General features: G+C 68.7%; 49 protein-coding genes and 1 pseudogene (1 of these 50 running past the window's edge). 20 read left to right on the top strand and 30 right to left on the bottom strand.

All coding sequences use genetic code 11. The features are described from left to right. Positions 1-574 carry the beginning of an aminopeptidase N gene (gene pepN, locus D8M39_RS07615; RefSeq protein WP_126874757.1) on the bottom strand. Its footprint begins 2066 nt before the window's first position, so only the first 574 of its 2640 coding nucleotides appear in the window; its start codon is at positions 572-574; its stop codon lies beyond the left edge, outside the window. Between the two features lie 257 nt (positions 575-831). Further along, positions 832-2076: a glucose-1-phosphate adenylyltransferase gene (glgC, locus tag D8M39_RS07610; RefSeq protein WP_126874756.1), complete on the bottom strand. Its 1245-nt coding sequence runs from the start codon at positions 2074-2076 to the stop codon at positions 832-834. 197 nt (positions 2077-2273) lie between these two features. Here glgC and glgA point away from each other — a divergent pair, with 197 nt between their 5' ends. Beyond that, the gene (glgA, locus tag D8M39_RS07605) at positions 2274-3467 is read left to right on the top strand and encodes a glycogen synthase (RefSeq protein ID WP_094394766.1); all 1194 of its coding nucleotides are present in this window, start codon (positions 2274-2276) and stop codon (positions 3465-3467) included. Here glgA and D8M39_RS07600 read toward each other — a convergent pair. Then, positions 3449-4111 (bottom strand): TetR/AcrR family transcriptional regulator, encoded by a 663-nt coding sequence (locus tag D8M39_RS07600; protein ID WP_238694007.1) that lies wholly within the window; start codon positions 4109-4111, stop codon positions 3449-3451. The genes glgA and D8M39_RS07600 overlap by 19 nt on opposite strands. Positions 4112-4205: 94 nt before the next feature. Here D8M39_RS07600 and D8M39_RS07595 point away from each other — a divergent pair, with 94 nt between their 5' ends. The 4 genes from D8M39_RS07595 (at position 4206) to D8M39_RS07580 (ending at position 7507) form a co-directional block, all read left to right on the top strand. Further along, positions 4206-5468, top strand: coding sequence for an ABC transporter permease (locus D8M39_RS07595; protein ID WP_238694006.1), 1263 nt, complete (start codon positions 4206-4208; stop codon positions 5466-5468). 712 nt (positions 5469-6180) lie between these two features. Then, the gene (locus tag D8M39_RS07590; RefSeq protein ID WP_055086014.1) at positions 6181-6549 is read left to right on the top strand and encodes a YciI family protein; all 369 of its coding nucleotides are present in this window, start codon (positions 6181-6183) and stop codon (positions 6547-6549) included. A 119-nt stretch (positions 6550-6668) separates the two neighbouring features. Next, the gene (locus D8M39_RS07585) at positions 6669-7148 is read left to right on the top strand and encodes a DUF3054 domain-containing protein (RefSeq protein ID WP_309598340.1); all 480 of its coding nucleotides are present in this window, start codon (positions 6669-6671) and stop codon (positions 7146-7148) included. A gap of 77 nt (positions 7149-7225) precedes the next feature. Then, complete coding sequence (locus tag D8M39_RS07580) at positions 7226-7507, top strand: Lrp/AsnC family transcriptional regulator (RefSeq protein WP_055086018.1); 282 nt, start codon at positions 7226-7228, stop codon at positions 7505-7507. Between the two features lie 139 nt (positions 7508-7646). On the opposite strand, the gene trpD is transcribed toward D8M39_RS07580, so the two are convergent. After that, positions 7647-8702, bottom strand: coding sequence for an anthranilate phosphoribosyltransferase (gene trpD / locus D8M39_RS07575; protein ID WP_055085841.1), 1056 nt, complete (start codon positions 8700-8702; stop codon positions 7647-7649). A gap of 196 nt (positions 8703-8898) precedes the next feature. On the opposite strand from trpD, the gene D8M39_RS07570 reads away from it, so the two are divergent. From D8M39_RS07570 to D8M39_RS07545, 5 genes are all read left to right on the top strand, one after another. Next, positions 8899-9537, top strand: coding sequence for a heme-copper oxidase subunit III (locus D8M39_RS07570; RefSeq protein WP_126874754.1), 639 nt, complete (start codon positions 8899-8901; stop codon positions 9535-9537). Positions 9538-9594: 57 nt separating this feature from the next. Then, the gene (locus tag D8M39_RS07565; RefSeq protein ID WP_055085845.1) at positions 9595-10386 is read left to right on the top strand and encodes a c-type cytochrome; all 792 of its coding nucleotides are present in this window, start codon (positions 9595-9597) and stop codon (positions 10384-10386) included. Between the two features lie 73 nt (positions 10387-10459). Continuing rightward, positions 10460-11554, top strand: coding sequence for a ubiquinol-cytochrome c reductase iron-sulfur subunit (locus D8M39_RS07560; protein ID WP_055085847.1), 1095 nt, complete (start codon positions 10460-10462; stop codon positions 11552-11554). Further along, on the top strand, positions 11554-13224 hold the full coding sequence (locus tag D8M39_RS07555) for a ubiquinol-cytochrome c reductase cytochrome b subunit (RefSeq protein WP_055085849.1): 1671 nt from the start codon (positions 11554-11556) through the stop codon (positions 13222-13224). Before D8M39_RS07560 ends, D8M39_RS07555 begins: the two co-directional genes overlap by 1 nt. 1191 nt (positions 13225-14415) lie before the next feature. Continuing rightward, positions 14416-15618: an IS110 family transposase gene (locus D8M39_RS07545; RefSeq protein WP_126874763.1), complete on the top strand. Its 1203-nt coding sequence runs from the start codon at positions 14416-14418 to the stop codon at positions 15616-15618. 412 nt (positions 15619-16030) lie between these two features. On the opposite strand, the gene D8M39_RS07540 is transcribed toward D8M39_RS07545, so the two are convergent. The 5 genes from D8M39_RS07540 to D8M39_RS07520 all read right to left on the bottom strand — a co-directional run bounded on the left by D8M39_RS07540 (position 16031) and on the right by D8M39_RS07520 (position 21216). Next, the gene (locus D8M39_RS07540; protein ID WP_055085851.1) at positions 16031-16435 is read right to left on the bottom strand and encodes a cytochrome c oxidase subunit 4; all 405 of its coding nucleotides are present in this window, start codon (positions 16433-16435) and stop codon (positions 16031-16033) included. Then, complete coding sequence (gene ctaD, locus D8M39_RS07535; RefSeq protein WP_055085853.1) at positions 16432-18153, bottom strand: cytochrome c oxidase subunit I; 1722 nt, start codon at positions 18151-18153, stop codon at positions 16432-16434. Before ctaD ends, D8M39_RS07540 begins: the two co-directional genes overlap by 4 nt. Positions 18154-18163: 10 nt before the next feature. Further along, positions 18164-19027: a cytochrome c oxidase subunit II gene (gene coxB / locus D8M39_RS07530; protein WP_238694005.1), complete on the bottom strand. Its 864-nt coding sequence runs from the start codon at positions 19025-19027 to the stop codon at positions 18164-18166. 316 nt (positions 19028-19343) lie between these two features. Continuing rightward, positions 19344-19712, bottom strand: a complete 369-nt coding sequence (locus tag D8M39_RS07525) for an iron-sulfur cluster assembly accessory protein (protein WP_055085857.1) — start codon at positions 19710-19712, stop codon at positions 19344-19346. Positions 19713-19797: 85 nt separating this feature from the next. Continuing rightward, on the bottom strand, positions 19798-21216 hold the full coding sequence (locus D8M39_RS07520) for a dipeptidase (RefSeq protein ID WP_126874753.1): 1419 nt from the start codon (positions 21214-21216) through the stop codon (positions 19798-19800). A gap of 80 nt (positions 21217-21296) precedes the next feature. On the opposite strand from D8M39_RS07520, the gene D8M39_RS07515 reads away from it, so the two are divergent. Beyond that, positions 21297-21920, top strand: coding sequence for a DUF3043 domain-containing protein (locus D8M39_RS07515; protein ID WP_055085861.1), 624 nt, complete (start codon positions 21297-21299; stop codon positions 21918-21920). A 95-nt stretch (positions 21921-22015) separates the two neighbouring features. Here the strand turns inward: D8M39_RS07515 and D8M39_RS07510 are convergent, their stop codons facing one another. From D8M39_RS07510 to D8M39_RS07475, 8 genes are all read right to left on the bottom strand, one after another. Further along, on the bottom strand, positions 22016-23107 hold the full coding sequence (locus D8M39_RS07510) for a quinone-dependent dihydroorotate dehydrogenase (RefSeq protein ID WP_055085863.1): 1092 nt from the start codon (positions 23105-23107) through the stop codon (positions 22016-22018). Between the two features lie 161 nt (positions 23108-23268). Further along, complete coding sequence (locus D8M39_RS07505) at positions 23269-24063, bottom strand: isoprenyl transferase (protein WP_094393942.1); 795 nt, start codon at positions 24061-24063, stop codon at positions 23269-23271. 181 nt (positions 24064-24244) lie between these two features. Further along, on the bottom strand, positions 24245-25003 hold the full coding sequence (gene recO / locus D8M39_RS07500) for a DNA repair protein RecO (RefSeq protein ID WP_055086290.1): 759 nt from the start codon (positions 25001-25003) through the stop codon (positions 24245-24247). Positions 25004-25113: 110 nt separating this feature from the next. Continuing rightward, positions 25114-26868 carry a 2-isopropylmalate synthase gene (leuA, locus tag D8M39_RS07495; protein WP_094393940.1) on the bottom strand — a complete coding sequence of 585 codons (1755 nt, stop codon included), beginning with the start codon at positions 26866-26868 and terminating at the stop codon, positions 25114-25116. Positions 26869-27039: 171 nt separating this feature from the next. Then, on the bottom strand, positions 27040-28692 hold the full coding sequence (locus D8M39_RS07490; RefSeq protein WP_126874752.1) for an LCP family protein: 1653 nt from the start codon (positions 28690-28692) through the stop codon (positions 27040-27042). 108 nt (positions 28693-28800) lie between these two features. Then, entirely contained in the window at positions 28801-29856 is a 1056-nt protein-coding gene (locus tag D8M39_RS07485; protein WP_055086294.1) for a GTPase Era, read from the bottom strand. A gap of 85 nt (positions 29857-29941) precedes the next feature. Then, positions 29942-30448 carry an rRNA maturation RNase YbeY gene (gene ybeY / locus D8M39_RS07480; protein ID WP_055086296.1) on the bottom strand — a complete coding sequence of 169 codons (507 nt, stop codon included), beginning with the start codon at positions 30446-30448 and terminating at the stop codon, positions 29942-29944. Continuing rightward, on the bottom strand, positions 30445-31623 hold the full coding sequence (locus D8M39_RS07475) for a PhoH family protein (RefSeq protein WP_055086299.1): 1179 nt from the start codon (positions 31621-31623) through the stop codon (positions 30445-30447). The genes ybeY and D8M39_RS07475 overlap by 4 nt, the downstream gene beginning before the upstream one ends. 269 nt (positions 31624-31892) lie before the next feature. Between D8M39_RS07475 and D8M39_RS07470 the strand changes: the two genes are divergently transcribed. Next, on the top strand, positions 31893-32822 hold the full coding sequence (locus D8M39_RS07470) for a GerMN domain-containing protein (RefSeq protein ID WP_238694004.1): 930 nt from the start codon (positions 31893-31895) through the stop codon (positions 32820-32822). Between the two features lie 134 nt (positions 32823-32956). Here D8M39_RS07470 and D8M39_RS07465 read toward each other — a convergent pair whose 3' ends face one another. The 3 genes from D8M39_RS07465 to hrcA all read right to left on the bottom strand — a co-directional run bounded on the left by D8M39_RS07465 (position 32957) and on the right by hrcA (position 35931). Further along, the gene (locus tag D8M39_RS07465; RefSeq protein ID WP_126874750.1) at positions 32957-33712 is read right to left on the bottom strand and encodes a 16S rRNA (uracil(1498)-N(3))-methyltransferase; all 756 of its coding nucleotides are present in this window, start codon (positions 33710-33712) and stop codon (positions 32957-32959) included. Further along, a complete protein-coding gene (gene dnaJ / locus D8M39_RS07460) occupies positions 33709-34851 on the bottom strand; it encodes a molecular chaperone DnaJ (RefSeq protein WP_055086304.1) in 1143 nt (380 codons plus the stop codon). Before dnaJ ends, D8M39_RS07465 begins: the two co-directional genes overlap by 4 nt. 66 nt (positions 34852-34917) lie before the next feature. Further along, positions 34918-35931 (bottom strand): heat-inducible transcriptional repressor HrcA, encoded by a 1014-nt coding sequence (gene hrcA, locus D8M39_RS07455; RefSeq protein WP_126874749.1) that lies wholly within the window; start codon positions 35929-35931, stop codon positions 34918-34920. A 184-nt stretch (positions 35932-36115) separates the two neighbouring features. Between hrcA and D8M39_RS07450 the strand changes: the two genes are divergently transcribed. Both D8M39_RS07450 and D8M39_RS07445 read left to right on the top strand, forming a co-directional pair. Continuing rightward, a complete protein-coding gene (locus D8M39_RS07450) occupies positions 36116-36988 on the top strand; it encodes a DUF3097 family protein (RefSeq protein WP_055086309.1) in 873 nt (290 codons plus the stop codon). Between the two features lie 237 nt (positions 36989-37225). Continuing rightward, entirely contained in the window at positions 37226-37669 is a 444-nt protein-coding gene (locus D8M39_RS07445; RefSeq protein ID WP_238694003.1) for a DUF4870 domain-containing protein, read from the top strand. Between the two features lie 30 nt (positions 37670-37699). On the opposite strand, the gene hemW is transcribed toward D8M39_RS07445, so the two are convergent. Beyond that, positions 37700-38944, bottom strand: coding sequence for a radical SAM family heme chaperone HemW (gene hemW, locus D8M39_RS07440; protein WP_055084709.1), 1245 nt, complete (start codon positions 38942-38944; stop codon positions 37700-37702). Then, complete coding sequence (lepA, locus tag D8M39_RS07435) at positions 38944-40800, bottom strand: translation elongation factor 4 (protein ID WP_055084708.1); 1857 nt, start codon at positions 40798-40800, stop codon at positions 38944-38946. Before lepA ends, hemW begins: the two co-directional genes overlap by 1 nt. Positions 40801-40884: 84 nt before the next feature. Between lepA and D8M39_RS07430 the strand changes: the two genes are divergently transcribed. Next, positions 40885-41478 (top strand): type II toxin-antitoxin system PemK/MazF family toxin, encoded by a 594-nt coding sequence (locus D8M39_RS07430; RefSeq protein WP_055084706.1) that lies wholly within the window; start codon positions 40885-40887, stop codon positions 41476-41478. Between the two features lie 250 nt (positions 41479-41728). Further along, the gene (gene rpsT / locus D8M39_RS07425; protein ID WP_055084704.1) at positions 41729-41989 is read left to right on the top strand and encodes a 30S ribosomal protein S20; all 261 of its coding nucleotides are present in this window, start codon (positions 41729-41731) and stop codon (positions 41987-41989) included. A gap of 101 nt (positions 41990-42090) precedes the next feature. On the opposite strand, the gene holA is transcribed toward rpsT, so the two are convergent. Then, positions 42091-43104 carry a DNA polymerase III subunit delta gene (gene holA, locus D8M39_RS07420; protein WP_094393924.1) on the bottom strand — a complete coding sequence of 338 codons (1014 nt, stop codon included), beginning with the start codon at positions 43102-43104 and terminating at the stop codon, positions 42091-42093. A 236-nt stretch (positions 43105-43340) separates the two neighbouring features. Next, complete coding sequence (locus D8M39_RS07415; RefSeq protein ID WP_126874748.1) at positions 43341-44438, bottom strand: NADH:flavin oxidoreductase/NADH oxidase; 1098 nt, start codon at positions 44436-44438, stop codon at positions 43341-43343. A 125-nt stretch (positions 44439-44563) separates the two neighbouring features. On the opposite strand from D8M39_RS07415, the gene D8M39_RS07410 reads away from it, so the two are divergent. Together D8M39_RS07410 and D8M39_RS07405 are read left to right on the top strand one after the other, a co-directional pair. Continuing rightward, positions 44564-44926, top strand: a complete 363-nt coding sequence (locus tag D8M39_RS07410; protein ID WP_126874747.1) for a TetR/AcrR family transcriptional regulator — start codon at positions 44564-44566, stop codon at positions 44924-44926. A gap of 8 nt (positions 44927-44934) precedes the next feature. Then, positions 44935-45291, top strand: a complete 357-nt coding sequence (locus tag D8M39_RS07405; protein ID WP_055084696.1) for a hypothetical protein — start codon at positions 44935-44937, stop codon at positions 45289-45291. Positions 45292-45347: 56 nt separating this feature from the next. Here D8M39_RS07405 and D8M39_RS07400 read toward each other — a convergent pair whose 3' ends face one another. From D8M39_RS07400 to leuS, 4 genes are all read right to left on the bottom strand, one after another. Continuing rightward, the gene (locus D8M39_RS07400) at positions 45348-47720 is read right to left on the bottom strand and encodes a ComEC/Rec2 family competence protein (protein WP_161971384.1); all 2373 of its coding nucleotides are present in this window, start codon (positions 47718-47720) and stop codon (positions 45348-45350) included. Positions 47721-48082: 362 nt separating this feature from the next. After that, positions 48083-49147, bottom strand: a complete 1065-nt coding sequence (locus D8M39_RS12770) for a ComEA family DNA-binding protein (protein WP_094393914.1) — start codon at positions 49145-49147, stop codon at positions 48083-48085. A gap of 78 nt (positions 49148-49225) precedes the next feature. Beyond that, complete coding sequence (locus tag D8M39_RS07390; RefSeq protein ID WP_094393912.1) at positions 49226-50227, bottom strand: DegV family protein; 1002 nt, start codon at positions 50225-50227, stop codon at positions 49226-49228. Continuing rightward, positions 50227-52737, bottom strand: a complete 2511-nt coding sequence (gene leuS, locus D8M39_RS07385; protein ID WP_094393909.1) for a leucine--tRNA ligase — start codon at positions 52735-52737, stop codon at positions 50227-50229. Before leuS ends, D8M39_RS07390 begins: the two co-directional genes overlap by 1 nt. Before the next feature lie 182 nt (positions 52738-52919). Between leuS and D8M39_RS07380 the strand changes: the two genes are divergently transcribed. Next, positions 52920-54041 (top strand): alpha/beta fold hydrolase, encoded by a 1122-nt coding sequence (locus D8M39_RS07380; protein ID WP_094394762.1) that lies wholly within the window; start codon positions 52920-52922, stop codon positions 54039-54041. Further along, positions 54038-55138: a glycosyltransferase family 1 protein gene (locus tag D8M39_RS07375; protein ID WP_126874745.1), complete on the top strand. Its 1101-nt coding sequence runs from the start codon at positions 54038-54040 to the stop codon at positions 55136-55138. The genes D8M39_RS07380 and D8M39_RS07375 overlap by 4 nt, the downstream gene beginning before the upstream one ends. Before the next feature lie 557 nt (positions 55139-55695). On the opposite strand, the gene D8M39_RS07370 is transcribed toward D8M39_RS07375, so the two are convergent. Further along, complete coding sequence (locus tag D8M39_RS07370; RefSeq protein ID WP_126874744.1) at positions 55696-57063, bottom strand: ATP-binding protein; 1368 nt, start codon at positions 57061-57063, stop codon at positions 55696-55698. Positions 57064-57344: 281 nt separating this feature from the next. Next, positions 57345-57671, bottom strand: a pseudogene (locus tag D8M39_RS12625) (primosomal protein N'); the annotation flags it as partial.

The raw sequence follows: 57671 nt of genomic DNA, 5'->3' as shown, positions 1-57671 counted from the left end.
TCCGCTGGGTGGGCGCGAACTCGTGGCTCAGCGCACCGGGGACGTCCCCGTCGTCACTGGGCTGGGCACCCAGGTGCTCGCCGTTGGACGCCGCCAGCCAGCCCTGGGGCGTGAGCACCGTGAAGTGGAACTCGGCCTTGAGGTCCGGCTGCTCGAAGACCGCGAAGACGCGGCGGCAGTCGGCCGGCTCGTACTGCGTGTAGATGTAGACACTGCCGTCCTGCGGGTCCACGTAGCGGTGCAGGCCCTCGCCGGAGCGGGAGTACAGGGCGCGCCCCACCACGCGCAGCTCGTTCGCCTCGCCCAGCCCGGGCAGGCGGATCCGCGAGCCCTCCACGACGTCGTCCACGTCCAGCAGCTCGCCGTTGAGCTCCACGCTGCTCACCGACTCGTGCACGAAGTCGATGAAGGACTCCGCACCCTCGTCCGCGGTGAAGCGCACCGTGACCTCCGAGCCGAAAGTGGCGCACTGCGGGTCCTCCGCCCCGGACAGGTCCACCGTGACCCGGTAGTCCACCACCCTGATTTGCTCGGCTCTGGTCGTCGCTTCGTCTCTGGTCAGGCTGGATACCATGGCCCCAGTGTAGGCACCACCACACACGCGTGACCCGCATCCCACGACGCCGCCGCGCGCCCCGCGTCGGCGCCGCCCCCCTCCCGGCCCCCCAGCTGGGTGCTGCCGCCGGGTGCCGCCCGTTCCGGGCTCCGTGGGGGAGACCGGCTCGGGGCCATCGGTGAGCCGGGCGGGCGCACCGGCACCGCCGGCGCACGCGAACGCCCCGCCACGGACGCGAATCCGTGACGGGGCGCGGGCGACTCGGGAGCGGGCGCTCAGCTCTCGAAGCGGTAGTTCTTCGGAGCGATCGTCAGACCCGAGTCCGTGACCGTGAGGCCGCGCGCGAGGTCATGCTCGCGGTCCAGGCCCACCGTGGTCCCCGGAGGAACCACCACGTTCTTGTCCAGGATGCAGCGGTGCACCGTGGCGCCGGCACCGACCTGCACGTTCTGCATCAGCACCGACTCCGTGACCCGGGCGTCGTGCCCCACCTTCACCTTGGGGGACAGCACCGAGGAGCCCACGTGGCCGCCAGTGATCAGCACACCGGGGGAGACGATGGAATCGAACGCCACACCCGCCTGGCCATTGGGCCCGCGCACCGTCCTGGCCGGCGGGGCCATGATCTGGTGCGTGTAGATGGGCCAGTCGTAGTTGTACAGGTTGAACACCGGCAGCGGCCGGATCAGGTCCATGTGCGAGTCGTAGTACGAGTCCAATGTGCCCACGTCCCGCCAGTACTGGCGGTCGCGCTCCGTGGAGCCCGGGACGTCGTTGTGCGTGAAGTCGTAGACCCGCGCCTCACCGCGCTCAGAGAAGTACGGCATGATGTCCCCGCCCATGTCGTGGTGGGTGTCCGCCTTGCGGTTGTCGGTGCGCAGCGCCTCCACGAGGGCATCCCGGTCGAAGACGTAGTTGCCCATGGACGCGAGGAACGAGTTCGGATCGTCCGCAAGCGGCGTCGTCGTGTCCGGCTTCTCCACGAACCGCGCGATCCGCGTGGGATCCTGCTCGTCCGTCTCAATCACACCGAAGGACTTCACCATCTCCATGGGCTGACGCACCGCGGCCACCGTGGCCTTCGCCCCGGACTCCACGTGCTTGCGCACCATGTCCGAGAAGTCCATCCGGTACACGTGGTCCGCACCCACCACCACCACGATGTCCGGATCCGCATCGTCGATCAGGTTCATGGACTGGTAGATCGCGTTCGCCGAACCCAGGAACCAATCCTTGCCGCGGCGCTGCTGCGCCGGCACGGACGTCACGTAGTTGCCCAGCTGCGTGGAAAGCCGCCACGTCTCGGACAGGTGACGGTCCAGCGAATGCGACTTGTACTGCGTCAGCACCACGATCTGCAGGTACCCGGAGTTCACCAGGTTGGACAGAGCGAAATCGATCAGACGGTAGCCACCCGCAAACGGCACCGCGGGCTTCGCCCGGTCCTCGGTCAGCGGCATCAGACGCTTGCCCTCACCGCCCGCCAAGACGATGGCAAGGACCTTCTTGTGTCGTGACATTAGTACCTCTCACTTCCCGAGCGGGTCAGGGCCCCAAGGACCACGACGCGGCGTCGACATTGACTGGTCGTTCCCGCCATTGTCTCCCACCCGGAGCACCGCGCCACCACGCCGACCCAAGTGTTGCCGACGTGTTGCGCTCGCCGCGCGGCTCCCGTCGCCCGTGGAGCCCGTGTGATGTGCAGTACGCTCACACTGTGCGAGTAGACATCCTGAGCAAAGAATTTCCGCCGGCCATCTACGGGGGAGCGGGGGTGCACGTGGCCGAGCTCTCCCGCGTGCTCGCACCGCTCGTGGACCTCAACGTCCGCTGCTTCGGCGAGCCCCGCGAACCCGACTTCCACGGCGCCCACGTCACGGCCTACCCCGTTCCCACCGAACTGGTCGCCGCCAACGCCGCCGTCCAGACCCTCGGCGTGGACCTCACCATGATCCAGGACGTCGAGGGCGCGGACCTCGTCCACTCCCACACCTGGTACGCCAACATGGGCGGACACCTCTCCTCCCTCATGTACGACATCCCCCACGTGCTCTCCGCCCACTCCCTGGAGCCCCTTCGCCCCTGGAAGGCCGAGCAGCTCGGCGGCGGGTACCGGATCTCCTCCTTCGCGGAGAAGACCTCCTACGAGGCCGCCGCCGCGATCATCGCCGTGTCCGAGGGAATGCGCCAGGACATCCTGCGCTCCTACCCCAACGTGGACCCTGAGCGCGTGCGCACCGTCCACAACGGCATCGACGTCTCCCAGTGGCACCAGGACCAGGACACGGACGTCCTCGAGGAGTACGGGATCGACCCCGCCCGTCCCTCGGTGGTCTTCGTGGGTCGCGTGACCCGCCAGAAGGGTGTGCCCTACCTGCTGCGCGCCGCCCTCCAGCTGCCCCCCGAGGTCCAGCTCGTGCTGTGCGCCGGTGCTGCGGACACCCCCGAGCTCGCCGCCGAGGTCAACGCCCTCATCGACCAGCTCAAGACCGAACGGGACGGCGTGGTCCTCGTTGAGAAGATGCTTCCCCGCCGCGAGGTCATCCAGATCCTCTCCCACGCCACCGCCTTCGCGTGCCCCTCCATCTACGAACCCCTCGGCATCGTCAACCTCGAGGCCATGGCCTGCGGCGCAGCCGTCGTCGCCTCTGCCACCGGCGGCATCCCCGAGGTCGTCGTCGACGGCGAGACAGGACGCCTCGTCCCCATCGACCAGGTCACGGACGGCACCGGCACGCCCCTGGACCCCCAGAAGTTCGTGGACGACTTCGCCGCGGCCCTGACCGAGGTCGTGACCGATCCTGAGCGCGCCCGCCGCATGGGCCAGGCCGGGCGACGCCGCGTGGAGGAGCACTTCGCGTGGGAGTCCATCGCGGAGCAGACCCTGGAGGTCTACCGCTCGGTGCTCTGAGCTGACGGCGCCGGTTCGCCCCGGGGCGACGACGCCGGGGACAGAACACCGCTGAGCAGTGCCTCCACGGCCGCCACGTAGTTCTCGTGGGTCCGGTCGGGATCGGGGGAGAGGCTCACCTGCACCATGTAGCCCTGGACGATGCCGATGAAGGCGGGGGCGAGGCGCTCGGCCAGCAGCGCGGCGTCGTCGTCCCCGAGGCCCCGCTCGGTGACCAGCCAGTCGGTGAGGTAGCTGCCCAGGTGCGAGCGTGCCTCCGCGAGGATCTTCAGTGCCACGCCCTGCATCTCGGGGCGGCGCACGGCCTCGCCCCACACCTGCACGGGAAGTCCCGGGAAGGTGCCCCGCTCCGGGATGTCCTGGACGACGAAGGCCAGGGCGCGCGCGGGGTGCAGGAGGGGGCGCTGCTCCCGCAGGCGGCCGAGCATGCCCAGGCGGTCGCGCATCACACCGCGGCTCGCGTCGAGGAAGAGCTCGTCCTTGCCCTTGTAGTAGACGTACACGGCGCCGGCGGAGAGCCCGGACTCCGCAATGATGTCCGCCATCGAGACCGCGGAGAACCCCTTGCGGCCGATGCACGTCAGCGCGGCCTCCTGGATCCTGCGGCGCATCTGTTCCCGGTGCTCTTCGGTGACCTTCGGCACGTGTTCCTCCAAAAACGAATGATCGTTCTTGACACGTTACCCGACGGGGGACACACTCTTCAAGAACAAACATTCTTTGTGGAAGGAGTGCGCTGTGTCGCACGTCAAGACCCCGGAGCCCCGCCAGAGGCCCGCATGGACCAAGAGCGTCCGTGCCGCACTGATCGCCACGGTCGCCGTGTCGATCGTCCTGCTCGCGTTCGCATGGCCCACGGCCACGTCGAAGACCGAGAATCTGCCGGTCGCGGTGATCGGCACCCAGGAGCAGATCGACACGATCACCGACAAGATGCCGGACAACATGCTCGAGCTGCACCCGGTGGCGAACCGCGAGGACATCGTCAACGGCATCAAGACCCGTGAGGTCTACGGCGGCATCGTCCTGGGCAGCCAGCCCGAGATCCTGACGGCCAGCGCCGCCAGCCCCGTCGCGTCCCAGATGCTCACGGGCATCGGCACCACCATGCAGCGGGGGATCGACCAGCAGGTCATCGAGAAGACCACGCAGGCCCTGCAGAAGATCACCTCCGCCCTGGGCCAGGGCCCCAGCGGGCTCGCCGCTCTCCAGGGCCAGCAGGGCTCCGGTCAGCAGGCGGGCACCCCGCCCACCGTCAAGACGACGGACGTGGTGCCCCTCTCCGAGGACGACCCGCGGGGGAGCGGGCTCGCCATCGCCGGCCTGCCCCTCACCATGGGCGGCATGATCGGCGGCGTGCTGATCTCCACCCTCGTCACCGGCGTGCGCAAGCACCTGCTCGCGATCGCTCTCTACGGCGTGCTGGGCGGCCTCATGCTGACCATCATCCTGCAGGGACTGTTCGGGTTCCTGATCGCCAACTTCTTCGCCAACTGGGCGGCCGTGGGCCTGGGAATCGCGGCCACCGCATCCGTGATCGTGGGCCTGAGCTCGCTGATCGGACGCGCGGGCCTGGCCATCGGTGCGGTGCTGACCATGTTCATCGGCAACCCGATCTCCGCACTGCAGTCGCCCAAGGAGTTCATCCTGGCGCCGTTCGGTGAGATCGGCCAGTGGCTCGTTCCCGGCCTGTCCGGCACGCTGCTGCGCGACCTGTCCTACTTCCCGGAGGCGAACATCGCCGGGCAGATCTGGGCCCTGATCGGCTGGGTCACCCTGGGCGTGGTCCTCACCATCCTGGGCCACCACAAGAACGAGTCCGCCCTCACCGGCAAGGACGAGCCGGAGGAGCCCGTTCACCACCGCGAGCACCGCCCGCACCACGAGGCGCAGCACAGCGCCACGCGCCAGCAGTCCGCGGTGTCCCAGCAGGGGGAGCCTGTGCACTACGGCGACGCCGCACGCCAGACCTCCGCGACGGAGCCCGGCGCCACGGCCTGACAGCCCGGCGACGACGCAGTGCCCGCCCACCACAGGACGAGAGTCCCGTGGTGGGCGGGTTCTTTCGTGCCGGGCAGGAGCGGCGGGAGCGGGAGCACCGTGGCTGGAAGGGTGGCGTAATGGTGAGCGGTAGCCGATGACCGATGACCGGGCACAGGAGGTGCGCGGGGGCGAGGTGGCCAGCGAGAGGGGAACGACGCAGTGTGCGGCGAAGGGAGTGGGGCTGCGGGACCGAAGGCCGGGACCGAGGTCGGAGAGGCGGTGGGGAGAGCCCCTCTCGGCCGTCTCCCGGCTTTACTTTACATAATGTACATTATCGGACATAGCGGTGTGCGGCGTGATGGTTGTTTTCGCACAGAACAGACAGTGCCTGTTCCGCCCGCGGCACAAGCTGTTCCCGAGGTCGCCGGTCACCCCAGACCCCGGACGTCTCAAGACGTCGCAGAGCTGACCGTCTCTGCGCTGACCGCGGCACCCGGGCACGACGACGTCCGAGCCCGCGAACCCAGCTCATCGTCCGCCATGTGGATGCTCGACTGCGCCACTACCGCGTGGCAGTTTCCACCTCGTCACGAGCTCTCTCGCTCACGGCTCGCATCCCGCGAACAACGACTGGTACACAACGAGCACCCTGGCCCCGCCTTCGCTGATCTGGTGAGATGGGGTGGCACACATCTCACGCGGGATGTCCCTCGCTCCGAAAGGACCCACCATGGCGCAGTTCATGATCTCCGTCTTCCATCAGCCGGACGCACAGAGCTCGGGCACGGTCTACGCCACGCAGGAAGAGATGAACGAGGCCGTGGCCGCGGTCACTCGCTTCAACGAGGACCTCCAGGCAGCGGGACAGCTCCTCTTCGCAGGGTCCCTCACGCCCCCGGATCTCGCCCACACCGTGGACGCAGTGGGCGCGGCCGCTTCCACTCCCCGCGTCTCCCCCGGGCCGTTCTCCGTTTCGGCCGCCGCACTCGGAGGCTTCTGGATCATCGAGGCCCCGAACGACGCCGCAGCCCTGGACCGCGCCGCACAGGCCTCCGCGGCCTGCGGTCAGCGAGTTGAACTGCGAGCACTCGAGGGCTGAGACCGACCACCTCCGCATCGAGGGCCCGCCCAAAGTATTAACATTGAGGTGAGACTCAAGCGATATGTTTCAACATTCAGGGCCAACTCTAGAAATATTCGCACGCTACGATCGAGTGCATGAGTTCCGCATCATCAGACACACCTGCCCCGACCCCTCCGCAGCACCCGGACTCCCCCGGGCTGGCGATGTCGTCAGGATCGGTGGGCAGCAACGGCGAACCCCGCGGCACCGTCCACTCCCCGGTGCGATGGCCGCTCTTCCTCGTCGCAGACCTCGTCCTCGTCCTGGTCTTCGCCGGCATCGGCCGTCTCAGCCACGGGGAGGACCTCGCCGGGGCCTTCACCACGGCCTGGCCGTTCCTGGTGGGTGCCCTGATCGGCTGGGCAGTGTCCCGGGGATCCCGCTCCCCCGCCGCCCTCTGGCCCACCGGCGTCCTCGTCTGGCTCTCCGCGGAGGTCGTGGGAATGCTGCTGCGGGCCGTCACAGGCCAGGGAACTGCCGTGTCCTTCGTGATCGTCAGCCTGGTGGTGCTCGGGATCTTCCTGCTCGGCTACCGGCTCGTGGTGCGCGCCGTCGGCCGCGCCCGTGGCCGCTGAGCCACGCCAGAACCGGCCGACACGGTCAAATCCGTCCCCGCCACCAGACGGGGGCAACGCCTCGGAAAGGAACGCCCATGTTCACCGCCATCGTTCTGATCAAGACCAGCTCGGACCGGATTCCGGAGGTCGCCCAGGAGGTCTCTGACATCCGCGGCGTCACCGAGGTCTACTCCGTGACCGGCGAGTGGGACCTGATTGCCATGGTGCGCGTCCAGCAGCACGAACGACTGGCCGACGTGATCGCGGACGAGCTCTCCAAGGTGGACGGCGTGGTCTCCACGAGCACTAACATCGCGTTCCGCACCTACAGCACCCACGACCTCGACGCGGCGTTCTCGCTGGGCATCGACGACTGACACGCACGTACGAAAAGCGCCGCCCGTCCCGGAAACCGGGGCGGGCGGCGTCGTCGTCGCAGGACCCGGCCCCTATTAATAGGGCGGGGCATCAGCAGGGGGTGTGCGAAGACAGGGCACTCACCGTCGCACGACGGCGTCACCGCGCCGAGAAGGCCACCCAGCGGGAGAGGACGTCACGCGCGGCACCGGAGTCGACCGCCTCCGCGGCGCGCCCGAGCGCGGCTGCGAACCGGTCCTCGAACGGGCCGTCGGCAGGCTCGTCCACCGCCACGAGGCCCGCCGCCGCGTTGAGGAGGACCGCGTTGCGGACATGGCCCGGGGCGCCGTCGAGCACGTCCCGCACCACCCCTGCGTTGTAGGCCGCCTCGTGACCCCGCAGGTCCTCGATGGTCGCGCGCGGCATGCCGAGATCGAGCGGTTCCACCGTGTGCTCGGTGATCTCGCCGTTCCTGACCTCCCACACGGCCGAGGGTGCCGTGACCGTGAGCTCGTCGAGTCCGTCGCCGCCACGGAAGACCAGCGCGCGGTCACCCCGGTTGCGGAAGACCCCGGCCATGAGCGGCGCCAAGGCACGGTCTGCCACGCCGATCGCAGACGCCTCCACGCGAGCCGGATTGGTGATGGGGCCGAGGAAGTTGAACGCCGTGGGCACGCCGAGCGCCTTGCGAGCGGCCGCCGCGTAGCGCATGGACGGGTGGAACGTCTGCGCGAAGAGGAAGGTGATGCCCACCTCGGACGCCGCGCGCTGCACCCGGTCCACGGGCATGTCCAGCTGGACACCGAGGGCCTCGAGGACGTCCGCGGAGCCCGATTTCGACGACGACGCCCGGTTGCCGTGCTTGACCACGCGCACCCCTGCGCCCGCGCAGACCAGGGCGGACATGGTGGAGATGTTCACGCTCGAGAGGCGGTCTCCCCCGGTGCCCACGATGTCCAGGGCCGGGCCGGGCACCGAGATGCGGCGCGCGTGGCCGACCATCGCGTCCGCGAGCCCGTTGAGCTCGCCGACACTCTCGCCCTTGGTCCGCAGCGCCATCAGGAACCCTGCGATCACGGCGTCCTGGACCTCACCGGACATGATCTCGTCCATGGCCCAGTAGGACTGCTCCCGGGAGAGGTCCTCGCCCTGGGTCAGGGAGGCCAGCAGATCTGACCACTGGTAGGGGGTCCGCGCATCGTTGGAGGTAGTCACGGGGCCGACTCTACCGTCCGCCGTGGAGCCCGTGGATACCGGGATGCCGCACTCCCCCGGGCGCGACGGCACCGCGGCCGCGCCGGCTCGTGGGCACCCGTTCTGCGACCCGGATCACGCACCCGAGCCGCGACACGGTCCACGCCCAACGCGGTGGTGGTTGGTTCGCCGAGAGTTTTGGCGACATAATGTCTCTGTGACAACTGCGACTCATACCCCAGCCAAACCGGTGACGGCGAGCATCACTCGCCCCAACCTCACCTCCGTGGGCACCATCGTGTGGTTGTCCTCCGAGGTGATGTTCTTCGCCGGCCTCTTCGCCATGTACTTCACCCTGCGCGCCACCTCCCCGGAGGTGTGGCACGAGAACACCGAAGTGCTCAACGTGCCCATGGCCACGGTGAACACCATCGTCCTCGTGCTGAGCTCGGTGACCTGCCAGTTCGGCGTCTTCGCGGCCGAACGGCTGCAGCCCCGCCGCACCGGCGGACTGCTCCAGCTCAACAAGTGGGGACTGACCGAGTGGTTCGCCCTCACTTTCCTCATGGGCGCGGTCTTCGTTTCCGTGCAGGTCTACGAGTACGCCTCCCTGGTCTCGGAGGGCGTCTCGATCTCCGCCGACGCGTACGGTTCTGCGTTCTACATCACCACCGGGTTCCACGCCCTGCACGTGACCGGCGGTCTGATCGCATTCCTCTTCATCATCGGACGCGCCTTCGTTGCCAAGCGCTTCGGTCACTACGAGGCCACCTCGGCCATTGTGGTGTCGTACTACTGGCACTTCGTCGACGTGGTCTGGATCGTCCTGTTCCTGCTGGTCTACTTCATCAAGTAGCCAGCCGCAGGACCTCACCCATCCAAGTCTCAGAACCGAGTAAAAGGAACGTTTGACGTGAAGGCACTCTCACAAAAGCGCCGCCATCCCATGGCAGCCCTCGCGCTGTTGGTCATGGCTTTGCTTCTGACCGGTGGACTCTACGCAGTTGCCACAACCACCAACGAAGCGAAGGCCGAGACCACCACCTACTCGGCTCAGGACATCGAGGAGGGGCAGAAGCTGTTCATGGCCAACTGCTCCACCTGCCACGGCATGAAGGCCGAGGGCACCAGCTCCGGTCCCTCCCTGATCGGCGTGGGTGCTTCCGCTGTGGACTTCCAGGTCGGCACCGGCCGCATGCCCATGCAGATGCAGGGTCCCCAGGCGCAGGTCAAGCCCCAGCAGTTCAACGAGGAGCAGACCAGCCAGCTCGCCGCGTACGTCGCCTCCCTCGGCGCCGGCCCCAGTGTTCCCGCGGATGAGGACCTCGACATCTCCGAGGGCAACTCCGCCAACGGTGCCCAGGTCTTCCTCGCCAACTGCGCCATGTGCCACAACGCGGCCGGCCAGGGCGGCGCCCTGACCCGCGGCAAGTTCGCCCCGTCCCTCATGGGCGTGAGCGAGAAGCACATCTACGAGGCCATGCAGACAGGCCCGCAGAACATGCCGGTCTTCAACGACGCCAACATCACGCCGGAAGAGAAGCGGGACGTCATCACGTACCTGAAGACCCTCGACAACAACACCACCGTCGGTGGGTTCAGCCTGGGCTCACTCGGCCCGGTCTCCGAGGGCCTTTTCATCTGGACCGTCGGCCTGGTGATCGTCATTGGCTTCACCGTGTGGCTGACCTCCCGCTCCGCCTGAGAGCACTCGCCGGCGGTCACCCGTCGGCACTTTAGACACTATTCACAGCACCAAGAGAAGAATGAGGGACCACATGGGCGACCATCGTGACGGCACTCCCCACAAGAGCGGGGCGGTTGTCACCTCGGACGGAGCGGAGCAGGACCAGTTCCCCAATCCGGGGCTTCCACCGCACCGCCCCCGCGTGACCGACGTAGATCCCAAAGCTGCCAAGCGGGCAGAGCACCAGGTGGTCCTGCTGTTCCTGCTCTCCATGGTCGGGTCCGTCCTGTTCTTCGTGGCGTACTTCGGCATCCGCGTGGACGGCCCCCTGTACGACGCGGTGAACACCGAGCCCACGAGCCAGCTGCGTCTTCAGAACACGTTGCTCGGTCTTGGCATCGCACTCGGCATGTTCGGCATCGGCATCGGCGTGGTCCACTGGGCCCGCACGCTCATGCCGGATCACGAGATCGTCGAGATGCGCCACGACATCCGAAGTGAAGAGGATCGCGCCGAAGCACAGAGCATCCTCAACACCATCTACGACGAGTCCGGGGTCAAGCGTCGCCCGCTGCTGCGCAACACGCTCATCGGTGCGGCCGTGCTGATGCCCCTCCCCTTCGTCGGATTGCTCAAGGATCTCGGCCCCACGGACCTCAAGGTCCTGCGCCACTCCATGTGGGATGAGGGAGTGCGACTGGTGCGCGACCCGTCCGGCACGCCCATCAAGGCCTCAGACGTCACCCTCGGCTCCGCCTTCCACGTGGTGCCGGAAAGCCTCAACAGCCTCAGCCACGAGGACGGCTACCTGAACGAGAAGGCCAAGTCCGTGGTTCTTCTCATGCGTTTGGACCCCGACACCGTGAACGTTTCGGAGGAGCGCAAGGACTGGAACGTGGACGGCATCTTCGCCTACTCCAAGGTCTGCACCCATGTGGGCTGCCCGATCGCTCTGTACGAGCAGCACACGCACCACCTGCTGTGCCCGTGCCACCAGTCCACCTTCGACCTCGTGAACGAGTGCGAGGTCATCTTCGGCCCGGCTTCCCGCCCGCTGCCGCAGCTGCCCATCTCCGTTGACTCCGACGGCTACCTCGTGGCGCGCAGCGACTTCCACGAGCCCGTGGGACCGACATACTCCCAGCGTGACTTCGCAGTCAAGGAAATGCAGGGTGAGGGGAACTAATGTCTACTTCGTCAGACTTCGAGTACCGGCCCAGCACCGGCACCGGTCGCATTGCCAACTTCGTGGACACCCGCGTGGGTGCCTCCGCCATGGTCAAGGAGTTCGGCCGCAAGGTCTTCCCGGACCACTGGACCTTCATGTTCGGTGAGGTGGCGCTCTACAGCTTCGTCATCCTCCTGCTCTCGGGCACGTTCCTGGCATTCTGGTTCGACCCGACCATGACCTCCATGGAGTACAAGGGCAGCTACGTGCCCATGCAGGGCGTGGAGATGTCCGGGGCCTACGCCTCAGCGCTGAACATCTCGTTCGATATCCGAGGCGGCCTCTTCCTTCGCCAGTTGCACCACTGGTCCGCGCTGATGTTCGTCATGGCGCTGTCCGTGCACATGCTTCGTGTCTTCTTCACCGGTGCGTTCCGGCGCCCGCGCGAGCTCAACTGGGTCGTCGGCTGCGTGCTCTTCATCCTCGCGATCGTCGCCGGCTTCTCCGGCTACTCCCTCCCGGACGACGTCCTCTCCGGCAACGGCCTGCGCATCGCTGATGCGATCGCCAAGTCCATGCCGATCGTCGGCACCTACATCTCCATGTTCATGTTCGGTGGCGAGTTCCCGGGTCACGCGATCATCGGCCGCCTCTACATCGTGCACGTGCTGATCATCCCCGCGCTGATCCTGGTGATGATCGTGATTCACCTCTTCATGGTGGTCGTCCACAAGCACACCCAGTACCCCGGCCCCGGCCGCACTGAGGACAACGTGGTCGGTTTCCCCGTGGGCCCCATCTACGCGGCCAAGGCCGGGGGCTTCTTCTTCATCGTCTTCGGCATCCTCGCTGCCATTGCGGGCACCACGACGATCAACGCCATCTGGAACTACGGTCCCTACGATCCCTCCCCCGTGCAGGCCGGTTCGCAGCCTGACTGGTACATGGGCTTCTCCGACGGCGGACTGCGCCTGATGCCCGGCAACTGGCCGTTCTCCTGGGAGGTCAGCATCTTCGGCCTCGCGGTTCCGCTGGCGATCCTGTTGCCGCTGATCCCCATGGCTGGCATGTTCGTGGTCATGTTCGCCTGGCCCTGGATCGAGCGATGGGTCACTCGCGATGACCGTGTCCACAACATCCTGGACCGCCCCCGCAACGCGCCGTTCCGCACCGCGGTGGGTGCCGCAGGCATCACGTTCTACGCGGTGCAGATGATGGCCGCCAGCGGTGACCTCATTGCCACGCACTTCCACATGGCCGTGAACGACGTCATCTACTGGTTGCGCGCGCTGTACTTCCTGGGCCCGATCCTGGCGTTCATCATCGTCCGCCGGTTCTGCCTCTCGCTGCAGCGCAAGGACCGCGAGATCGTGCTCCACGGCCGCGAGTCCGGGCGCATCCAGGCTCTGCCCCACGGCGAGTTCGTGGAGGTCCACGAGCCGCTCAACGAGTACAAGCGGTACAAGCTGGTGGACTTCCAGGACCGCCCGGTCCTGCCCGCCCGCGCGAACGCCAAGGGCAAGGTCACCTCGACCGAGAAGCTGCGTGGCCGTCTCAGCCGCCTGTTCTTCGAGGACCGGGTGACCCCCGTGACGCCGCCCGAGCTCGAGGCCGCGCACGGTCACGGACACGACGCCGAGCCCGTCGGTGTCGGCGCCGGTTCGCACCAGAGCGAGCTCGACAAGTAGCACCGCTCCCCCGGTCAGACCCGGATGGAGCTCGAGAGGGCCCGTGGAGATCATCGATCTCCACGGGCCCTTCGCTCTGTCCAGATCACCACCACCCCGTTGCTTCGCGGATGCGGGCAGCCTTCATGATGAAACCACCCACCGGGGGCAGACGGGCCGGAGGGCCGGCCGACGCTCGTGGCCGGTCCTTCGAGGGAGAAAGAAGCGGCCGGGGGGTGTGCGGATCAGCCCACCCACCGGGGAGGCCAGGATGGATGAAATTGGCGCCCGGGTCCGTAACCACAAATGTGCGGCCGAAGACGTTATCGTGCGGCCCGTCACGACGTGGACGCCCTTAAAGACCCACCTCGCGAGGGTCTCGTCAACTGCAGACGGCGGGCCGGCGTCAACAACCCGAGTTCGCTCGTGCGCGGGGTGCTCGGGACGGCGTGTTCGTGTCGGCCGCTCCACAGCGCGAACGGGACGCCGGTAGGCAACGTCGAAGGCAACTCGGCATGAAGGCTCCGAGGTTGCCACACCTCCTGCTGCTCCTGCAGACGCGCCAGCACATGATCACGGGAGAGCTCGCCGAGTGCCTCGCTCGGACCGACTGCGATCCATGAGACGGCAGCGCGCAAGATCGCCGCCCGTCAGGCCGCAGCGCCCCTCAGGCCGCGGCGCCCGGGGCTTCGAACCTGACGCGTTTGGCTGACTTGATCGTGGTGGACAGTAGCGCGTGGCTGGCCGGTCCGAGGGCGAAGGTGGACGTCGCCAAACTCGCGTTGGCGCTGCGTCGCCGGCGTCGGGTCCAGATCCAGTACCGCCTCAGCGCCGAGGCGCGGGCCTCACTCGGCAGTGTCGACCTGTACGGGCGCATCGCGAAGTCGGGCCATACCAGGCGGGGATCCCGTGGACAACCGCCATGCCGCTGGCAACGCAGGTGTTCTCCCCCCGTCGCTGCCCCCGTTACCTTTTTCGTGGCGCCTTCCTCCGGGAGGATGTAGGCGTAGGTAGCCAGCCGGTCCCGGCATGATTGTTGCCCCCAGTCGTTGATGATCCGGGGGGGTGTAGTCACCGGGACCGGTCTTGGTTCACACGGACCGCTAATAGAAGCACGACCCATCATGTGGGGCTTTGTCACGTGGATGTGGGCGGGTGAACCTGCTGGTCACCTCACCCCTTGTCCCTGCGTGATGAAGATAGTTGACCCTGATGGACCACCAGCTCTACCTCGGGATCGACGTCGGGAAAACCGAACACCACGCCACCGCGATCACAGCAGTCGGCACCGTCGTTCACGACAAGACCCTGCCCCAGTCCGAACCGAAGATCCGTGCCCTGCTCCAAACCCTGCGCGCCGAACAAGGGGCCGTTCTGGTGGTCGTGGACCAACCCAAAACCATCGGGGCCCTGGTCATCGCCGTAGCCCAGGACCTCGGCATCGATGTGGCCTACCTACCCGGGTTGACGATGCGCCGGGTCGCGGATCTGCACGAGGGCCAGGCGAAGACCGATGCCCGTGACGCGTTCATCATCGCCGACACCGCCCGTACCCTGCCCCGCACTCTGCGCGGGATCACCGTGGCAGAGGAGAACATCGCCGAGCCGGCGATGCTGTGTGGTTTCGATGACGACCTGGCCGCACAGCTCACCCAGGTGCGTAACCGGCTGCGGCGCTTCCTCACCCAGATACACCCCGCCCTGGAGCGCATCCTGGGCCCCCGGCTGGGCCACACCGCGGTGGTCACCCTGCTCACCCGCTACCCCTCACCCACCAGACTGAGAAGCGCGGGGCGAGGGCACGTGCGGGCGTTGTTGAAGAAACACGCACCCCGCCTGGCCGAGAGGCTCACCGAGGAGATCTTCACCGCCCTGGCCGAGCAGACCGTGACCGTCTCCGGTACTACCGCGGCGGAGAAGATCATCGGGCGCCTGGCCCAACAGCTGGCCCAACTGTGTTCGCAGCGGGTGGAGATCGAGGCCGAGATCCTCGCGGTGGTCGATGCCCACCCTCTCACCCAGGTCCTGACCTCCATGCCCGGAGTAGGGGTCAGGACAGCAGCACGGATCCTCACCGAGGTGGTGGGCAAGAACTTCAAGGACGCCGCCCACCTGGCCTCCTACGCCGGCATCGCCCCGGTCACCCGCCGCTCCGGGTCATCGATCCGCGGTGAGTCACCATCACGACGAGGCAACAAGACCCTGAAACGGGCGTTGTTCCTCTCCGCGTTCGCCTCGATCAACGCCAGCCCAGCCTCCAGGGCCTACTACGACCGCAAACGCGCCCAGGGCAAACGCCACAACCAAGCCATCATCGCCCTGGCCCGACGACGCACCGACGTGCTCTACGCCATGCTGCGCGACGGGACCTTCTACACCGAACCCACCCCACCCGCCGTCGCCCTAGCCGCTTGACGAAAACCATAGAAGCACCCCCCGCATCGACCGGCGGCTGATCGGTGTGCTGGTAGTGGCCTTACCGAGGGCCGGGTACCTGCACCCCGCCTACACCGACCATCACGGGCACATCAAGGAGCCCACTACGTCCCCGCGGTCATGCACTGCTTCAGAGAGCCTGGTACGCGGTCGCCTACGACACCTGGACGCGGACCTCTGCAGTGCTCCTTTTCCCGGCTCGTTGCAGGCCCTCATGCCTGGGCGAGTGCCCGTCGACGAACCCCCGTGCGTCCACGCTGTGACCAAGACCCGAGCCGTCTCTCCCCGCCACAGAGTGGCCTCCCCCCCCCCGTCCAGGTGTAGACACGAAGAAGCCCGCCCCATCCGTGGACGGGGCGGGCTTCTCGCGAGTCAGGTGCTCAGTGGCCTATCAGTGAGCGTGGTCTCCGCGGGAGTGCTCGAAGATCAGGCCCAGGAGGCCCAGCAGGGCCACCGGAGCGGCCAGGATAATGATCCACCAGCCGACGGCCAGCGCGGTGACGAACAGCGCGCAACCGATGCCAAGGAGGAGGGGCCACCAGCTCCACGGGGAGAAGGCCCCGTAGTCGCCGGACATCTCCACGATCTCGCCGTCCTCGCGGTCCTCCGGCAGGCTGCCACCGGTGGAGCGCTGCACGAGCCAGAGGTAGATGACGAGCATGAAGCTCATGGCCGCCAGGGCGAGCAGTGCCGGGAAGCCCGCGAGCTCCTGGAAGTCGGTCACGTATCCGTAGATGAACCCGACCACCAGGCAGAAGACGCCCAGCATGAGGAACAGTTTGATGGTTGCTTTCATCGTCCGTTCCTCCCGGAACCGCCCACGAGGGGCATCTCGGCGTCGTACTGCTGGCTGGAGAACGCGGAGAGCTCCGGGTGGTGGAGGTCCAGCGCGGGCCGCTCAGAGCGGATGCGGGGCAGCGAGGTGAAGTTGTGGCGCGGGGGCGGGCAGGAGGTCGCCCACTCGAGAGAGCCGCCGAAGCCCCAGGGATCGTCCACCTCGACCTTCTTGGCGTTGCGGTGCGTGGTGTACACGTTCCAGAAGAACGGAATCATGGACACGCCCAGCAGCATGGAGCCGATGGTCGAGAACTGGTTCATCCAGGTGAAGCCGTCCTCGGGCAGGTAGTCCGCGTAACGGCGGGGCATGCCGTCCACGCCCAGCCAGTGCTGGATGAGGAAGGTCATGTGGAAGCCGACGAACAGCAGCCAGAAGTGGATCTTGCCGATGCGCTCGTTGAGCATCTTGCCGGTGAACTTGGGCCACCAGAAGTAGAAGCCCGCGAACATGCCGAACACGATGGTTCCGAAGATCACGTAGTGGAAGTGCGCCACCACGAAGTAGGTGTCCGAGACGTGGAAGTCCAGGGGCGGGGTGGCCAGGATGATGCCGGTCAGACCGCCGAACAGGAAGGTGAAGAGGAAGCCCAGCACCCACAGGATGGGTGTCTCGAAGGTGAGCGAGCCCTGCCACATGGTGCCGATCCAGTTGAAGAACTTCACGCCCGTGGGCACCGCGATCATCATCGTCATGAAGGAGAAGAAGCCCAGTGCCACAGCACCCGTGACGTACATGTGGTGTGCCCACACGGTGACGGACAGCGCCGCGATGGCGATGGTCGCGAACACGAGGCCCTTGTAGCCAAAGATCGGCTTCCGGGAGAACACGGGGATGATCTCGGAGACGATGCCGAAGAACGGCAGCGCCAGCACGTAGACCTCGGGGTGTCCGAAGAACCAGAAGAGGTGCTGCCAGAGGATCGCTCCCCCGTTCTCGGCATCGAAGATGTGACCACCCAGGCGGCGGTCCATTCCCAGCGCGAACAGCGCGGACGCCAGCGGCGGGAAGATCATGATGATGAGGATGGCCGTGATCAGCGTGGTCCAGGTGAACACGGACATGCGCCACATGGTCATGCCGGGCGCGCGCATGCACACGATGGTGGTGATGAAGTTGACGCCACCGAGGATGGTGCCGAAGCCCTGCAGGCCCAGGCCGAAGACCCAGAGGTCACCACCGACTCCTGGACTGAACGTGGTGCTGTTCAGGGGTGCGTAGGCGAACCAGCCGAAGGACGCGGCGCCCTGCGGGGACATGAAGCCGGACACGGCCACGAGCGAGCCGAACAGGAAGAACCAGAAGGCCAGCGCGTTCAGTCGCGGGAAGGCGACGTCCGGTGCGCCCAGCTGCAGCGGGACGATCACGTTCGCGAAGCCGATGAACAGCGGGGTGCCGAACATCAGCAGCATGATCGTGCCGTGCATCGTGAACAGCTGGTTGTACTGGTCCTTCGTCTCGAGGATCTGCATGCCGGGCTCGAAGAGCTCCGCACGGATGAGCAGCGCCATGACGCCGCCCACGCAGAAGAAGATGAAGGACGAGATCAGGTACATGTACCCGATGGTCTTGTGGTCGGTCGAGGTGAGCCAGTTGACGATCACCTTGCCCTTGGAGCGTGGGACAACGCGGGGTGCGGCCGTGGCCGCGTCGTCCCGCGAGTATTCGAGCGTAGACATTGCCTATCCCCTAGTTGTTGGACGTTGCGTTGAGGTTCGGGTTGCGGTTGTACTCGTCGCCGATGATCCCCGTGTTGCCCTCGTCGCGCAGCTTCTGGATCTGGGCGTTGTACTCGTCCTTGCTCACGACGGACACGTTGAAGAGCATCTCGGAGTGGTACTCGCCGCACAGCTCGGCGCACTTGCCGGCGAAGGTTCCCTCGCGGCCGGTGGTGAAGCTCATGTAGTTCGTGCGGCCAGGGACCATGTCGATCTTCTCGAGGAAGGCCGGGACCCAGAACGAGTGGATGACGTCGCGGGAGGAGATCTCCAGCTCGACCTTGCTGTCCGCCGGGAGGTAGAGGGTCGGCAGGGTCTCCTCGACACCGGGCTCACCCGTGAGGTGCGCCTGCACGCCCTGGTAGTGGACGTCCTCGTCGAGGTAGTTGAAGTCCCACGCCCACTGCTTGCCGTAGACCTGGATCTTCACGTCGGGATCGTCGAAGCGGTCGGTGATGGCGGTCTGCGCACGGAAGGAGAAGAAGAACAGGCTCACGATCAGCGCAATGGGGACGATCGTGTAGAAGATCTCCAGCGGGGCGTTGTACGCGAGCTGCCGGGGGTAGCCGGTCTCGTTCTTGCGCCGGCGGTAGGCGACCATGCACCAGAGCATGAGGCCCCACACCACGAGGCCGACGCTCAGTGCCGCGATCCAGGAACCGATCCACAGGTCCATGACCTGGTCAGCGTTGTCGGTGGTACCCCGTTCGGTGGGCAGGAAGCCCACCTTCGACTGCTCCGAGCACGCGGTGAGCGAGATCGTCGCCAGGACTGCCACTGCCGAGACCTTCAGTGCTCGGCCGCGGCGGGTGCCGGTTCGAGTTTGCGAACTCACAGACGGCCCTTCCTCTTCTGTACGTGGGTTCGGCATCGGCCCTGCGCGAGGGCAGAGAGGACACGTCGCCCGTTAATGGTTCTCCCTAGGAAGCTTACCCCTCAGCCCCTCCATGTGCTGACACTGTGTCAGCACGCCGTGTCGCCCGGGAATCCGGGCCCGGAGCTCCGTGAACCCGCCTCTGCGGGGGCCCGCGACGTCGTGATCTGCGCCGCGCGACGGCGGCTGCGGAACCACCCCGGACACGGAGAACGGGGGTGCACCCGGCCCGTGGGCCGTGCACACCCCCGCTGCTGCGCGGTGTCCCCGCGGGGACTCAGTGGAAGGAGTCGCCGCACGCGCAGGAGCCCTGCGCGTTGGGGTTGTCGATCGAGAAGCCCTGCTTGGAGATGGTGTCCTCGAAGTCCACGGTGGAACCGCTGAGGTAGGGGACACTCATCTTGTCCACGATGACCTCCACTCCCCCGAAGTCGCGCACGTGGTCGCCGTCCAGGACCCGCTCGTCGAAGTAGAGCTGGTAGATCAGTCCGGAGCAGCCGCCGGGCTGGACGGCCACGCGCAGCCGGAGGTCGGTGCGGCCCTCCTGCTCGAGGAGGTCGCGGACCTTCTGCGCGGCGTTGTCGGTGAGCAGCACCTCGTGGGTGGGCAGGTCCTGCGTGGTCTCGTTGTCGGTCGTGACGCTCATGGTGCTCACTTTCTGTACGACCCGGGGGCTCACCCCGGGGTGCGGTCTGACCCTTCTGCCAACTCGAACGTCCGGGCGGGGGGAATCATTCCGTTCCCGGCGCGCCCTGTTCCGCGAGTGCCGCGAGGACCAGGGCCTCCGCGGTGACGGCGTGCAGGAAGTCCTCGATGTGCAGGGACTCGTTGGCGCTGTGGGCGCGGGTGTCCGGGTCCTCGATTCCGGTGATCAGGATCTGCGCCTCAGGGTACGCCCGCGTGAGGGTGGCGGTGAAGGGGATGGAGCCTCCCATGCCGGCGGTCACGGCGGGGCGGCCCCAGGCCTGCTCGAACGCCCACAGGGCGATCTGCGAGCTAGCGGCCTCCGTGTCCGCGCGGAATGCTGGCCCGGTCTCCTCGAGCTCGAAGCGCACGTGGGCACCGAACGGGGCGTTGTCCTCGACGTGCCTGCGCAGCGCCTCCCCCGCCTCCTTCGGTTCCTGGCCGGGTGCGATCCGCAGGCTCAGCTTGGCTCGCGCCGTCGCGGCGATGGTGTTGGACGCCTTGTCCACCTCGGTGACGTCGATGCCCGTGACGGACAGCGCCGGCTGGGTCCACAGCCGGGAGGAGATGGAGCCGCGGCCGGCCAGCTGCACGCCGTCGAGCACACCGGCGTCCGCGCGGAAGCGGGCCTCGTCGTAGTCAACGTCCGTGTGGTCCTCGCTCAGCAGCCCCTCGACGGCCACGGCGCCGTCGTCGTCGTGGAGGGTGGCGATCAGCCGCGAGAGCACCGTGGGGGCGTCCAGCACCGGGCCGCCGAACATCCCGGAGTGCACGGCGTGGTCCAGCACCTGGACCTCCACGACGCCGCCGACGACGCCGCGCAGGCTCGTGGTCAGCGCGGGCACCCCGACCTCCCAGTTGGCGGAGTCCGCGATCACGATGACGTCCGCCGCGAGCTTGTCGCGGTGCGCGTCGAGGAAGGCCTCGAAGCCGGGCGAGCCAGCCTCCTCCTCGCCCTCGACGAAGACGGAGATCCCGAGCCCGGGCTCGCTGCCCACCAGCTCGAAGAACGCGCGCAGCGCACCCACGTGGGCCATCACGCCGGCCTTGTCGTCCGCGGCACCGCGTCCCCACAGCCGACCGTCCTTCTCGACGGCCTCGAAGGGCTCGGTCTCCCACAGCTCGCGCCTGCCCGGAGGCTGCACGTCGTGGTGGGCGTAGAGCAGGATCGTGGGGAACCCGGGGGCCGCGGCCTTGCGGGCGACGACGGCGGGGTGGCCCGGCTTCTCGTCCGGGGAGGTGGGGACCCGCAGCACCTCGACGTCCTCGAAGGGCAGCTCGCGCAGCAGACCGGCGACGGCGTCCGCGCTGCGGTCGAGGTCCTCGGCGCCGAAGGAGTCCCAGGCGATGCCCGGGATGGCCACGAGGGCGCTGAGGTCCGCGAGCAGCTCGGCTCGCGAATCGACCACGCGGCGACGCAGCGCGTCCACCGTCTCGGAACTGGGGCGGGTGAAGTCTGTGCTCATGGCTCCAGCGTAGACGGGAGTCCTGGACGTCGGCAGGTCACGCGGGCGGGGAGGCCGCCGCGCTCCGTTAGGCTAGTCGGGTGTTTGGACGCAAGAAGGCAGATCAATCCTCGGGTTCCACCGCCGTGCGCGCCACGGCCGTGAAGGACTCCACCGACTCCTCCGACCGGGGTGCGCAGAGCGCCGCCACCGGCGGGAAGAAGGGTCGGCCCACTCCCACCCGCAGGGAGCAGGAGGCCGCGCGCCGTCGCCCCCTGATCCCGGAGGACCGCAAGGCCGCCAAGGAGGAGTCAAAGCAGCTCGAGCGGGAGCGCCGCGCGCAGGCCCAGGCCGGCATGGCCGCGGGCGACGAGCGCTACCTGGGTCCGCGCGACGCCGGGCCCCAGCGCCGTTTCGCGCGCGACTGGGTGGACTCCCGGTTCAACATCGGCGAGTACGTGCTGATCGTGCTGCTGCTCATCTTCGTGGTGATGTTCCTGCCGGTGCAGTCCGCCGCGCTGACCCTGATCTACGTGGTCTACGGGTACGTCGTGCTGTGCGTGCTCGACGCGGTCATCACGACCACGCGCATGCACTCGGCCATGCGCCGCAAGTTCGGCACCGTGCAGCGTGGCACCCGCTGGTACGCGGCCATGCGCACCTTCACCATCCGTCGGCTGCGTCTGCCCAAGCCGCAGGTGCGTCGCGGTGAGCGCCCCGCCTGATCCACCACGGGCCGTTGCGCCCGCCATCTGCCACGACGAAGGGCCGGTCCACCCAGCGGTGGACCGGCCCTTCGTCACGACGGGAGACGGGGACCTCAGCGACCCCGGCGCGCCCCCTTCGCCAGGCCGCGGTTGATCCGCGCCGCCCAGAACGGCCCCTCGTAGAGGAACGCCGTGTACCCCTGGACGAGTGAGGCGCCGGCGTCCAGACGCTCCTGGACGTCCTGGGCCGTGGTCACCCCACCCACGGACACGAGGACGAGGCGGTCACCCGCGTGCTCGCGCAGCAGCCGCAGCACCTCGAGGGAACGACGACGCAGCGGGGCGCCCGAGAGGCCACCCGCGCCGTCCGCGGCCACCTCCTCCGCGGGGGTCCGCAGTCCCAGACCCTCCCGCGCGATCGTCGTGTTGGTGGCGACGATGCCGTCCAGTCCCAGGTCCAGGGCGAGGTCCGCCACCGCGAGGACGTCCTCGTCCGCGAGGTCCGGCGCGATCTTCACGAGCAGCGGCACCCGGCGAGGGGCCACACGGTCAGCCTCCTCGCGCACGGCCCCCAGCAGCGGCCGCAGCGCGTCGAGCTCCTGCAGCTGCCGCAGCCCGGGCGTGTTGGGCGAGGACACGTTGACCACGAGGTAGTCCGCGTAGGGCGCGAGGACGCGCGTGCTGTGGACGTAGTCCTCCGCGGCGTCCTCCAGCCCCACGGCCTTGGTCTTGCCAATGTTCACGCCGACCACCGGGCGCGGCCTGCCCGTGCGCAGCGCCCGCTCGGCGAGGCTCTGCAGCGCCGAGACGACCCGGGGTGCCACGGCCTGTGCGCCGTCGTTGTTGAATCCCATGCGGTTGACGACGGCCCGGTCCGCCACGAGCCGGAACAGCCGCGGACGCGGATTGCCGGGCTGCCCCTGACCGGTGACCGTGCCGATCTCCACGTGGCCGAAGCCCAGGTCCGTGAGCGCGTGGGTTCCCGTGGCTCCCTTGTCGAAGCCCGCGGCCAGTCCGAAGGGCGACGGGAACGTGAGGCCCATGACCTGCACCTCGCTGCCGGGGGCCGGGGCCGTGAGCCGGCTCAGCACGCGGCCGAGACCGCAGCGGTGGGCGAGCTTGATCCCGGCGAAGCCCAGCGTGTGGGCGAGCTCGGGGTCCATCCAGGAGAAGGCGACTCTGAAGAAGGTGGGATACACGCGCATGGGAGCAGTTTTCCACACGGGCGCCTGCGCGCCGCTCTCCCCCGGGCGGCAAGGCGACCTCTGAGCGAGGAGGACAGCCTGCATGTACTTCAAGTTTCCAGTGAAAGTCACTCTATAATGTTCGAGTTTCCATACAAGGTTCCTCCCTGGGGGGGGGCGGGCTACTCCCCCTCCTCCGCACCCGGTGCTCGGTCCACCGCTCCGCCGTAGCGGCGGTCGCGGTTCACGTAGTCCGCCACGGCGCGCCACAGCACCCGCCGGTCCATGTCCGGCCACAGGACGTCCAGGAACACCATCTCTGCGTAGGCGGACTGCCACAGCATGAAGTTGGACAGCCGCTGCTCCCCGGAGGAGCGCAGGAACATGTCCACGTCCGGCAGCTGCGGCTCGTCCAGGTAGCGCTGGACGGTCGCCTCGGTGATGGACCCCGGTTTGAGCCGCCCCTCTGCGGCGTCACGGGCCATCGCGGCCGCGGCGTCTGCGATCTCGGCCCGTCCGCCGTAGTTCACGCACATGGTCAGGGTGATGACGTCGTTGTCCTGCGTCTCGCGCTCCGCGGTCTCCAACCGCTTGATGACCGATCCCCACAGCCGGGGCCGACGCCCGGCCCACCGGACCCTGATCCCCCACTCCTGGAACGTGGGCAGCTGGCGCGCCATGACGTCCCCGGTGAAGTTCATGAGGAACGCGACCTCCGCCGGCGAACGCTTCCAGTTCTCCGTGGAGAACGCGTACGCGGAGGCGTACGGGATCCCCAGCTCGATCGCACCGGCCACCACGTCCATGAGCGCGCGCTCCCCCGCGCGGTGCCCCTCGGTGCGGGGCAGCCCGCGCTCGTTGGCCCACCTCCCGTTGCCGTCCATCACGAGGGCCACGTGCTGCGGCAGCACGGCCGGCTCCAGGTGGGGCGCGGTGGCGCCGCTGGGGTGCGGGGGTGGCGGGGAGAAACGGTTCACGCGGGAGTCCTCTCAGCGGGAGTGCGGTGTCGTGTCCACCCTAGGACCTCCACGGCCGGCTCCGCGCGGCCGTGCCGGGCCGGGCTCGAGCCCCGGCGCGGCCGTACCAGGCAGTGCACGGCTCATGCCTCCCCGCCGCCGTGCCGGGCTCAGACGTCCGCGTAACCCTTGAGTGCCGAGCTCAGGCCTCGCTGCGCTCCACGAGCGCGAGGGCCTTCACCGTGCGCTCCATGTGCCACTGCACGTACGCGGCCACCAGGCCGGCGGCCGCACGCGCGGTGCGCGGGTCTGCGGCGTCGACCACGGGCCAGTCCCCCCGCAGCAGACCGTCCAGCAGCACGAAAGTCGCGGGGCTGGGCGCCGCAGCCCCCGGGGGCCGGCACTGCGGGCACACGGCCCCGCCGAGAGCGGCGGAGAACGAACCGTGCGGCCCCGGCGCCCCGCACCGGGCACAGTCCACGAAGCTCGGGGACCAGCCTGCGAGGGACACGGCGCGCAGGAGGTAGGAGTCCAGGATTCGCCCCGGAGAGTGCAGCCCGCGCGCCACCGCGGACAGCGCACCCGTGAGCAGCCGGTAGTGCTGAGCAGCGGTGTCGTAGTCGTCCGCGGTCAGCTTCTCGGCGGTCTCCGCCATGGCGGCCGCGGCCGTGTAGCGCTCGTAGTCGGCCACGATGCGCTCACCGTAGGACCGCACACCCACGGCCTGGGAGACGATGTCCAGCGTGCGGCCGTGCACGAGCTGCACCCGCGCCACGTTGAAGGGCTCGAGTCTGGCGCCGAAGCGCGAGGTGGTGCGACGAACCCCCTTGGCCACGGCCCGCACCTGCCCGTTCTCCGCCGTCAACAGGATCACGATCCGGTCCGCCTCGCCCAGCTTGTACGTGCGCAGCACCACGGCGTCGTCGCTGTAGGAACGCGAAGCGAAGGTTGAACGGGCCACGGCGTCATTGTGCCACCCCGTTCGGACACGACGACGCCGCGGTCCCGGCGGATGGCGAACGGGACCCCGGCCATCCAGGGCCGGGGTCCCGCACGGTCACGGATGGGTGATCAGGCCTGCTCCGCCAGCTGGGCGTCCCGCACGGCGCGGTTCACCCCGGAGATCACGGCCTTCAGCGAGGCGCGCGTGGTGTTGTTGTCCATCCCGGCGCCCCACAGCACACGGTCGCCCACGGCCAGCTCCACGTAGCTCGCGGCCTGCGCGTTGGCCGAGGCCGAGAGGGTGTGCTCGGTGTAGTCGAGCAGCCGGACGTCCACGCCCTCGTCGTTGAACAGGTTGATCAGGGCGTCGATCGGGCCGGTGCCGTGGGCGCTGCGCTCACGGTGCTCGCCACCGACGTCCAGGCCGATCTCCAGCACGGTGTTGCCCTCGTCCTCCGCGTGGGTGGAGATGGAGGTGATCCGGTAGTGGCCCCAGGTCCCATCACCATCCACCTTGGCGGGCAGGTACTCGTCCGAGAAGATCTTCCACAGCTGCTGGGCCGTGACCTCCGAGCCGGAGGTCTCCGTGAACTTCTGCACCACACCGGAAAACTCGATCTGCGCGCGGCGCGGCAGGTCGATCCCGTACTCGCTCTTGAGCAGGTAGGCCACGCCACCCTTGCCGGACTGCGAGTTCACGCGGATCACGGCCTCGTAGCTGCGGCCGACGTCCTTGGGGTCGATGGGCAGGTACGGAACGGCCCACTCGAGGTCGTCCACGGCCACGCCCTGCGCCTGGGCGTCCTGCTGCATGGACTCGAAGCCCTTCTTGATCGCGTCCTGGTGCGAACCGGAGAACGCGGTGAAGACCAGGTCACCGCCGTAGGGGCTGCGCTCCGGGACGGGCAGCTGGTTGCAGTGCTCCACGGTGCGGCGGATCTCCTCGATGTCCGAGAAGTCGATCTGCGGGTCCACACCCTGCGTCAGCAGGTTCAGGCCCAGGGTCACCAGGTCCACGTTGCCCGTGCGCTCGCCGTTGCCGAACAGGCACCCCTCGATGCGGTCCGCTCCGGCCAGGTAGCCCAGCTCGGCGGCGGCCACACCGGTGCCGCGGTCGTTGTGGGGGTGCAGGGAGAGGATGATGTCCTCCCGCTGGTACAGGTGCCGGCCCATCCACTCGATCGAGTCCGCGTAGACGTTCGGGGTGGCCATCTCCACCGTGGCCGGCAGGTTGATGATCATCTTGCGGCCGTCGCCGATCTCGAAGGTCTCCGCCACCTCGTTGCAGATCCGGGCGGCGAACTCCAGCTCGGTGCCCGTGTAGGACTCCGGCGAGTACTCGTACGTGACGGCGGTGTGCTTGAGCTGCTCCTCGTACTTGCGGCACAGCCGGGCTCCCGTGAGGGCAATGTCCACGATGCCGTCCATGTCCTGCTTGAACACCACGCGCCGCTGCAGCGTGGACGTGGAGTTGTACAGGTGCACGATCGCGTGGGGGGCGCCGTCGATGGCGTCGTACGTGCGCTCGATCAGGTGCTCGCGGGACTGCGTCAGCACCTGGATGGAGACGTCCTCCGGGATGTGGTCGCCCTCGATCAGGGTGCGCACGAAGTCGAAGTCCGTCTGCGAGGCCGAGGGGAAGCCCACCTCGATCTCCTTGTAGCCCATGCGCACGAGCAGCTGGAACATCTGCAGCTTGCGCTCGGAGTTCATGGGGTCGATCAGTGCCTGGTTGCCGTCGCGCAGGTCCACGGCGCACCAGCGCGGGGCCGTGGTGGCCACCTTGTCCGGCCACGTGCGGTCGGACATGTCGAACGGGAAGTTCTGGTGGTACGGGGTGTACTTGTGAACCGGCATGCCGGAGGGGCGTTGCACATTCTTCACGGGAGGGGGCCTTTCGATCTGTGACTGTGGGCCGGCACCACGGAGCTCCGCAGCGGGTGGTCGGCCGTCAAAGGATCGCTCAGGCCCCGCTGCGGCACATAAGCACGAGTCGCTTCATGTCCTGCCGCATGTGATCCAACGTACCACTAGGCACGTTGCGCCCCGGCTCCGTTACTCGTCCGCGGTGGCCTGGCACGTGAACTGCTCGGCCGTCTGGCCCTGCAGGTCTTCCGGCAGGGACGAGTTCTTGTCCATCCTGTCTCCGCTGACGAAGTCCTGGCCCACGGCCACCTCCACGCCCGCGACCTCGTAGGAGGCGGTGAGCTGGCTCGAGGAGACGTTGAGGAGCTCGGCGACGTCGTCCGCCGCGGCCGCCCAGTTCGGGTTGTAGAAGATCTGCGTGGCGGAGAGCTGGGCGCCGGACTTCTCGGTCTCGGCCTGGACGTAGCCCGCCTTCTTCAGCACGGAGACCAGCTGGTTGTCGCGGCCACCGGTGTCCGAGCGGTTGGAGACGGTCAGCGGCACCGTGGCGGGGTCCAGGGCGGGCCCGGTGGCGCTCGGCGCGGCGGCCGGGGACGACGTCGCCCCGGCCGTTGCGTGCTCGGAGCCGGTTCCGGAGGTTGCGGCGTCCGAGGACCCACCGCTCGGGGACTCGCTGGCGTCGTCCTGCGCCCGCGTGACCGAGACGTCCTCGCGCAGCGTGGCGAAGAGCTTCTCGGCGCCCTTCTCGTCCAGCTGCAGCCGGTTCGGGTCCTCGGGGTAGACCTCCGTGGGGGCCGTGACGAACGCGATCTTCCCGGGGTCGATGCCGTTGAACGTGCGCGCGATGCCCACGAGCGTGGGGATCGAGGTGAGACCCGAGTCCACGTGCAGGTTCTGGGTCATGACCTCCGCGATGTGGTAGAGCTCCGGGAGGTTCGTGAGGGTCCCGTCGGACTGGATCTTGCGCGTCAGGGACGCCAGGAACGACTGCTGGGAGCGGATCCTGGCCTCGTCCCCACCGTTGCCGAACGCCGCGCGGGAGCGCAGGAACGCCAGTGCCTGCTCACCCTCCACGGAGGAGATGCCCGCGGGCAGCTTCAGCCCGGACTTCGGATCGTCCACGGCGTTGTTGACGCACACCTCGACGCCGCCCACCGCGGAGGAGAGCTCCTTCACGGCGTTGAAGTCCGCGAGCATGAAGTGGTCGATGTTCACACCGGTCAGCTCGTTGATGGCCGCCACGGTGCACCCGGGCCCGCCGCGCTCCACCGCGCTGTTGAGCATGTCCGTCTCGGCGGGGTACACCTTGCCGGAGTCCGGGTCCGTGCACTGCGGGATCTCCACCATCAGGTCCCGGGGGAAGGACACCACGGTCACGGCGTCCCGGTTCTGCGTGACGTGCACGAGCATCATCACGTCCGTGCGGCCCTCGGAGTCGTCCTTGCTGCCGTACTCGGAGTTGCCCGTGCCGCTGCGGGTGTCCGAGCCCATCACGAGGATGTCGAGCGGGCCGTCGTCCACGGCCTCCGCGCCGTCGGAGAGGTTCAGGGGGCTGGACTGCAGGTTTCCCGTCAGCCGCAGCGCGGCGATCCCGCCGATCCCGATCGCGGCGATCAGGGCGAGGACCACCAGGATCACGGCGATCCTGCGGGTGGAGGCACGGTGCTCACGGGCCCTGTGGTGGCGCCCGGTCTGCCGCAGGTCGAAGGGCTCCCCCTCCCGGTCCGTGCGGCGTGCCGGGTGCGTGGCCCACGGCGCAGTGGTCTCTCGCGAGGCGGTGGTCTCCTGCGCGGTGGTCTCCTGGGCGCGGCGACCGCGACGGGGTGCTGAGCTGGGATCCACCGGTGACGTCTCCTGGAGTCTTTCGCTGTCTGGGGGCGGGTCCGGGGGCGGCGCCCCGACCGCTCGGCCACGCTACGCCCCGTCCCTCGGTGTTGGGTGTGGGCCGGGTCAGAACCCCAGCTTGGAGAGCTGCTTGGGATCGCGCTGCCACTCCTTGGCGACCTTGACGTGCAGGTCCAGGTAGATGCGCGTGCCCAGCAGGGACTCGATCTGCCCGCGGGCCTGGGTCCCGATCTCGCGCAGCCGCGCACCGCGCTTGCCGATCACGATGGCCTTCTGCGAGGAGCGCTCCACGTACACGCTCGCGTGCACGTCCAGCATGGGGTTCTCGGGCGAGCGGCCCTCCCGCTCGGAGACCTCGTCCACGACCACGGCCAGCGAGTGGGGCAGCTCGTCGTGCACGCCCTCCAGTGCGGCCTCGCGGATCAGCTCGGCCATCATGGTGACCTCCGGCTCGTCCGTGAGGTCCCCCTCGGGGTACAGCGGCGGGGACACCGGCATCAGGGACACGAGCAGCTCGCCCAGTTCGGCCATCTGGAAGCCGTCCGCGGCACTGACGGGGATCACGTGGGCCCAGCCGGCGTCCGGGTCCTCCGTGGCGGGTGCCTTCTCCGGCCGGGAGCCCTTGCCGCCCGACGACGACGCCGCACGCCGTCGCCGTCGTGCCTCGCGCTGGGCGCGCTCCTCGGACACGACCTCGCGGCCCAGCTCGCTCACCGCGATCAGCTGCTCGGCGAGCCGGTCCTGGGGCACGAGGTCCGCCTTGGTGACGATCGCGACCACGGGGGTGCTGCCCACGGCCGCCACGACCTGCTGGGCGATGAAGCGGTCCCCGGGTCCCACCTTCTGGTCCGCCGGAACGCAGAACCCGATGACGTCCACCTGGCCCAGGGTCTCCGCCACCACGTCGTTCAGCCGCTGCCCCAGCAGGGTGCGGGGCCGGTGCAGACCCGGGGTGTCCACGAGGATCAGCTGCCCGTCCGGGCGGTGCACGATGCCGCGGATGGTGTGGCGCGTGGTCTGCGGACGGTTGGAGGTGATGGCGACCTTGCGGCCCACGAGGGCGTTGGTCAGCGTGGACTTGCCCACGTTGGGCCGGCCCACGAACACGGCGAAGCCGGCCCGGAAGTCCGTTCCGTGCTCGGTTGTGGTGTCCTGCATCATGGTGTGTCCTCGCTCCTGCGTTCGATCGGGGTGCGCGTGCTCGGCCGGTGCGCCGGGCCCTGCCGCCGGGGGTGTGGCGCGGGCGTCACGTCATGGTCTCCACGGGGGCGTCCCGGCCCAGGAACTCCTCGAGCAGCGCGCGCTGGGCGGCGAACATCCGGGCCCGCTCCTCCTCCTGCGCGTGGTCGTGGCCGAGCAGGTGCAGCAGCGAGTGCGCCGTGAGCAGGCACAGCTCGTCCTGCGTGCTGTGACCCGCGGCCTGCGCCTGCCGCTGCGCCACGGGCGGGCACAGCACGACGTCCCCGAGGACGCCCAGGCTGGGCTCCTCCGGGGTGCCCTCGCGCAGCTCGTCCATGGGGAACGACATCACGTCCGTGGCACCGGGCAGGTCCAGCCACTGCTCGTGCAGCTCGGCCATGCGCTCCTCGTCCACCACGGCGATCGAGACCTCGGTGTCCGGGTGCAGGTGCCACCGGGTGAAGGCGAGCTCCACGAGGGCCGACAGCTGGTCGGTGTCCACCGCGCGGTAGCACTCCGCGAGCCCCTCGAGCTCCTGCGGGCCGTCCCACGGCAGGTCGAACGAGACGCTCACAGCGCGCCGCCCTCCGGCCCTGCGGCCTGGTCCGCTCCCGCTCTGTCCGCCCCGGCTCTGTCGGCCCCGGCCCGGTCACCGGCAGCGCCCGGGTGGGAGCCGGTCTCCGCCCGGTGCGCGGCCGCTGCACGGCGGTCCTCCTTGCGGTGCGAGCGCTCCACGCGGTGCCGGTTGGTGGTGTCGAACTGGTCGTACGCAGCCACGATCTCCCCCACCAGCTCGTGGCGCACCACGTCCTCGGCGGTCAGCTCGCAGAACGCGATGTCGTCGATCTTTCCCAGCACGTGCTGGACCTGGCGCAGCCCGGACTTCGTGGATCCCGGAAGATCCACCTGGGTGACGTCCCCGGTGACCACGATGCGCGAGCCGAAGCCCAGCCGCGTGAGGAACATCTTCATCTGCTCGGGGGTGGTGTTCTGCGCCTCGTCCAGGATCACGAAGGCGTCGTTGAGCGTGCGCCCGCGCATGTACGCCAGCGGAGCCACCTCGATGGCCCCGGCCTCCATGAGCCGCGGGATGGACTCCGGGTCCATCATGTCGTGCAGCGCGTCGTAGAGCGGGCGCAGGTAGGGGTCGATCTTGTCGTTGAGCGAGCCCGGGAGGAAGCCCAGGCGCTCGCCGGCCTCCACCGCGGGGCGCGTGAGGATGATCCGGTTCACCTCCTTGGCCTGCAGCGCGCGCACGGCCTTGGCCATGGCCAGGTAGGTCTTGCCCGTGCCTGCCGGTCCGATTCCGAAGACCACGGTGTGCTCGTCGATCGCGTCCACGTACGTCTTCTGGTTCACCGTCTTGGGGCGGATGGTGCGGCCCCGGGTGGAGAGGATGCTCGTGGACAGTGCGCTCGCCGGGCGCACCTGCTGGGACTCGCGCATCATGCGGGCCACACGCAGCACGGTGCGCTCCGTGATCTCCGTGCCGCGCAGCGCCATCGCCAGCAGCTCCTCGAGCAGGGACGCCGCCAGCCGGGTGTCGAGCACGGGGCCCTCGAGGGCGACATCGAGGTCCCGCACGGTCATGCACACCGCCGGGAACTCGCCCTCGAGGAGCCTCAGCGTCGAATCCGCCTGGCCCAGGCACCGCACGGCGGTGTCCCGGTCCGGCATGTGCACGGTCACACGGGTACTTTCACTGGGTGCAGCGGTCAGTGGTTTCATCCCCTCGGGTTGTTCTCTCATCGGGCACCAGCCTACCGGTCCCCTCCGACGCGCCGTCCGCCACGGTCCCGGGTTGCAATCGGGTAACGGTCCGCGCCACGGGCTCCCGGAGTTCGCGCGCACCCCCGCCGGTCGGTATCTTGTGAAGCCGTGAAGTCATGCCGCCGGTGCCACACCGCGCGGTCCCACCCTCCAGGTTCTGTGTCGGAGAGGTGGGAACACGACGTCGCCGTGGCGCGGTCCCTGACCCCGCACCCGTCACCGAGGGCCCGGAGGAGGGCGAGCACCGCGTGAGACCGCGCCGCCGCGTACCACCGCGCACACCCCGCCGCTGGAGCCTCGCCGCGCTCGCTGTGGTCGCGTCCGTGGCGCTGGCCGGGTGCGGCACGGCCGCGGACCGCCCGGACGACAACTCCGCGGCCGCACCGGGAATCGGCGCGGCACCGGGCACCACGGACGAGGCGCTCGGCGGCGTGGCCACCGAGCAGGCCCCCATCTACTGGGTCGGCACGGGTGACCAGTCCGGCTACCTGTTCCGTGAGTTCCGCAACCCCGAGGACACGAGCACAGCGGACCCGGTGGCACGCGCCGCTGCCATGGTGACCCGTGCCACCCCCATGGACCCCGACTACCGCACGCTGTGGTCCCCCGTGAGCACGGTGGGAACCTCGGTGTCCCCGGACGGCATCATCACCGTGGACCTGCCCGCGGCGGCGTTCGGCACGCAGCTGTCCGAGAAGGACGCCCAGATGGCGCTGCAGCAGATGGTGTACACGGTCTCCGCGGCCGCCGTGACCGCGGGACTTTTGGACGCCTCCACCGCCAAGGAGGTCCGCATCCTGGTGGACGGGCGCACCGGGTTCTCGGCGTTCGGCTCCGTGGACCTCTCCGATCCGCTGACCCGCGACACGTCCCTGGCCGCGCCCGTGTGGCTCATCGACCCCCAGACGGACGCGGACCCCGGCAGTCCCCTGACCGTGTTCCTGCGCGTTCTGCCCGCGGTGCACGACGTCCGCTGGGAGGTCACGCAGGACGAGCGCACAGTGCGCAGCGGCACGGTCGCCGCGGCCTCCCCCGGCTCGGACCCCACTGTCGGCACCGAGCTGCGGACCACCATCGACCTGGACCCGGGCGAGTACACGGTGCGGGTCGCGGGAACAAACGACCAGGGCACCGTGCTCGTGGACGACCACGTGATCACCGTCGCTGCCACGCGCTGAGGCGCATCCGCCGTACGCGGGCGCGCGACGTCGTCGTCATGCCGTCCCGACGAGGCGCGGGTGGCGTCCCCGGCATGCTGCTCCCCCGAGATCCCGGGGTTCGTCCCACCCAGCCCCTCCCGCGGAGGGGGCGCTCAGCCCCAGAGGCCCAGGACAGAGTGCAGCGCGGCCAGGGCGGCCGGCCCGGCGGTGGCCGAGCGCATGACCGTGTCCCCGAGGCGCAGCGTGTGGGCCCCGGCCTCGGTGAGCAGCTGCGTCTCCGCATCGCTGATGCCGCCCTCCGGCCCGACCACCACGGCGATCCGGGTCCGCTCCCGCCAGGCGGTGACGTCGTGCCCGGACCACGCGGTGGAGGCGGTCTCGTGCAGCACGAGCCACAGGGTCTCCGTGTCCTCCGCCACGAGCCGCGCGAGGGCGGCGGTGTCCATCCACTGCTCCCGCCGCGGCCAGTGCGCGCGCCGGGACTGCTTGGCGGCCGCGCACAGGGTGGCGTCCCACTTGGCCATGGTCTTGGCGGCACGGTCCCCGCGCAGCCGCACGATGCTGCGCTCTGCCTGCCACGGGATCACGCAGTCCACACCGAGCTCGGTGGCGGTCTCCGCGGCCTGCAGGTCCCGGTCCCCTTTGGCCAGCGCCTGGACGAGCGTGAGGCGCGGCGCCGGCGGCTCCTCGTGCGCCACGGAGTCCACGGTGACGCTCATGCGGTCCTTCTCCCCCGCGACGAACGTGCACACCGCGCGGGTGCCGCGGCCGTCCACGAGGTCCAGGGACGCGCCCGCGCGCAGCCGGCGAACGGTCACGGCGTGACGGGCCTCGGGGCCGACGACGTCGAGGACCTCGCCGGGGTGCGCCCCGGTGAGGTCCTCGCGGTGGAAGACGGGATTCGTCACAGGTCGTTGAACCGGTCCCGCAGCCGGGAGAAGAACCCGCCGGAGTGGGAGGTGCTCACGGTGGTGCCGTCGTGGGCCTGCTCCTCGCGCAGCTCCGCCAGCCGCTCCACGAGTTCACGCTGCTCGCCGGTGAGGTCCCGAGGCGTCTCGACCTCGAAGTGCACCTGCAGGTCCCCGCGACCCTTGCCGCGCAGGTGGGTGACGCCGAGGTCGTCCAGCGTGATGGTGGCACCGGACTGGGTTCCGGGGACCACGTCCACGCTGCGCGTGCCGTCGAAAGTTTCCAGCGTCACGGTGGTGCCGAGTGCCGCGGCGGTCATGGGGATCCGCAGCCGCGCGTGCAGGTCGTCGCCCTCGCGCACGAACGTGGGGTCCGGGTCCACCTTCAGCTCCACGAAGAGGTCGCCGTTGGGTCCGCCGGCCGTGCCGGCCTCGCCCTGACCGCCCAGGCGGATCCGGTTGCCGGACTGGATGCCGGCGGGGATCTTCACCGTGAGGGGGCGGCGGTCGCGCACGCGGCCCTCGCCGTAGCACTCGTGGCACGGGTGCTCGATCACGGTGCCGAAGCCGTTGCACTGCGAGCAGGGCGCCTGCGTGGTGACCATGCCCAGGATGGACTGCCGCTGGTACTGCATGTGGCCGGAGCCGTGGCACATGGTGCACGTGGTGGGGCTCGTGCCGGGCTGGCAGCACGTCCCCTCGCACGTGGGGCACGTGACCGCGGTGTCGACGGTGATGTCCTTCTCCACTCCGAAAACGGCGTCCTTCAGGGAGATGCGCACGTTGATCAGGGCGTCCTGGCCCTGTCGCGTGCGGGACTGGGGGCCCCGCTGGCCGCCGGAGCCCGCGCCCTGGAAGAACGTCTCAAAGATGTCCGAGAAGCCGAACCCGCTGCCGGGGAAGCCTCCGCCGAAGCCGGTGTCCGTGCCGTTCTCGTTGCCCGTGGCGTCGTACACGCGGCGCTTGTCCGGGTCCGACAGGACGTCGTTGGCGTGCGAGACGCGCTTGAACTCCTCGGCCGCCTCCGGCGAGGGGTTCACGTCCGGGTGCAGCTTGCGGGCCTTCTTGCGATAGGCGCGCTTGATCTCTTCGGCGCTGGCGTCACGGCTCACGCCGAGGGTTTCGTAGTGATCGCTCACGATGTCGTCGCTTCTGCTTTCGTCTCTGGGTCGGTGGTCTGTGCCGGGGCGGCGCCGGGTGGCGCGTCAGTCCCCGAGGTTCTTGGAGAGGTAGCGGGCCACGGCACGCACGGAGGCCATGGTGGTGGGGTAGTCCATGCGCGTGGGGCCCACGACGCCCACCTTGGAGGCGTCCTGCGGGCCGTAGCCGGTGGCCACCACGGCCGCCTCGGCCAGCGGGTCGTCGTACTGCTCGGAGCCGATCCGTACCGCGACGCCGCGCTCGTCCTGCTGCATCTCGGACAACAATCGCAGCAGTGTCACTTGTTCCTCAAGCGCCTCGAGCACCGGGGAGATGCTCTGGGGGAAGTCCCCGCTGAAGCGGGCGAGGTTGGCGGTGCCCGCCCTCACGAGGCGCTGGTCGTCCGAGGCGGCGGCCAGCACTGCCACGGTGTCGGCGACGGCGAGCGCGGCCTCGCGGACCGGGTCTTCCACGGTCTCGGGGAGCTCGGCGACCGCGGCCGGCACGGTCTCCAGTGCCTGACCCAGCACGCGCGCCAGGACGGCGGCGCGCAGCTCGAGCAGGGCGTCCTCGGCAACGGGCGCGGTGAGGGCAACCGTGCGCTGCACCACGCGGCCGCTCGTGGGGATGAGCACCACGAGCAGCGTGTTTCCGCCGACGTCCACGAGCTCCACGTGGCGCACCGTGATCCCGGTGCGCACCGGGTACTGGATGACGGCCACCTGGTGGGTCAGCTGGGCCAGCAGGCGCACGGTGCGCTCCATGGCATCGTCGATGTCGTGGGCGCCGTCCAGGAAGACCTGAACGGCACGGCGCTGCGCAGGCGTGAGGGGCTGCAGCGCGGCGATCTGGCCCACGAACACCCGGTAGCCGCGGTCCGTGGGGATCCGACCTGAACTGGTGTGGGGTGCCACGATGAGACCGTCCTCCTCGAGGGCGGCCATGTCGTTGCGCACGGTGGCGGAGGAGACGGGCAGCCGGTGGCGCTCCACGAGCGCCTTGGAGCCCACGGGCTCGCGGGAGTGGACGTAGTCCTCCACGATGGCCTGCAGGATCTTCGCCCTGCGCGGATGCTCCATGTCTCCCACCTCCCGCTCGCGGATGTCCTCGGGCGCCCGTGCGGCACCCGGTGAACCGGGCCGCGACCAATTTTGGCACTCGAATCGGCACAGTGCTAATTCCGTGAGTCTAGTGGCCCTGCCGCGGACCGGTCCTTTGGTACGCTCGCGGCTGATTCGTCACCCGCGAGCGAGGAGCACCCCCGTGAACACACCCGGCTGGGGCTGGGGCCCGCAGGACCTCGGCAGCCCCGAGGTCTCCCGCCGCTCCCCCGCGGCCCGCGGGCTGCCCGTGGAGTCCGGCATGGTGCTCGAGGACGTCGAGAGCGGGTGGGTGGGCGCCGTGGTGAGCGTGGAGGTCGTGGGCGGCATGCGCGTCGTGGGCCTGGAGGACCGCCACGGCCGAGTCAAGGCCTTCCCCCTCGGTCCCGGTTTCCTGCTTGACGGCGAGCCCGTCCGCCTCACCCCGCCCGCACCTCGCAGTGTCCCGAGCGGGCCCAGAATTACGCGCTCCGGCTCGGTGGCCGTGGAGAACCTGCGCGCCTCGGTGGCCAAGGAGTCCCGCGTGTGGGTCGAGGGCTACCACGACGCCGAGCTCGTGGCGAAGGTCTGGGGCCACGACCTCGCAGTCGAGGGGATCGTCGTGGAGCCGCTGCACGGCATCGACGACCTCCCCGCGGCCATCGCGGAGTTCCACCCCGGCCCGGGCCGTCGTCTCGGGATCCTCGTGGACCACCTGGTCAGCGGGTCCAAGGAGTCGCGGATCGCGGATCGGGCGCTGTCTGTGCCGGGTGCGCGGGGCAACGTGCAGATCCTGGGCCACCCCTACGTGGACATTTGGCAGGCGGTGAAGCCTGCAGCCCTGGGCATCCCCGCGTGGCCCGTGATCCCTCGCGGTGTGGACTGGAAGACCGGGATGGCCAAGGCCCTCGGCATGCCCCACCGCACTCCCCAGGACGTGGGGCGGGCGTGGCAGGCGATCCTCGCCCGCGTGGACAGCTACTCGGACCTGGAGCCCGCACTGCTGGGCCGGGTCGAGGAGCTCATCGACTTCCTCACCGCACCGGACGGCTACTGAGGGGTTTTGGCACGTGGGGCGCCGGATGTGCCGTGTGGGACCCGTTGTCCCGGCCGACGCGGTTGGCGCGGTGGCCCCGGGCTGCCGGTGGCGCGGCGGCGTCGTCCGACATATCCAGGCTCACACGTGATTCCAGACGCACCCCGGTCCGTTTCCAGGAGCGCACCGTAGAATAGGGGGCACCGGGACTCCGATCCACCCCGGTTCGGCTACCGCCCCTGAAAGGGACACCCACCCGTGACTGACGCTGCTCCCACCCCCGCTGCCCCCGCCGCCCGCGCCGCGGGTGAGACCCCGTTCGAGGCCGTGCCCGCCGAGGCCCAGCCCCTGGACGTGAACCAGGACCGCCAGTGGGCCACCGTCGCGCACCTGGGCGGCGTGGTCGGCGCGCTGCCCAGCTACGTGATCCACCGGGTGTTCGGGGACCGCGGCCCGTTCACCGCGCAGGAGTCCCGGGAGGCGCTGAACTTCACGCTGCTGCCGAGTGTCGTGGTGCTGGCAGGCATCGCGCTCTCTCTCGTACCCGTGATCGGCTGGATCTTCTCCGTGGTCGCCGCCGTGACCTGGCTGTGGCTGGCCATCGCCTCCGTGGTCGCGGGCGTGAAGGTCAACCGCGGCGAGCCGCACCAGTATCGCGGCAACACACACCTCTACGACCGGCTCACCACGTCCCGCGGCTGACGCCCGCGCCCACGACTCGCCTCGGGCCGCTCACCAGTCGAGCAGCCGGCGCGTCACGGCATCGGCCATCAGCCGCCCCGCATCCGTGAGCACGGCCGTGCCCCGCACCGCGGCGGCACCGTCCAGCCAGCCGTCGGCGATCAGCCCGGCCACCGCTTTCCGGCCCTCCGGCTGCAGCTGCGCGGTCTCCAGACCGTCGCGGATCCGGATGCCGAGCATCACGTCCTCCACGTAGCGCGTCTGCGCGTCCAGCGTCTCCCGGCCCGCCGCGGGTGAGACGCCCTGGCGGACCTTGTTCGTGTAGGGCAGGGGGTGCTTGAGGTTCCACCACCGCACGCCGTCGCTGTGGGAGTGCGCTCCGGGGCCGATGCCCCACCAGTCCTGGTTGCGCCAGTAGGCGAGGTTGTGCGCGCTGCGGTTCTCCAGCGCGCTGCGCCCGTGGGCGTCCCGGGACCAGTTGGAGACCTCGTACCACTCGAAACCCGCTTCGCGGAGCATCGCGTCCGCCAGCGTGTACTTCTCCGCCTGGTCGTCCGGATCCACCCGGGGGACCTCGCCCCGGCGCATCTGCGCGGCGAGCTTTGTGCCGTCCTCGATGATCAGCGAGTACGCGGACACGTGGTCCGAGTCCATCTCCAGGGCGGCCTCCAGCGAGGTCCGCCAGTCGGCCACGCTCTCCCCCGGGGTGCCGTAGATCAGGTCCACGCTCGTGCCCAGCCCGCGCTCCTTCGCCCAGCCGACGGCGCGCGGCACGTTTGCCGGCGTGTGCGTGCGTTCGAGCACCCTCAGCACGTGCGGCACGGCGGACTGCATGCCGAAGGACACGCGGGTCACACCGGCCTCGGCCAGCACGTCGAAGGTCTCCGCCGTGACGGAGTCCGGGTTGGCCTCCACGGTCACCTCGGCGTCCGGTGCGAGCCCGAAGCTCTGACGGGCCTGGCCGAGCATGTTCGCGAGCTCCCGGGCTGGGAGCAGCGTGGGGGTGCCCCCGCCGAAGAACACGCTGTGCAGGGCCCGCGGGGGCGCCCCGGCGGCGTCGAGCACTGAACGGGCGAAACGGACCTCTGCCGCGGCGTCGCGGTGGTAGTCGTCCCGGGAGACCCCGTCCCCCAGCTGCTCCATGGTGTAGGTGTTGAAGTCGCAGTAGCCGCAGCGCACCGCGCAGAACGGAACGTGGACGTAGAGGCTCAGGGTGCGGTCCGCGGCGCGGGCCACCGCGCTCGCGGGGAGGGCGCCGTCCGACGGTGCGGGGTCCCCCTCCGGCTGGGCGGGCATTACTTCTTCTTGTCCTTCCCGTTGTCCTCGTCCGAGGACAGCGCGGCCACGAAGGCCTCCTGCGGGACCTCCACGCGGCCGACCATCTTCATGCGCTTCTTGCCCTCCTTCTGCTTCTCGAGCAGCTTGCGCTTGCGGGAGATGTCGCCGCCGTAGCACTTGGAGAGCACGTCCTTGCGGATCGCGCGGATGTTCTCGCGCGCGATGATGCGCGAGCCGATGGCCGCCTGGATGGGGACCTCGTACTGCTGGCGCGGGATCAGCTTCTGCAGCTTGCCCGTCATCAGCACACCGTAGGAGTAGGCCTTGTCCTTGTGGGTGATGGCGCTGAACGCGTCCACCTGTTCACCCTGCAGCAGGATGTCCACCTTCACGAGGTCCGCGGCCTGCTCCCCGTCCGCCTTCCAGTCCAGGGACGCGTAGCCGCGGGTCTTGGACTTGAGCTGGTCGAAGAAGTCGAAGACGATCTCCGCGAGCGGCAACCGGTAGCGCAGCTCCACGCGGTCCTCGGACAGGTAGTCCATGCCCTTCATCTCACCGCGCTTGGACTGGGAGAGCTCCATGACCGCGCCGATGAACTCCGAGGGCACAAGGATCGTCGCGGAGACCATGGGCTCGCGGATCTCCAGGATCCGACCCTCCGGGAACTCGGACGGGTTGGTGACCTCCACCTCGGAGTGGTCCTCGAGCGTCACGTTGTAGGACACGGACGGTGCGGTGGAGATCAGGTCCAGGTTGAACTCGCGCTCCAGACGGTCGCGGGTGATCTCCAGGTGCAGCAGTCCCAGGAAGCCGCAGCGGAAGCCGAAGCCCAGCGCCGTGGACGTCTCGGGCTCGTAGACCAGGGCGGCGTCGTTGAGCTGCAGCTTCTCCAGCGCGTCCCGCAGCACCGGGTAGTCGGAGCCCTCCACCGGGAACAGCCCGGAGAACACCATGGGCTTGGGGTCCTCGTAGCCGCCCAGGGAGTCCTCCGCCGGCTTCTGCTGGTTGGTGACCGTGTCGCCCACGCGCGACTGGCGGACGTCCTTCACGCCCGTGATGAGGTAGCCCACCTCCCCCACGCTCAGGCCCTTCGACGGGATCGGCTCGGGCGAGATCACCCCGATCTCCAGCAGCTCGTGCGTGGCGCCGGTGGACATCATCTGGATCCGCTCGCGCGGCACCAGGGTTCCGTCCACCACGCGCACGTAGGTCACCACGCCGCGGTAGGTGTCGTACACGGAGTCGAAGATCATGGCGCGCGACGGCGCGTCCTTCTTTCCCTGCGGCGCGGGCACGTCCCGCACGATGCGGTCCAGCAGCTCCTCCACGCCCTCACCGGTCTTGCCCGAGACCTTCAGGACGTCCTCGGGCTCCACGCCGATCAGGTTGGCAAGCTCCGCGGCGTACTTCTCCGGCTGCGCGGCCGGGAGGTCGATCTTGTTGAGCACGGGGATGATCGTGAGGTCGTTCTCCAGCGCCAGGTACAGGTTCGCCAGCGTCTGCGCCTCGATGCCCTGGGCGGCGTCCACCAGCAGGATGGTGGCCTCGCACGCCGCCAGCGAGCGGGAGACCTCGTACGTGAAGTCCACGTGGCCCGGGGTGTCGATCATGTTCAGCGCGTAGTCCGTGCCGTCCACGTTCCACGGCATGCGCACGGCCTGGGACTTGATGGTGATCCCGCGCTCGCGCTCGATGTCCATGCGGTCCAGGTACTGGGCCTTCATCTGCCGGGGTGTCACCACGCCCGTGGCCTGGAGCATGCGGTCCGCGAGGGTGGACTTGCCGTGGTCGATGTGGGCGATGATGCAGAAGTTCCTGATCACCGAGGGATCGGTCGAGGCAGGTGCCGGTGGATTGACGGCCAACGGTGACACGGGCGGTCCTTTCGTTCTCAGGATGACTCCCCAGTTTCCCATGCCCACGACGATCGGGCGAACCGGTCCCCCTACGATGTCCCCATGGCCGACATCACTCGACTCATCAACCAGGGACTGCGGCTGTTCCGCATGTACCAGCGCTACTCCGGCGGCTCCGGTTCCCGGGGCGCCGGATCACGCGGTCCCCGCTCCGCGGGCACGGCGACACCGCCCACCGTCGCCCACGACCACGGCACCTCGGGCACCAGGCGGGGCACGGCGACGTCGTCCCCCGCAGGCACCGCCGACTACCCCGGGGACTGGACGGGGCCCGTGCACCCGCAGTGGGACGCCCACCCGGACGGCAAGCCCGATCCCGGGGAGATCGTGTGGAGCTGGGTACCGTACGAGGAGGACCACTCCCGCGGCAAGGACCGGCCCGTGCTGATCGTGGACCGTACCCAGGAGTGGCTGCTGTGCGTGATGCTCACCTCCAAGGACCACGACACCGCCACGCACGACGATCCCAGATACGTGGACGTGGGCACCGGTGGCTGGGACCGCTCGGGGCGGCCGTCCGAGGCGAGGATCGACCGTGTGATCCCGGTGCGCCCGGACGCGGTGCGGCGCGAGGGCACGGTGCTGGACCGGGCCGTGTTCGAGGCCGTGGCGGCGGAGCTCACCTCTCGGCGCTGAGCCGCTCACACCGGCCTGACCCGGGCTCACTGAGCCATACCCTGGGTTCACGCGGGGCCGGGAACGCGCCGCATCCCGGCCCGTCCCGGCACGGACATGACTCGTCTGCTAAAGTGGTCCGCTGTGTGTCCGCGCTGGTCGTCGGGCACAGCGGATGGTTGCCACAGAGCATCCCCACTCTCACAACTCAGTCGATGACCATCCGTGAGCCCTCACTGACCTACTTCCGCAATCGTTCTAGGAGCTACACGTGGCCAACATCAAGTCGCAGAAGAAGCGCAACCTCACCAACGAGAAGGCTCGCCTGCGCAACAACTCTTACAAGTCCGAGCTCAAGACGCTGATCCGCAAGGTGGACCAGGCCGTCGAGTCCGGCAACAAGGACGCCGCCGCGGAGACCCTCCGCAAGGCCTCCCGCAAGCTCGACAAGGCCGTCTCCAAGGGCGTTCTGCACAAGAACACCGCGGCCAACAAGAAGTCCGGTCTGGCCAAGAAGGTCGACAAGATCTGAATCGGCTGACCCCGTCGCACTGACGGAGCCCGAAGGCCCGGCACTCCTCGCGAGTGCCGGGCCTTTGTCTGTCTGCGGGTCTGTGGTGGCGCGCTCGTGGCTCAGTGGTGGCCGGAGGTGGCGATCACGGTGATGGCCCGCTCCACCGCGAAGTACGGGGACCGGGAGGCGCCCTTGACCTGCGCGTCCGCGGCGGCGACGGCCTGCAGCGCACGGGTGACGTCCTGGGCCGTGAAGCGGCGGGCCTCGTTCTGCGCGCGCTCCACCTGCCACGGTGCGGCGCCCACGTCCCGTGCGATCTGACCGGCTCCCCCGCGGGATCCTGCGGCCAGGGCGATCAGGCGCATCTTGGACCCCAGCGTGGCAACCATCGGCACGGGGTCCACGCCCACGTCCACCGCCTGCCGCCACAGTTTCAGTGCCTGCTCGACGTTGCCGGCCACCGCGGCGTCCGCGACCCGGAACGCGGTGACCTCCACGCGGCCGCCGTAGTACTTCTCCACGAGGTCGTGGTCCACCGTGGCGGGCCCGTCCGCGATGAGCTGCGAGCACGCCGCGGCCAGTTCCGCGGTGCTGGTGCCCACGGCGGCCGCGAGAGCGCGGGCGGCGTCGGGCTCGATGCGCTTGCCCTGCGCACGGAACTCGGAGAGGACGAAGGCGGACTTGTCCCGGTCCGACTTCGGCGGGGTGCAGTCGAGCACCACGGCCTTCTCCTTCAGGGCGTCCAGCAGCTTCTTGCCGCGGTTGCCGCCGGCGTGCTGCCACAGGACCGTGACCTCCGGATCCGGGTTGGCCACGTACGACAGGGCGTCCGCGAGCAGGTGCTCGTTCATGCCCGCGAGGTCCTGGACGCACACCAGCTTGGGGTCGTCGAACAGGGACGGACTCGTGACCACGGCCAGTTGGCCCGGCTCGTAGTCCCCGGCGGGGATGTCGGTGACCTCGCACGAGCCGCGCTCAGCCCTGATCTGGTCACGCAGGGACTCCCGGATGCGCTGCAGGATGTACTCGTCCGAGCCGGAGGCCAGCACGAGCGGCTGCGGGGTGGCCTCGCGCCACGACGTCTGGGACGCCGAGGGTGCCTGGCGGCGGGACGAGCTTCGGGCCGGGGTCATGGTGCTCCTCGCGGGTGCCAGTGCTGGACGGATTTCCGAGTGTCCCCGGATCTCCGTGTCTCGTCGGCCCTCCGGGTTTCCCCGGGCGCCGGATTGATGCCGCGCGCCATGGAACGCGCGTTGATCCCTGTCATGCTACCCAGCCTCACCGACAGGATCGGGTGGCGGTGGAGGGCGCCGCGCACGGGTGACGACGGCGCTCGGGTGCCACGCGGCGTCGTCGTCCCCGTTCCGTTCTACCGCCTGCGGGGGTCCCTGCGGTACGCCCGTTCGTACTGGCTCGGTAGCGGCAGTGTCTCTGCGCCGAGGTTCCTGGCGGCGTGCAGGGCGGCGGCGGAGTCACGGAGGGACTGGCGGCCCATGAGGACGACGTCCGCGAGACCGGTCGCGGTGATCTGCTCGGCCTGCCAGGCGTCGTCGATCATGCCCACCGCCGCCACGGGGAGCTCGGCGACGCGGCGCACGTGGGTGGCCAGCGGCACCTGGTAGCCGGGGCCCACGGGGATCTGGGCGGGGACGTTGCCGCCAGACGAGACGTCCACGAGGTCCACGCCGTGCTCCTTGAGCCGCACGGCGAGCGCGGCGGTGTCGTCGGCGGTGAGTCCGCCGTCCGTCCAGTCGGTGCCGGAGAGGCGGACGAGGAGGGGCATGTCGTCGGGGATCTCGGCGCGGAGGGCGTCGGTGGTGCGGAGCAGGAGTCGGGCGCGGTTCTCGGGGGTGCCGCCGTAGGAGTCGTCGCGGTGGTTGCTCAGTGGGGAGAGGAACTGGTGGAGGAGGTAGCCGTGGGCGGCGTGGAGTTCAACGAAGTCCATGCCGGCGTGGACGGCGCGGCGGGCCGAGGCCACGAAGGCGGACACGACGTCGTCGATGCCCTTCTCGTCGAGGGCCTGGGGCGCGGTGAGGCCGGGGAAGGCGACGTCGGACGGACCCACGGTGGGCCAGCCGCCGTCCTGCGGGGCGAGGCTCTCCCCCGGGTTCTCGACGCCCCATGCGGGCTGCGTGCTGGCCTTGCGTCCTGCCTGGGCGAGCTGGATACCGATGGCTGCGCCCTGTCCGTGGGCGAAGTCGACGATGCGGGCGAGGGCGTCCCGCTGCTCGTCGTTCCAGAGTCCGAGGTCGCGCGGGCTGATGCGCCCCTCGGGGACGACGGCGCTGGCCTCCACGATGATGGCCCCGGCGCCGCCCCGGGCGAGTGAGCCGTAGTGGACGAGGTGCCAGTCGGTGGGCTTGCCGTCCTCCCCGAACGCCGAGTACTGGCACATGGGCGGAACCCACAGCCGGTTGCGGACGGTGAGCCCGCGCAGGGTGACCGGTTCGAAGAGGGTGGTGCGCATGGGGAGAGTCTAGGTCTCCGCTCCTCAAGGGGCAGGGATCGTGCGCGTTGAGCACCCTCTCTGCTCTCACGTTTTAGACAGTCCGTTCTAGAACGATTAGTCTGTATCGCGTGGGAAGACCAAGGATGTTCGACGAGACCCAAGTGCTTCGACGTGCGACGGCACTGCTCGGTCAGCGTGGCTTCGACGCCGTGTCGGTAGACGTGGTACTGGGGGCACTGCAGCTGAACCGGGCCAGCTTCTACAAGCTCTACGGGTCCAAGCACGGGCTGGTCCAGGCGGCGCTTGAGCAGGTCTGTGACCGCGCGAGGTCCGGTGACGTCGACCAGGACTCCAGGGACCTGGTGGTGGTGGCGCTGCTGGAACTCGCACCGGTCAGCGACGACATTCGCAAGCTCGCGGGCCAGGCAGTCGACCTGTGCTTCGCCGGTGATCCCCGCCGAGTCGGACAGCACCTGCTGTCCCGCGCCAACCGAACGACGGAATGAGGAGCGCCATGAACAACATCGTCACCCTGACCGACACGACTCTAGTCGTTGAGCCCCAGGGGTTCGACAAGCTCTGGTCGTTCACCAGTCGTCTGTCCATCCCGTGGAGTCACGTTCGTGGCGCCACTCACGATCCCGGCATGAAGGCCGAGCCGAAGGGGTGGCGCGGACCGGGCCTGCGCCGCGGTTCCAAACTGAGCGGGACGTTCCACGCCGACGGGCAACGTCAGTTCTGGAACATCAGTGGCTACGAGAACACCGTGGTCGTCGAACTCGTCGACGAGCGCTTCAGCCGTCTCGTCCTGTCCCTGGACGACCCCGCGCAGCAGGCCGCAGCGATCACCGCGCGGGCTGGTGCCCGCTGACACGAGACGCAGCGGACACCGCCACGGCATGACGGCACGAATGACCCGCCGTCCCCTCACCGCGCAGAGACCACCAGCCTGTTCCCGTCCTTGCGGATCCACAGGGACCCGCTCTCGTCGGTGCGGGCGACGGCGGCATCCACCTCCTGCAGCGCTTGCACCGTCTGGGGGTGCGGGTGGCCGTAGCTGTTGTCCTTCCCCACGGAGATCACGGCGAGCGCCGGATGGGTGTCGTGGATGATGGCGGTGCCGCCGTTGCGGGCTCCGTGGTGGGAGACCTTGAGGACGTCGACGTGCGGGGCGGTGCCGCCGGGGAGGGTTCGGGTGTCCCGTGTGTAGGCCTCTGCTTCGATGTCGCCTCCGGTGAGCCAGGTGGTGGTGCCGTGGGGGCCGGTGAGGGTGAGGTGCAGCAGGAGGGAGGCGTTGTTCTCGTCGTCGGAGCTCACGTGGGTCGCACGGGTGGGGCCTCTGGGCTGAGTGTCCCGACTCCCGTGGGCCGGGGCGGTCTCTGCAGGTGGTTCGGGTCCGAGCACCTCCATGGTGAGGCTCCCGGCCACGAGGCGGTCCCCCACGTGCGGTCGAGTCGCCTTCTCGGCCAGCGGGGCGAGTTCGTCGGGGAGAGCTCCGCCGGCGGTGGAGTACCAGATGCGGTCCACGTCGACGACGTCGGTGAGGCCTTCGAGGCCCGCGACGTGGTCGTCGTGGTCGTGGGTGGCGACGACGGCGTCCAGGTGGGTGATGTCCGCCTGGTGCAGGCATCGCTGCAGGGCCCGGGGGTCGGGGCCGCCGTCGACGAGCACCGCGCTGTGTTCCCCGGTGCGGTGCAGCACGGCATCCCCCTGCCCGACGTCGCACACCACGGACTCCCACTGCGGTGCGGGGCGCAACCACCACACCACGGCCGTGACCAGGAGCGCGAGCAGTGTGAGGGCCGCGGTGACGGCGAGGGCGCGGCGTCGGAACCGGTGCTCGCGGGCGCGGACGCGCCACACGGCGTCGGGCACGGGCGGTTCGGCGGGAGCAGAGGTGACGGTGCCGCGGGTGGGCCCGGGGCGACGCATGCGGCGGTCGAGGGCGTGCAGAGCCGCGAGCGCCACAAGGGTGGCCGCGGTGAGCAGGGCGATCCCGGTGGGCCCCGGGGGCCAGGGCAGGTGCGCGCCGGGGAGCCTGGCGAAGGTGTCGGCGATGCGTCCGAGCAGGCGCGCGGGGTAGGAGGCGAGACCCACGGGCAGTCCGGCGGTCCGTTCCCACGCGGTGAACACGGCGGGTTCCGGAGCAGCGGGCACGAGCAGCTGGAGCACCGGGGTGAGGAGGTGTCCCGCGAGCAGGACACAGACCGCGAGCAGCCCGGCAACGGTCACGACCGGCACGAGCGGGGAGGCCGCCATGTTCGCGGGCAGGCTGTAGAGCGGCAGCGTGGGGTTGAGCAGGAGCAGCACGGGCCCGCACCACAGCTGGGCCACGAGCGGGACGGCCACGCACACCGCGAGCACCGCCGGCAGACGCGTGGCGAGCAGCCGGGTGACCGGGCGGGCGCTGACGACGATGCCCGCCGTCGCCAGCACGGAGAGCACGAACCCGTAGTCGATGGCCAGCTGCGGTTCCACGAGCACGAGACCCGTCACCGCGGCACACAGGGCGCTGAGGCTCACCCCCGGGCGGCCGGTGAGCATGGCGATCCCGCCGAGGGCGCCCATCACCCCGGCGCGCAGCACGGAGGGGTCCGGACCCACCAGCACCACGAAACCCGCGAGCGCCGCCAGCCCCGCGAGGACGCACCCGCGGCGCCCCGCCCCGAGGGTGAGAGCCGCGTAGCCGGTCAGCGTCATCACGAGCGCGCAGTTGGAACCGGAGACGGCGGTCAGGTGGGTGAGCCCGGTGTCCTTCATGCTCTGGGCCAGCGCGTCGGGCAGCCGGGAGGTGTCCCCCACGGTCATGCCGGGCACGAGTCCCGCACTCACCGCGCCGTGCTTCCCGGCGATGCGCGCGAGATCCTGGCGGACGGTTGTCCGCAGGCCGGGCCCGTGCGCCTGTTCCCCTCCGTCGTGCGCAGGGACGGGCGGTGAGGAGCCCCTCAGGGTGAGGCGTGCCGGTTCCGCGGTAGCGGTCACCCTCAGCACGGCCTCCACGCGCTCGCCGGCCTCGAGGATGCCCCACGCCGGGTCCGTGGCGAAGACTGTAGCGGCGACGTCCTGCGGCGCGCCGTCCGCGACGGTGATGCGCAGGTCCACGGCCACCCCGTGGGACGCCTCCTGCTCCCCCGGCGCAGGACCCACAGTGTAGGGCGACGGCGCTCCCTGGACGTCTGCCTGGACACGCACCACCGAACCGGCGGGGTGGGCGGCCAGGAACTCCTGGGCGGGGGCGGTGGCCGCAAGCGCCGTGACGATCCCCGCGGTGGCCGCGATCACGATGACCAGGGGCAGCACGAGCGCGGACCCGAGACGACGCCGCGCGCCCACACCAGCTGGCCGTGACGACGTCTGCCCAGGTACTGGTTGCCCGAATTCCTCACTCGGGAATTGTCGTGGTGCGCCCGCGGACCGCCGACAACCACGAGCCCGCTCGCGACTACCGGGTCGTCCGCCACGACGAGACCTCAGGACCCAGGTGCGGAATCGGCGGAGGACGCGGTCCCTGAACCATGTGGGAGGGGACCACGCCGCCGTGAAGAGGGCCGCGCATAGGAGCGCGCCCCTGCTCCCGACCGCCCAGCCGCTCAGGAGCGTGAGGATCGAGCACACCCACGTGCTCACCGCCACCGGGAGCAGCCGCAGGTCACACTGACCCGTCATGCTGAGACCAGGGGAAGCAACGCCTCCAGCAGCGCGGGGCCCACGCCGCTGACGTCGTCGAGCTGCTCGGGCGCGGTGAATGGCCCGTGCTGGGTGCGGAAGTCCACGATCCGCTGCGCCAGCACGGGCCCCACCCGGGGAAGGGTCTCCAGCTCCGCGGCCGTGGCGGTGTTGAGGTTCACCAGCGCCCCGCCCGCGGCCGCTGCTCCGGAAGCCGTGGCACCCGCAGTACCGTTTCCCCCGGAACCGCCGCTCGCCGCCCCACTGGAACCCGCAGTACCACCGGCACTGGAAGCCGCTCCGGAACCGGCCGCCGACCCGGCCGCCGTTGCGGAGCCGGAGGATGATGTCGTTCCTCCGGTCTGCTCTGCGGCCACCCGATCAGCGTTGGTCTTGTTGGGGATCGTGATCTGCGCACCGTCCTGCACGGGCTGCGCGAGGTTGATCCGGTCTTTCACCGCCACGGAGGTGAATCCCCCAGCGGCCTGCACGGCGTCCATCACGCGGGCACCCGGAGAGAGGGTGACCACGGAGGGGTCCTTGACCTCTCCGACCACGTGCACGGTGAGCACTACCGTGTCCTGCGCGCGGGCCGTCGACACGTCCGAGGCCTCTGCCCCTCCTGAGCTGGCGTGGGACGTGGCGCTGGCGCGGCCGTGAGTGGACGCGCCCGACGACTCCCCGGCTCTCGCTCCGTCACCTGGCGCCTCGTCGTCGTTCGCCGCCTCCGTTCCCTCGCCAGAGACCGCGGCAGAGGTGACCAGGGCCGCTTCGTCCCCGCGCGAGAGCAGGGAGATCCCACCCAGCGCCACCGCGAGCAGCAGCACCACACACAGCACCACCACCGCGGGGCGGGAGAGCCGACGCCGCACAAGAACGTCCTCGCGGTGCCGGGAACGCGCTTCCTCTGCCGGTGAGTCCCCCGCGGGATTGTCATCCCCGGGCAGCGTGGTCCCACCTGCTGCGCCGGAAGACCCGTCCTCCCCCAGCAGCGCCGCCAACCGCTCGGTGGCCTGGCTGTCCCGAAACCGCCGTCGTCCCCTGACATCGATGCCGCTCATGCGGACCACTCCACCCCAACGACCATGCTGACGTGGGCCGACTCCCCGTTCGTGTGGAGGGCAGCGGATGCCCACACCTCACGAAGCGGGCTGTGCAGGCCTCTCGCCGTGCCACACCGGCGCGGATGTGGACCCTTCCACCACCGCGGCCTTCGTCCCGAGCCCCACGTGCGCGCTGAGCACGGGCGGCAGGTCGCTGATGACCAGCTCGGCCTCGGGGCGGTAGCGGTCCCGCAGCACCTCGCCGATCTCCCGCGCCCCGTTGGCATCCGCCACGTGGTGCAGGCACAGCACCGGCCGCTCGGGCTCCGCGTGGGCCAGCGCCTCCCCCACGAGCGTCATGAACCGCGCCCTCGCCTTCGCCAGGGACACCGGCCGCTCCACGGTCACGATCTTCCCCTCCGCCAGGCTCAGCAGCGGCTTGATCTGCAGCACGGAGCCCACCCTCGCCGTGGTCGGGTTGATCCGCCCGCCGCGGCGCAGCGTCTCCAGCGAGCGCACCTGGATGAGCACCTGCGCGCGCTGAGCAGCCTCGCGGGCGGCCTGGGCGACGTCGTCGATCCCGGCCCCCGACGCCGCCGCCTGCAGCGCCGCGCGCACTGCCAGTCCCTGCCCGAGCCCGGCGCTCTGTGTGTCAACGATCCGCACGGGGATCCCGATCTCCTGCCGTGCGATCCGCGTCGCGCCCACGGTTCCGGAGAGCTCCCCGGAGAGGTGCACGGAGACGACGGCGTCGAAGCCCTCCGCCTCGAAGCGCCGGTACGCCGCCCGCAGCTGACCGGGTGCGGGCCGGGAGGTGGTCACGGGCTTCCCCTCGGCGAGCGCGACGACCAGTGAGGAGAGCGTGTCCGACTCGTCCTCGGTGTGCAGCTGCCCGCCGATCAGCACGGGCATGTCCACGAGCGCAAAACCGCCGGCCGTCGTGTAGTCGCTGAGCCAGGAGGTGGGCAGGGCTGCGGCGCTGTCGGCGACGACGGCGACGCGGCGGAGCGCGGCGTCGCCGTGACCCGCAACGGGACGGAGCCCGCCCTCCGGCTCGCTCGAGTCGGGGGTCGGGCTCCGCGAACCGTGGCCGGTCATCAGACCACGATGTTCACGAGCTTGGGGGCGCGCACGATGACCTTGCGCACCGTGGCATCGGCCAGCAGCCGCTGCACGGCCGGGGAGCCCATGGCGGCGGCCTCGAGGTCCTCGTCGGTGATGTCCGCGGGGACCTCCAGGCGGTCGCGGACCTTGCCCTTGATCTGCACGACGGCGGTCACGGTGTCCTCCACGAGCAGCGCGGGGTCCACGGTGGGCCAGGGGGCACGCACCACGGAGTCCTCGTGCCCGAGCAGGTGCCACATGTCCTCCGAGGTGTAGGGCGCCACGAGGGACAGCAGGATCGTGACGGCCTCCACGGCCTCGCGCACGGCGGGGTCCGCGGGGCCGCAGCCGGAGTCGATGGCCTTGCGCACCGCGTTGACCAGCTCCATGGTGCGGGCGATGACCACGTTGAACTTCCCGGCGTCCAGCAGCTGCTCGGCGTCCGCGACGGTCTTGTGGGTCGCGCTGCGCAGGGCCTTGTCACCGTCGGCGAACGGCGCGGCGGGGTCCGCGGTGCAGTCCTGGGCGAGGCGCCACGCGCGGGCCAGGAACTTCTGGGCACCCTGGGGCGAGACGTCCGCCCAGTCGACGTCGTCCTCCGGCGGGGAGGCGAAGACCATGGTCAGGCGCACGGCGTCCACGCCGAACTCGTCCAGCTGCTCGCCCAGGTCCACACCGTTGCCCAGGGACTTGGACATCGCCTTGCCGCCGTTGAGCACCTGGCCCTGGTTCAGCAGCGCCTTGAACGGCTCGGTGAAGCCCACCAGGCCGAAGTCGTAGAGCGCCTTGGTGAAGAAACGCGAGTACAGCAGGTGCAGGATCGCGTGCTCCACACCGCCCACGTACTGGTCCACGGGCAGCCACCGGTCCACGGCGGCACGCTCGAACGGGCCCGTCTCGTCCTTCGGGGACGCGTAGCGCAGGTAGTACCAGGAGGAGTCCACGAAGGTGTCCATGGTGTCGGTGTCGCGCTTCGCGGGACCGCCGCACGCGGGGCAGCTCACGTTCACCCAGTCCGACGCCGCCGCGAGCGGGCTCTGCCCCTTGGGCGCCAGCTGCTCACCGCGCAGGTCCTCGGGCAGCCGCACCGGCAGCTGGTCCTCGGGCACGGGCACCTCACCGCAGGAGGGGCAGTGGATGATCGGGATGGGCGCCCCCCAGAACCGCTGCCGGGACAGCAGCCAGTCCCGCAGCCGGAAGTTCACGTGGCGCTCACCGGTGCCGGCCTCGGTCACGATCTCGATGGCCTTGTCCAGGGCCTCGGCCTTGGGCAGCCCGTCCAGGGGCCCGGAGTTGACCAGGGTGCCGTCGCCGTTCGCGGCCACACCCGTCTCGGCGGGGTCCTCCTCGCCGGTGTCCAGGACCGTGCGCACGGGCAGGTCGAACGCGCGGGCGAAGTCCAGGTCCCGCTGGTCGTGGGCGGGCACGGCCATGATCACACCGGTGCCGTAGTCCGCCAGCACGTAGTCCGAGGCCCACACCGGCAGCTTCTCCCCGGTCAGCGGGTTCACCGCGTACCGGCCCAGGAACACACCGGTCTTATCCCGGTCCGAGGACTGGCGCTCGATGTCCGAGAGAGCCTTGACCTGCTCCCGGTACTCCGCGAGCGCGGCGGCCTGCTCGGGGGCCACGATCTCGGAGGCGATGGCGGCGTCCGCGGCGACCACGCAGAACGTGGCACCGTAGAGGGTGTCCGGGCGGGTGGTGAAGACGGTGACCTCGCGCCCGGAGGTGTCCGCGGCGTCGGCCCCCTCCGCGGGGGCGCCCTCGATGAGGAACGTCACGTGCGCGCCCTCGGAGCGTCCGATCCAGTTGCGCTGCATGGCGAGCACGCGCTCGGGCCAGTGGCCCTCGAGCTCGGTCATGTCGTCCAGCAGCCGCTGGGCGTAGTCGGTGATCTTGAAGTACCACTGGTTCAGGGACTTCTTGGTCACGGGCGTGTGGCAGCGCTCGCACAGCCCGTTGACCACCTGCTCGTTGGCGAGCACGGTCTGGTCCTTGGGGCACCAGTTGACCGGGGAGTCCTTCCGGTAGGCGAGCCCGTTCTTGTAGAACTGCAGGAACAGCCACTGGGTCCACCGGTAGTACTCGGGGTCGGAGGTGTGGATCTCGCGGTCCCAGTCCACGCTGATCGCGTAGCGCTTGAAGGACTCGCGCTGGGTGTCGATGTTGCGGTAGGTCCACTCGGCGGGGTGCGCGTCACGCTTGATCGCGGCGTTCTCCGCGGGCAGCCCGAAGGAGTCCCATCCGATGGGGTGCATCACGTCGTAGCCGCGGTGCAGCCAGTAGCGGGAGACCACGTCCCCCATGGCGAACGCCTCCGCGTGGCCCATGTGCAGGTCACCCGAGGGGTACGGGAACATGTCGAGCACGTAGCGACGCGGCAGGGAGCCGTCGTCGAGGGGCGCGAAGACCCGGTGCTTCTCCCAGTAGCCGGACCAGGTGTCCTCGATCCGCCGGGTGTCGTAGTCGGTGCCCGCCTCCGGGGTGCTGTGCTCGCTCACGTGCCTCGCCTTCAGGGTTCACGGGGCCGGGCTGCTCCCGCGCCCGGGTTCCGAGGCGACGGCCTGGTCCCCCGTGGTGGTGTGTGGGGATCCCTCACAGTTTAGACCAGCCCGCCGCACCCGCCGTTCCCACGCGCCACCGCTACCATGGGTGCGCTGAACCCGGAACTTTGGAGGCCACGGTGGAGAACCCCTACGCAGAACGCCGCAGCGTGGAACTGGACGGCTACCGCGTGCGGTACTGGTTCTACGACGCGGACAGGCAGCGCAAACCCCTGCTGGTCATGCTCCACGGCTTCCGCGGGGACCACCACGGGCTGCAGCTGATCGCGAGCGCCCTGCGGGAGAAGTACCACGTCGTGGTCCCGGACCTGCCGGGCTTCGGGCGCTCCGAGCCGTTCCCGGACCGGGAGCACTCCGTGGCGAACTACGTGGACTTCACCCGGGCGTTCATCACCGCGCTGACCGACGGCGCCGTGTCCCCGGACTCCGAGACCGGCGTGGTGCTGCTCGGGCACTCCTTCGGCTCCACCGTGGCCGCCCACTTCGCCGCCGCGCACCCCTCCATGGTGGAGCGGCTGGTGCTCGTGAACCCCATCTCGCAGCCGGCGCTCGCGGGCTCGCAGAAGAAGCTGACGAAGCTCACCGAGCTCTACTACGGGGTGGGCGCCTCCCTGCCGCAGCGGCTGGGCACCCGCCTGCTGTCCTCGAACACCGTGGTCAAGCTCATGACGGACGTGATGGTCAAGTCCGAGGACCCGGAGGTCAAGCACTACGCCCTGCGCCAGCACCAGGCCTACTTCAACGCCTTCGCCAACCGGCAGGTGGTCAGCGAGGCGTACCAGGCGTCGATCTCCCGCACCGTGGCAGAGGTGGCCATGCAGCTGAGCATGCCCACCCTGCTGATCGTGGGCGAGCTCGACGACCTCGGCTCCGTGGACTCCCAGCGCACCATGGCCTCCTGGATCCGCAGCCACAGCCTCAAGATCATCCCCGGCGTGGGACACCTGATCCACTACGAGACCCCCACCCTGGCCGCGCAGTACGTCGAGGAGTTCCTGAGCTCCCCCGCACCCGAACCGCTGGAGGGCTACGACAGGCTGCCCCACGCGGACACCACCGTCTCCACCCCGGACCAGCTCACGGGGATGCTCCCGGCCGTCTCCCCGGACGACGGCGCACGCCAGTTCGCGCGCGAGACAGAGGCCCGCGGGCTCGACGGGAGCGCCCGGACGACGGCTCCCGCGGACGAGCACCACGAGCACGCTGACGCGCGCCACCGGGACGGGACCCGGCAGAAGTGAAGCTGCTCTTCGACGCCCGGTACATCCGCACCGACCACCACGACGGCATCAGCCGCTACAGCGCCGAGCTGCTCACCGCCACCGCCCGCGCCGTGGCCGAGGACCCCCGGGTGCGGCTGTGCGCGCTGGTCAGCGACCCCGCCCAGGCCGCGTTCTTCCCCGAGCTGCCGACCATCACGGGGCCCTCCGTGACGTCCCCGGCGGAGGCACTCACCGCGCTCGCCGTGAACAGGTACGCACCCGACGTCGTCTTCTCCCCCATGCAGACCATGGGCTCCCTGGGCCGCCGCCACCGACTCATCCTCACGCTGCACGACCTCATCTACTACGAGCACCCCCAGCCGCCCGGGGACCTGCCGCTGCCCGTGCAGTGGGGGTGGCGCGCCTACCACAAGGCGTGGTGGCCCCAGCGGCTCACCCTGAACCGCGCGGACGCCGTGACCACCGTCTCCGAGACGTCGAGGCAGCAGATCCTCGCGCACCGCCTCACGAAACGGGACGTGCGCGTGGTCGCCAACGCCGCGCCGTCGTCCGGGATCCCGGAGGCCGAGGCCCTCGACCGGCTCGCACACCGCGGGACGGACCTCGTGTACATGGGCTCGTTCCTGCCCTACAAGAACGTGGAGACCCTGCTGCGCGCCATGGCCCACCTGCCGGGGCACACGCTGCACCTGCTCTCCCGGATCACCCCCGCGCGGGAGGCTCAGCTGCGGACGCACGTCCCGGACGGCGCGCACGTGGTCTTCCACCGCGGGGTGGGCGAGGACGAGTACCGCGAGCTGCTCACCTCGTGCGCCGCACTCGTCACGGCTTCGCGCGCGGAGGGCTACGGGCTGCCGCTCGTGGAGGCCTTCGCGCAGGGCGCGCCCGTCGTGTGCTCGGACCTGCCGATCTTCCACGAGGTCGCCGGGAACGCCGCCGGCTACGCCCCCGCGGACGACGACGCCGCCTTCGCCGCCCGGGTGCGCGAGCTCATCGACCCGGCCGTGGCCCGCGAGCGCGTGCTCGCCGGACTGCAACGGATCCGCGAGCACACGTGGGAGGACTCCGCCCGAGACCTGCTGGACTTGGCGTGGGAGCTGCAACAGCGGGGCTGAGCCATGATGTCCAGTTCTCAAACTGGTACGAACAGTAAATGAAAAACAGCGATTGTGCGACCGAAAATAACAAGGGGAATCGCAATTACCCGGTAAGCTGATAAGCCAACATGACGTATATACGATTAATAATTCAGGCATTTTTCTTGAATTAACTTCGTACTTACCTGCATCGAAGAAGTTTGAAACCACACAAATATGATAAATAAAATACTACCGTGTAAGCAATTTCTTTTTTGCATCAATCTGAGTATTAACTTTTATTCAGTCATAATATATATCCCTACCCTGCAGAGGCCGCGGACCTAATCATCGAGAAACGTGTGAATCTGCATCTTCCCCAGTATAACAATTACGAGTTACACATTTGATTGCCCGGTGGTATCCATTTATCATGGGCGATTGGGGACAAGATTATATCCAGACTTTACGGGTTCTAATTCCTACAAGCGCTTTCGGGCCACCATAAGACATCGCCTGGTTAGGCCTATCAATGCTTAAATTTAGTCAATTACTTCATAGATAGTGCCCTACTCATGCGCGTGGCCACGTAAAAACTATGGATTCAGAACTTTACGATATTTATATCCACCCTTAATTGTGCCAGGTACTTGCTCAAGCACCCCTTGTTTAATCATGTTAGCAAGAATGCGTCTCATTTTACTATCACTTTGAATATTTGTAAGTTCCCTCGCTTTACGGTTAGTAATGTCCTCTGCCTTGTCTAAATAACGCAATATAATCGTCGCAGGACTATCCAGAGGTGAGTGCCTGATCGTGACGAGCACCCCGTTTTCAGTTTCATTAATTTCGGGTTCAGCTAAACGCATGTCCGTCATTGCTTGAAATGCGGTCATGAGACCTTCGCCCACATTTTTATTGGGCGCATCGGAAAATTTGTGCAACATTCTCTCGATCATCGTATTTCGTGAGAATCGAGCACCTGGGAGGTTTCTAGGGGTGACGTTTCCCGGCAGACGTCCGGGACTCTCAACCTCGACACGGTCGTCAAAGATACGAACGTGAATGTTGTCCTGTATTGAGTAGTCTCTATGAATAACCGCATTTGCAAGAATCTCATGTAAAGTCTCAGGGGGATAGGATATATCTTCTAGACTCGCACTTTTCACAGTTTCAATTAATTCAGTAACCTTTTTCACGGCCGAATCGATTTGCTTAATAGCCGATCCCTCGATGTTCCAAGTTTTGCCGTCAACGAGATGGTCCCTCATTCCAATCTCGTCCGTTGAGGCATACCGGTAAACCATCACCGATGCCTTTGGGAGAACTGCCTGGGGCTCGTCAGCGAAAAGTACTACAGCAGCCACAGTCGGTCGTTCGGACACTATCATCATTTGTGATCGGAGCCATGGCTCTGGCTCAGAAAAAGTGAGGGCATCAATTACAAACTCTGTGATCTGCAAGGAATCTGTGACCATGGCCAATGACGCCTGAGTCGTAGAGGTCTCGTAGGAGGTAACGCCTTTTGCCAGTTTCAACTCTTCAATTTCACAGGGAGAAGATAGCCGTTTTACGCTAGCCGCACCACGTATATAAATATCTCCCGCAGATGTCTTACAAATGTAGCGAGTTTTTCCGATTGTAACACGCAGTACATATCCAGATGAGTTAGGATTAAAAAGAGTGTCGTACTGAAATGTATCCGATGCAGGAAACGCATTCATTAAGACATGAACATGACCATTCATATCTTCAATTCTACTGAAGCCACTCCACTCAAAAATTCCGGGAGACACCTCCTCAATTCCAACATAGAATTCTCCCCCAGAAGAGTTGGCGAAGGCCGAAACCTGCTTTTCGAGCGACGCAGGCCTAATGGCCTTACTCTTGAAATCAATATAGTGATCCTCAGAGCGTTCTAGAAGGGTCGTAACCTCTTCGTTGCTGATAGTTAGATGATCCACAGAGTTCTCCTAAAGGTTACCGCTACACTCGCTATTTCAATCGTTGTAGGTAATATTATTGCTGCAAATAATTAAATGAATATGTGGAACACAATTCGCTTTGGCGTATGGGCAATCCACCAGGGATCACACCTGAGTAGTACTTTCAGGCTGCGTATGCGAATAAAGAACGCAAGTATTAGGCCATATAATCGGCGTTCGATTTTCTTTTTGCCATGGTACTCTTGTCAATATATTTATATATTACCTCGATTCAAGGGTTACCGCATCATCCTCCTGTTTTACAGCAGGTCGGCGACGTCGCAGCGCACCGTCACCGGCGCGTGTTCGCGCAGCGCCGAAGCGCGCGCCTTCTCCGCCCGCAGGGCACCGGTGACCCGCGGGGCGATCCCGAAACCGAAGAACAGCAGCGCCCGGTACGGGCGGTTCCCGCCGCGCCCCGGGGAGCGGGCGACGTCGGCTCCGTCCAGCGTCGCGGCGTCGTCCGTGGCGGGCTCGGCGAGGTCCGCACCGTTGCCGGGCGTCGGCTCCACCGGTGCGGGACCGACCACGCGCACGCGCTCGGGCAGAGCGAGGTCCAGCAGGGTGGCCTCCACGGCGTCGCGCGG

It is taken from the genome of Kocuria sp. HSID17590 (assembly GCF_003989485.1).
GTDB lineage: Bacteria > Actinomycetota > Actinomycetes > Actinomycetales > Micrococcaceae > Kocuria > Kocuria salsicia.
The sequence above is the reverse complement of the archived record's forward strand: the minus strand, read 5'-3'. Positions and strand labels throughout refer to the sequence as shown.

Coding starts and splice junctions, on each gene's coding strand:
- glgC (WP_126874756.1), bottom strand. CDS start 2,076: ATGTCACGACACAAGAAGGTCCTTGCCATCGTCTTGGCGGGCGGTGAG.
- D8M39_RS07590 (WP_055086014.1), top strand. CDS start 6,181: ATGGCGCAGTTCATGATCTCCGTCTTCCATCAGCCGGACGCACAGAGC.
- D8M39_RS07585 (WP_309598340.1), top strand. CDS start 6,669: ATGAGTTCCGCATCATCAGACACACCTGCCCCGACCCCTCCGCAGCAC.
- D8M39_RS07580 (WP_055086018.1), top strand. CDS start 7,226: ATGTTCACCGCCATCGTTCTGATCAAGACCAGCTCGGACCGGATTCCG.
- D8M39_RS07560 (WP_055085847.1), top strand. CDS start 10,460: ATGGGCGACCATCGTGACGGCACTCCCCACAAGAGCGGGGCGGTTGTC.
- D8M39_RS07555 (WP_055085849.1), top strand. CDS start 11,554: ATGTCTACTTCGTCAGACTTCGAGTACCGGCCCAGCACCGGCACCGGT.
- D8M39_RS07545 (WP_126874763.1), top strand. CDS start 14,416: ATGGACCACCAGCTCTACCTCGGGATCGACGTCGGGAAAACCGAACAC.
- D8M39_RS07540 (WP_055085851.1), bottom strand. CDS start 16,435: ATGAAAGCAACCATCAAACTGTTCCTCATGCTGGGCGTCTTCTGCCTG.
- ctaD (WP_055085853.1), bottom strand. CDS start 18,153: ATGTCTACGCTCGAATACTCGCGGGACGACGCGGCCACGGCCGCACCC.
- D8M39_RS07525 (WP_055085857.1), bottom strand. CDS start 19,712: ATGAGCGTCACGACCGACAACGAGACCACGCAGGACCTGCCCACCCAC.
- D8M39_RS07520 (WP_126874753.1), bottom strand. CDS start 21,216: ATGAGCACAGACTTCACCCGCCCCAGTTCCGAGACGGTGGACGCGCTG.
- D8M39_RS07510 (WP_055085863.1), bottom strand. CDS start 23,107: ATGCGCGTGTATCCCACCTTCTTCAGAGTCGCCTTCTCCTGGATGGAC.
- D8M39_RS07485 (WP_055086294.1), bottom strand. CDS start 29,856: ATGATGCAGGACACCACAACCGAGCACGGAACGGACTTCCGGGCCGGC.
- D8M39_RS07475 (WP_055086299.1), bottom strand. CDS start 31,623: ATGAGAGAACAACCCGAGGGGATGAAACCACTGACCGCTGCACCCAGT.
- hrcA (WP_126874749.1), bottom strand. CDS start 35,931: ATGGAGCATCCGCGCAGGGCGAAGATCCTGCAGGCCATCGTGGAGGAC.
- hemW (WP_055084709.1), bottom strand. CDS start 38,944: ATGCCCGCCCAGCCGGAGGGGGACCCCGCACCGTCGGACGGCGCCCTC.
- D8M39_RS07430 (WP_055084706.1), top strand. CDS start 40,885: ATGGCCGACATCACTCGACTCATCAACCAGGGACTGCGGCTGTTCCGC.
- holA (WP_094393924.1), bottom strand. CDS start 43,104: ATGACCCCGGCCCGAAGCTCGTCCCGCCGCCAGGCACCCTCGGCGTCC.
- D8M39_RS07415 (WP_126874748.1), bottom strand. CDS start 44,438: ATGCGCACCACCCTCTTCGAACCGGTCACCCTGCGCGGGCTCACCGTC.
- D8M39_RS07410 (WP_126874747.1), top strand. CDS start 44,564: ATGTTCGACGAGACCCAAGTGCTTCGACGTGCGACGGCACTGCTCGGT.
- D8M39_RS07405 (WP_055084696.1), top strand. CDS start 44,935: ATGAACAACATCGTCACCCTGACCGACACGACTCTAGTCGTTGAGCCC.
- D8M39_RS12770 (WP_094393914.1), bottom strand. CDS start 49,147: ATGAGCGGCATCGATGTCAGGGGACGACGGCGGTTTCGGGACAGCCAG.
- D8M39_RS07390 (WP_094393912.1), bottom strand. CDS start 50,227: ATGACCGGCCACGGTTCGCGGAGCCCGACCCCCGACTCGAGCGAGCCG.